The sequence below is a fragment of the Klebsiella sp. SYXHC3 genome (assembly GCF_057196925.1).
Map to the genome: position 1 here is coordinate 512,210 of NZ_JBXUNG010000001.1, position 56,673 is coordinate 568,882.

At 53.9% G+C, this 56,673-nt stretch carries 57 protein-coding genes and 1 pseudogene (2 of these 58 only partly in view); 20 read left to right on the forward strand and 38 right to left on the reverse strand.

The annotated features are described in order from the left end of the window. Together narW and narI are read left to right on the forward strand one after the other, a co-directional pair. Window positions 1–342: the 3' portion of a nitrate reductase molybdenum cofactor assembly chaperone gene (gene narW / locus AC2CGP_RS02500; RefSeq protein WP_213759311.1), read on the forward strand. It extends 354 nt beyond the left edge of the window; only the last 342 of its 696 coding nucleotides appear in the window; the start codon falls outside the window, past its left edge; its stop codon occupies window positions 340–342. After that, window positions 339–1,019 (forward strand): respiratory nitrate reductase subunit gamma, encoded by a 681-nt coding sequence (gene narI / locus AC2CGP_RS02505; protein ID WP_015366445.1) that lies wholly within the window; start codon window positions 339–341, stop codon window positions 1,017–1,019. The genes narW and narI overlap by 4 nt, the downstream gene beginning before the upstream one ends. Window positions 1,020–1,537: 518 nt before the next feature. Here the strand turns inward: narI and nhoA are convergent. Beyond that, window positions 1,538–2,383, reverse strand: coding sequence for an N-hydroxyarylamine O-acetyltransferase (gene nhoA / locus AC2CGP_RS02510; RefSeq protein ID WP_015366444.1), 846 nt, complete (start codon window positions 2,381–2,383; stop codon window positions 1,538–1,540). Between the two features lie 174 nt (window positions 2,384–2,557). On the opposite strand from nhoA, the gene AC2CGP_RS02515 reads away from it, so the two are divergent. Continuing rightward, entirely contained in the window at window positions 2,558–3,139 is a 582-nt protein-coding gene (locus AC2CGP_RS02515) for a flavin reductase family protein (RefSeq protein WP_015366443.1), read from the forward strand. A gap of 22 nt (window positions 3,140–3,161) precedes the next feature. On the opposite strand, the gene AC2CGP_RS02520 is transcribed toward AC2CGP_RS02515, so the two are convergent. The 13 genes and pseudogenes from AC2CGP_RS02520 to AC2CGP_RS02580 form a co-directional block, all read right to left on the reverse strand. Continuing rightward, on the reverse strand, window positions 3,162–3,776 hold the full coding sequence (locus AC2CGP_RS02520) for a helix-turn-helix transcriptional regulator (protein WP_323133812.1): 615 nt from the start codon (window positions 3,774–3,776) through the stop codon (window positions 3,162–3,164). A 66-nt stretch (window positions 3,777–3,842) separates the two neighbouring features. Then, complete coding sequence (locus AC2CGP_RS02525) at window positions 3,843–4,277, reverse strand: winged helix-turn-helix domain-containing protein (protein ID WP_015705537.1); 435 nt, start codon at window positions 4,275–4,277, stop codon at window positions 3,843–3,845. Window positions 4,278–4,632: 355 nt separating this feature from the next. Continuing rightward, complete coding sequence (gene pptA, locus AC2CGP_RS02530) at window positions 4,633–4,860, reverse strand: tautomerase PptA (RefSeq protein ID WP_015366439.1); 228 nt, start codon at window positions 4,858–4,860, stop codon at window positions 4,633–4,635. A gap of 68 nt (window positions 4,861–4,928) precedes the next feature. Beyond that, window positions 4,929–5,546 (reverse strand): glutathione S-transferase family protein, encoded by a 618-nt coding sequence (locus AC2CGP_RS02535; RefSeq protein ID WP_047058692.1) that lies wholly within the window; start codon window positions 5,544–5,546, stop codon window positions 4,929–4,931. 35 nt (window positions 5,547–5,581) lie between these two features. Beyond that, window positions 5,582–6,280 (reverse strand): YoaK family protein, encoded by a 699-nt coding sequence (locus AC2CGP_RS02540; RefSeq protein ID WP_045388094.1) that lies wholly within the window; start codon window positions 6,278–6,280, stop codon window positions 5,582–5,584. Window positions 6,281–6,353: 73 nt separating this feature from the next. Continuing rightward, window positions 6,354–7,223 (reverse strand): transporter substrate-binding domain-containing protein, encoded by an 870-nt coding sequence (locus tag AC2CGP_RS02545; protein ID WP_015366436.1) that lies wholly within the window; start codon window positions 7,221–7,223, stop codon window positions 6,354–6,356. A gap of 20 nt (window positions 7,224–7,243) precedes the next feature. After that, window positions 7,244–8,020, reverse strand: coding sequence for an amino acid ABC transporter ATP-binding protein (locus tag AC2CGP_RS02550; protein WP_015366435.1), 777 nt, complete (start codon window positions 8,018–8,020; stop codon window positions 7,244–7,246). Next, window positions 8,004–8,924 (reverse strand): amino acid ABC transporter permease, encoded by a 921-nt coding sequence (locus tag AC2CGP_RS02555; RefSeq protein ID WP_015366434.1) that lies wholly within the window; start codon window positions 8,922–8,924, stop codon window positions 8,004–8,006. Before AC2CGP_RS02555 ends, AC2CGP_RS02550 begins: the two co-directional genes overlap by 17 nt. A gap of 9 nt (window positions 8,925–8,933) precedes the next feature. Next, complete coding sequence (locus AC2CGP_RS02560) at window positions 8,934–9,443, reverse strand: GNAT family N-acetyltransferase (protein ID WP_020078687.1); 510 nt, start codon at window positions 9,441–9,443, stop codon at window positions 8,934–8,936. An 11-nt stretch (window positions 9,444–9,454) separates the two neighbouring features. Next, window positions 9,455–11,718: pseudogene (locus AC2CGP_RS02565) on the reverse strand (NtaA/DmoA family FMN-dependent monooxygenase). A gap of 24 nt (window positions 11,719–11,742) precedes the next feature. Next, a complete protein-coding gene (locus AC2CGP_RS02570) occupies window positions 11,743–12,864 on the reverse strand; it encodes an amidohydrolase (protein ID WP_045361011.1) in 1,122 nt (373 codons plus the stop codon). Beyond that, on the reverse strand, window positions 12,861–13,862 hold the full coding sequence (locus AC2CGP_RS02575; RefSeq protein ID WP_032708156.1) for an MsnO8 family LLM class oxidoreductase: 1,002 nt from the start codon (window positions 13,860–13,862) through the stop codon (window positions 12,861–12,863). Before AC2CGP_RS02575 ends, AC2CGP_RS02570 begins: the two co-directional genes overlap by 4 nt. 91 nt (window positions 13,863–13,953) lie before the next feature. Continuing rightward, window positions 13,954–14,514 (reverse strand): P-loop NTPase family protein, encoded by a 561-nt coding sequence (locus AC2CGP_RS02580; RefSeq protein WP_015366428.1) that lies wholly within the window; start codon window positions 14,512–14,514, stop codon window positions 13,954–13,956. Between the two features lie 138 nt (window positions 14,515–14,652). Here AC2CGP_RS02580 and AC2CGP_RS02585 point away from each other — a divergent pair, with 138 nt between their 5' ends. Together AC2CGP_RS02585 and ansP are read left to right on the forward strand one after the other, a co-directional pair. Next, window positions 14,653–15,540, forward strand: a complete 888-nt coding sequence (locus AC2CGP_RS02585) for a LysR family transcriptional regulator (RefSeq protein WP_015366427.1) — start codon at window positions 14,653–14,655, stop codon at window positions 15,538–15,540. 187 nt (window positions 15,541–15,727) lie between these two features. Then, window positions 15,728–17,185 (forward strand): L-asparagine permease, encoded by a 1,458-nt coding sequence (gene ansP / locus AC2CGP_RS02590; RefSeq protein ID WP_015366426.1) that lies wholly within the window; start codon window positions 15,728–15,730, stop codon window positions 17,183–17,185. A gap of 51 nt (window positions 17,186–17,236) precedes the next feature. Here the strand turns inward: ansP and AC2CGP_RS02595 are convergent, their stop codons facing one another. Beyond that, a complete protein-coding gene (locus AC2CGP_RS02595; RefSeq protein ID WP_015366425.1) occupies window positions 17,237–17,458 on the reverse strand; it encodes a YgdI/YgdR family lipoprotein in 222 nt (73 codons plus the stop codon). 140 nt (window positions 17,459–17,598) lie between these two features. Beyond that, complete coding sequence (gene yncE / locus AC2CGP_RS02600; RefSeq protein WP_032714590.1) at window positions 17,599–18,660, reverse strand: 7-bladed beta-propeller protein YncE; 1,062 nt, start codon at window positions 18,658–18,660, stop codon at window positions 17,599–17,601. Window positions 18,661–18,924: 264 nt separating this feature from the next. On the opposite strand from yncE, the gene pqqU reads away from it, so the two are divergent. Beyond that, window positions 18,925–21,036: a TonB-dependent receptor PqqU gene (gene pqqU / locus AC2CGP_RS02605; protein ID WP_213759313.1), complete on the forward strand. Its 2,112-nt coding sequence runs from the start codon at window positions 18,925–18,927 to the stop codon at window positions 21,034–21,036. A gap of 72 nt (window positions 21,037–21,108) precedes the next feature. Here the strand turns inward: pqqU and AC2CGP_RS02610 are convergent, their stop codons facing one another. From AC2CGP_RS02610 to AC2CGP_RS02620, 3 genes are all read right to left on the reverse strand, one after another. Beyond that, window positions 21,109–21,402, reverse strand: coding sequence for a DUF406 domain-containing protein (locus AC2CGP_RS02610; RefSeq protein WP_015705548.1), 294 nt, complete (start codon window positions 21,400–21,402; stop codon window positions 21,109–21,111). 150 nt (window positions 21,403–21,552) lie between these two features. Further along, a complete protein-coding gene (locus AC2CGP_RS02615; protein WP_020078681.1) occupies window positions 21,553–22,590 on the reverse strand; it encodes an NADP-dependent oxidoreductase in 1,038 nt (345 codons plus the stop codon). 65 nt (window positions 22,591–22,655) lie between these two features. Continuing rightward, on the reverse strand, window positions 22,656–23,231 hold the full coding sequence (locus tag AC2CGP_RS02620) for a helix-turn-helix domain-containing protein (protein WP_015366420.1): 576 nt from the start codon (window positions 23,229–23,231) through the stop codon (window positions 22,656–22,658). A gap of 159 nt (window positions 23,232–23,390) precedes the next feature. Here AC2CGP_RS02620 and AC2CGP_RS02625 point away from each other — a divergent pair, with 159 nt between their 5' ends. Together AC2CGP_RS02625 and AC2CGP_RS02630 are read left to right on the forward strand one after the other, a co-directional pair. After that, window positions 23,391–23,909 carry a GNAT family N-acetyltransferase gene (locus AC2CGP_RS02625; RefSeq protein WP_015705550.1) on the forward strand — a complete coding sequence of 173 codons (519 nt, stop codon included), beginning with the start codon at window positions 23,391–23,393 and terminating at the stop codon, window positions 23,907–23,909. After that, window positions 23,906–24,355, forward strand: coding sequence for a DMT family transporter (locus AC2CGP_RS02630; RefSeq protein ID WP_032708166.1), 450 nt, complete (start codon window positions 23,906–23,908; stop codon window positions 24,353–24,355). Before AC2CGP_RS02625 ends, AC2CGP_RS02630 begins: the two co-directional genes overlap by 4 nt. Before the next feature lie 8 nt (window positions 24,356–24,363). Here AC2CGP_RS02630 and AC2CGP_RS02635 read toward each other — a convergent pair whose 3' ends face one another. Both AC2CGP_RS02635 and AC2CGP_RS02640 read right to left on the reverse strand, forming a co-directional pair. Further along, window positions 24,364–24,597 carry a YdcY family protein gene (locus AC2CGP_RS02635; RefSeq protein ID WP_045366186.1) on the reverse strand — a complete coding sequence of 78 codons (234 nt, stop codon included), beginning with the start codon at window positions 24,595–24,597 and terminating at the stop codon, window positions 24,364–24,366. A gap of 17 nt (window positions 24,598–24,614) precedes the next feature. Further along, window positions 24,615–26,213: an ABC transporter substrate-binding protein gene (locus AC2CGP_RS02640; RefSeq protein ID WP_063443158.1), complete on the reverse strand. Its 1,599-nt coding sequence runs from the start codon at window positions 26,211–26,213 to the stop codon at window positions 24,615–24,617. A gap of 294 nt (window positions 26,214–26,507) precedes the next feature. On the opposite strand from AC2CGP_RS02640, the gene AC2CGP_RS02645 reads away from it, so the two are divergent. Beyond that, window positions 26,508–27,941, forward strand: coding sequence for an aldehyde dehydrogenase (locus AC2CGP_RS02645; protein WP_015366414.1), 1,434 nt, complete (start codon window positions 26,508–26,510; stop codon window positions 27,939–27,941). Between the two features lie 15 nt (window positions 27,942–27,956). Here AC2CGP_RS02645 and AC2CGP_RS02650 read toward each other — a convergent pair whose 3' ends face one another. Together AC2CGP_RS02650 and AC2CGP_RS02655 are read right to left on the reverse strand one after the other, a co-directional pair. Further along, the gene (locus tag AC2CGP_RS02650) at window positions 27,957–28,706 is read right to left on the reverse strand and encodes an alpha/beta fold hydrolase (protein ID WP_475702532.1); all 750 of its coding nucleotides are present in this window, start codon (window positions 28,704–28,706) and stop codon (window positions 27,957–27,959) included. A gap of 75 nt (window positions 28,707–28,781) precedes the next feature. Beyond that, window positions 28,782–28,955, reverse strand: a complete 174-nt coding sequence (locus AC2CGP_RS02655; RefSeq protein WP_015366412.1) for a GhoT/OrtT family toxin — start codon at window positions 28,953–28,955, stop codon at window positions 28,782–28,784. A 190-nt stretch (window positions 28,956–29,145) separates the two neighbouring features. Here AC2CGP_RS02655 and yncL point away from each other — a divergent pair, with 190 nt between their 5' ends. Both yncL and AC2CGP_RS02665 read left to right on the forward strand, forming a co-directional pair. Further along, window positions 29,146–29,238: a stress response membrane protein YncL gene (gene yncL / locus AC2CGP_RS02660; protein ID WP_015705556.1), complete on the forward strand. Its 93-nt coding sequence runs from the start codon at window positions 29,146–29,148 to the stop codon at window positions 29,236–29,238. A gap of 787 nt (window positions 29,239–30,025) precedes the next feature. Beyond that, entirely contained in the window at window positions 30,026–30,148 is a 123-nt protein-coding gene (locus tag AC2CGP_RS02665; RefSeq protein ID WP_015366410.1) for a small membrane protein, read from the forward strand. Between the two features lie 254 nt (window positions 30,149–30,402). Here AC2CGP_RS02665 and patD read toward each other — a convergent pair whose 3' ends face one another. From patD to AC2CGP_RS02695, 6 genes are all read right to left on the reverse strand, one after another. Then, window positions 30,403–31,827 (reverse strand): aminobutyraldehyde dehydrogenase, encoded by a 1,425-nt coding sequence (patD, locus tag AC2CGP_RS02670; protein ID WP_484502246.1) that lies wholly within the window; start codon window positions 31,825–31,827, stop codon window positions 30,403–30,405. 21 nt (window positions 31,828–31,848) lie between these two features. Beyond that, entirely contained in the window at window positions 31,849–32,655 is an 807-nt protein-coding gene (locus AC2CGP_RS02675) for an ABC transporter permease (RefSeq protein ID WP_015705557.1), read from the reverse strand. Next, complete coding sequence (locus AC2CGP_RS02680; RefSeq protein ID WP_213759315.1) at window positions 32,645–33,574, reverse strand: ABC transporter permease; 930 nt, start codon at window positions 33,572–33,574, stop codon at window positions 32,645–32,647. Before AC2CGP_RS02680 ends, AC2CGP_RS02675 begins: the two co-directional genes overlap by 11 nt. A 1-nt stretch (window position 33,575) precedes the next feature. Next, window positions 33,576–34,589 (reverse strand): ABC transporter ATP-binding protein, encoded by a 1,014-nt coding sequence (locus tag AC2CGP_RS02685; RefSeq protein ID WP_042897256.1) that lies wholly within the window; start codon window positions 34,587–34,589, stop codon window positions 33,576–33,578. 17 nt (window positions 34,590–34,606) lie between these two features. After that, window positions 34,607–35,752, reverse strand: a complete 1,146-nt coding sequence (gene ydcS / locus AC2CGP_RS02690) for a putative ABC transporter substrate-binding protein YdcS (protein WP_015366405.1) — start codon at window positions 35,750–35,752, stop codon at window positions 34,607–34,609. Between the two features lie 319 nt (window positions 35,753–36,071). Beyond that, window positions 36,072–37,484, reverse strand: coding sequence for an aminotransferase-like domain-containing protein (locus AC2CGP_RS02695; RefSeq protein ID WP_045366204.1), 1,413 nt, complete (start codon window positions 37,482–37,484; stop codon window positions 36,072–36,074). A 968-nt stretch (window positions 37,485–38,452) separates the two neighbouring features. Here AC2CGP_RS02695 and AC2CGP_RS02700 point away from each other — a divergent pair. The 4 genes from AC2CGP_RS02700 (at window position 38,453) to AC2CGP_RS02715 (ending at window position 41,380) form a co-directional block, all read left to right on the forward strand. Next, complete coding sequence (locus AC2CGP_RS02700) at window positions 38,453–39,850, forward strand: cytochrome ubiquinol oxidase subunit I (RefSeq protein WP_212769629.1); 1,398 nt, start codon at window positions 38,453–38,455, stop codon at window positions 39,848–39,850. Beyond that, window positions 39,850–40,860: a cytochrome d ubiquinol oxidase subunit II gene (gene cydB / locus AC2CGP_RS02705; RefSeq protein WP_015705563.1), complete on the forward strand. Its 1,011-nt coding sequence runs from the start codon at window positions 39,850–39,852 to the stop codon at window positions 40,858–40,860. Before AC2CGP_RS02700 ends, cydB begins: the two co-directional genes overlap by 1 nt. Then, window positions 40,860–40,985, forward strand: coding sequence for a DUF2474 domain-containing protein (locus AC2CGP_RS02710; RefSeq protein ID WP_015366401.1), 126 nt, complete (start codon window positions 40,860–40,862; stop codon window positions 40,983–40,985). Before cydB ends, AC2CGP_RS02710 begins: the two co-directional genes overlap by 1 nt. Window positions 40,986–41,143: 158 nt before the next feature. Next, a complete protein-coding gene (locus AC2CGP_RS02715) occupies window positions 41,144–41,380 on the forward strand; it encodes a DUF2554 family protein (RefSeq protein WP_032705830.1) in 237 nt (78 codons plus the stop codon). A 9-nt stretch (window positions 41,381–41,389) separates the two neighbouring features. On the opposite strand, the gene AC2CGP_RS02720 is transcribed toward AC2CGP_RS02715, so the two are convergent. Further along, window positions 41,390–43,351 carry a peptidase U32 family protein gene (locus tag AC2CGP_RS02720; RefSeq protein WP_015366399.1) on the reverse strand — a complete coding sequence of 654 codons (1,962 nt, stop codon included), beginning with the start codon at window positions 43,349–43,351 and terminating at the stop codon, window positions 41,390–41,392. Between the two features lie 233 nt (window positions 43,352–43,584). Next, window positions 43,585–44,130 (reverse strand): helix-turn-helix domain-containing protein, encoded by a 546-nt coding sequence (locus AC2CGP_RS02725; RefSeq protein WP_032708175.1) that lies wholly within the window; start codon window positions 44,128–44,130, stop codon window positions 43,585–43,587. An 88-nt stretch (window positions 44,131–44,218) separates the two neighbouring features. Between AC2CGP_RS02725 and AC2CGP_RS02730 the strand changes: the two genes are divergently transcribed. Further along, window positions 44,219–45,391 carry a benzoate/H(+) symporter BenE family transporter gene (locus tag AC2CGP_RS02730; RefSeq protein ID WP_257848711.1) on the forward strand — a complete coding sequence of 391 codons (1,173 nt, stop codon included), beginning with the start codon at window positions 44,219–44,221 and terminating at the stop codon, window positions 45,389–45,391. On the opposite strand, the gene AC2CGP_RS02735 is transcribed toward AC2CGP_RS02730, so the two are convergent. After that, window positions 45,368–46,237 carry a helix-turn-helix domain-containing protein gene (locus AC2CGP_RS02735; protein WP_032707079.1) on the reverse strand — a complete coding sequence of 290 codons (870 nt, stop codon included), beginning with the start codon at window positions 46,235–46,237 and terminating at the stop codon, window positions 45,368–45,370. The two genes, AC2CGP_RS02730 and AC2CGP_RS02735, sit on opposite strands and share 24 nt — an antisense overlap. A 183-nt stretch (window positions 46,238–46,420) precedes the next feature. Between AC2CGP_RS02735 and AC2CGP_RS02740 the strand changes: the two genes are divergently transcribed. Continuing rightward, a complete protein-coding gene (locus tag AC2CGP_RS02740) occupies window positions 46,421–47,317 on the forward strand; it encodes a DMT family transporter (protein ID WP_032714605.1) in 897 nt (298 codons plus the stop codon). Window positions 47,318–47,362: 45 nt separating this feature from the next. Here AC2CGP_RS02740 and AC2CGP_RS02745 read toward each other — a convergent pair whose 3' ends face one another. Together AC2CGP_RS02745 and AC2CGP_RS02750 are read right to left on the reverse strand one after the other, a co-directional pair. Then, window positions 47,363–48,031 (reverse strand): DUF3313 domain-containing protein, encoded by a 669-nt coding sequence (locus AC2CGP_RS02745; RefSeq protein ID WP_032708181.1) that lies wholly within the window; start codon window positions 48,029–48,031, stop codon window positions 47,363–47,365. A gap of 135 nt (window positions 48,032–48,166) precedes the next feature. Then, entirely contained in the window at window positions 48,167–49,759 is a 1,593-nt protein-coding gene (locus tag AC2CGP_RS02750; protein WP_213759316.1) for an ABC transporter substrate-binding protein, read from the reverse strand. A gap of 112 nt (window positions 49,760–49,871) precedes the next feature. On the opposite strand from AC2CGP_RS02750, the gene pepT reads away from it, so the two are divergent. Next, window positions 49,872–51,101: a peptidase T gene (pepT, locus tag AC2CGP_RS02755; protein WP_015366391.1), complete on the forward strand. Its 1,230-nt coding sequence runs from the start codon at window positions 49,872–49,874 to the stop codon at window positions 51,099–51,101. On the opposite strand, the gene tehB is transcribed toward pepT, so the two are convergent. Then, on the reverse strand, window positions 51,098–51,694 hold the full coding sequence (gene tehB / locus AC2CGP_RS02760) for a tellurite resistance methyltransferase TehB (protein WP_042897241.1): 597 nt from the start codon (window positions 51,692–51,694) through the stop codon (window positions 51,098–51,100). The two genes, pepT and tehB, sit on opposite strands and share 4 nt — an antisense overlap. A 2-nt stretch (window positions 51,695–51,696) precedes the next feature. After that, a complete protein-coding gene (gene tehA / locus AC2CGP_RS02765) occupies window positions 51,697–52,695 on the reverse strand; it encodes a dicarboxylate transporter/tellurite-resistance protein TehA (protein ID WP_042897239.1) in 999 nt (332 codons plus the stop codon). Between the two features lie 111 nt (window positions 52,696–52,806). Here tehA and ydcK point away from each other — a divergent pair, with 111 nt between their 5' ends. Beyond that, window positions 52,807–53,787, forward strand: a complete 981-nt coding sequence (gene ydcK / locus AC2CGP_RS02770) for a YdcK family protein (RefSeq protein ID WP_026612293.1) — start codon at window positions 52,807–52,809, stop codon at window positions 53,785–53,787. A gap of 4 nt (window positions 53,788–53,791) precedes the next feature. Here the strand turns inward: ydcK and rimL are convergent, their stop codons facing one another. Both rimL and AC2CGP_RS02780 read right to left on the reverse strand, forming a co-directional pair. Continuing rightward, window positions 53,792–54,352, reverse strand: a complete 561-nt coding sequence (gene rimL, locus AC2CGP_RS02775; RefSeq protein ID WP_042897236.1) for a 50S ribosomal protein L7/L12-serine acetyltransferase — start codon at window positions 54,350–54,352, stop codon at window positions 53,792–53,794. Between the two features lie 68 nt (window positions 54,353–54,420). Continuing rightward, window positions 54,421–56,076, reverse strand: coding sequence for a glucan biosynthesis protein D (locus tag AC2CGP_RS02780; protein ID WP_042897234.1), 1,656 nt, complete (start codon window positions 56,074–56,076; stop codon window positions 54,421–54,423). Between the two features lie 322 nt (window positions 56,077–56,398). Between AC2CGP_RS02780 and AC2CGP_RS02785 the strand changes: the two genes are divergently transcribed. Further along, window positions 56,399–56,673 carry the beginning of an NAD(P)-dependent alcohol dehydrogenase gene (locus AC2CGP_RS02785; RefSeq protein WP_015366385.1) on the forward strand. Its footprint extends 814 nt past the window's final position, so only the first 275 of its 1,089 coding nucleotides appear in the window; its start codon is at window positions 56,399–56,401; its stop codon lies off the right edge, out of view.

Here is a 56,673-nt window from a genome sequence, read left to right on the forward strand (position 1 = left end):
TTAGCCGATGCCCGTGAAGGACTGCAGAACGTCGCGCCTATTCTGGCGTTGCTCGGTGGACGCTTAAAGCAGCGCGAATGCGATTACTATCTACTCTTTGACACCCTTCTTGCGCTGGCGGATAGCCCACTCAATAGTGACAGTGTCACCAGGCAGGTAGCGAGTGAGAAGCGTGACGACACCCGCCAGGCGCTGGATGCGGTGTGGGAAGAGGAACAGGTGAAGTTTATTGAAGATAATGCAACCGCTTGCGATAGCTCGCCAATGCAAGCTTATCAACGACGCTTTAGCCAGGATGTGGCGCCGCAGTACGTCGACATCCGCGCCGGAGGCCCGAAATGATACAGTATTTAAACGTCTTCTTTTACGATATCTACCCTTATCTCTGCGGCACCGTGTTCCTGGTGGGCAGTTGGCTGCGCTATGACTACGGGCAGTATACCTGGCGCGCGTCATCCAGCCAGATGCTTGATAAACGGGGCATGGTGCTGTGGTCGAACTTATTCCATATCGGCATCCTCGGCATTTTCTTCGGCCACTTCTTCGGGATGCTGACGCCGCACTGGGTCTATTCATGGTTTCTGCCGATGTCGCAGAAACAGGTGATGGCGATGGTGCTGGGCGGTGTCTGCGGCGTACTGACCCTGGTCGGCGGTATTGGCCTGCTGGCGCGCCGCCTGACCAACCCGCGCATTCGCGCCACCTCCACCACTGCGGATATCCTGATCCTGTGCATTCTGCTGATTCAGTGCGCGCTGGGGCTGACGACCATCCCGTTCTCCGCCCAGCATCCGGACGGCAGCGAAATGCTGAAACTGGTGGATTGGGCGCAGGCGGTAGTCACCTTCCACGGCGGCGCATCGGCGCATCTGGACGGCGTCGCGTGGGTGTATCGCGTCCATCTGGTGCTGGGAATGACTATCTTCCTTATCTTCCCGTTCACCCGGCTGGTTCACGTCTGGAGCGCGCCGATAGAGTATTTCACCCGCCGCTACCAGGTGGTGCGCTCCCGGCGCTGAGCGCTGGCGCCCCCAGCCATGCCCGTTTACCGGTAGCCCGGACGAGGCGCCTGCGCCAACTCCGGGTCATATTCATCGGCCAGGGCTCCAGCCTTTACGCCGGATGGCGGCTACACCTTATCCGGCCTACAACGACTGCCGCCTGCCCGGTAGCCCGGACGAGGCGCCTGCGCAGACTCCGGGTCATATTCATCGGTCCGGCTCCAGCCTTTATGCCGGATGGCGGCTGCGCCTTACCCGGCCTACAACGACTGCTGCCTGCGGAGTAGCCCGGACGAGGCGCCTGCGCCGACTCCGGGTCATATTCATCGGTCCGGCTCCAGCCTTTACGCCGGATGGCGGCTACGCCTTATCCGGCCTACAACGACTGCTGCCTGCGGAGTAGCCCGGACGAGGCGCCTGCGCCGACTCCGGGTCATATTCATCGGCCAGGGCTCCAGCCTTTACGCCGGATGGCGGCTACGCCTTATCCGGCCTACAACGGCGAAACTGCGCTTTCTTCGCCGTCGTCATCAGCGTTACTTCCCGGCTTCCGGATGGGTATCGAACGCCGCCATCACTGCTGCCAGCGCGGCTTCGCTGAAGCCGTGCTTCGGGTCATCTACACCAAGTCCGAAGCGGGTTTGCAGCGTTTCATAAAGCGCCGACACGTCCGCAAGATCCACCTTCTCCACTACATGGTTATTTTCCCAGTGGGTAAAATGGAAATTGGTGAGCGTCATTTTTCCGCCGTCCGGCAGATGACGACACATCAGCAGATGATGGCGGAAATGGGACTGCGGCCAGTGCGCCGACCAGAAGTTACCCATCACATAATCAGAGGCATATTGTCGCCCCAGATCGAAATGGTACATCGACTGCCAGTGTTCATGATGATTAAACTGCAGCGTCCACTCATCGCCTTCATGCACCAGGCGGTAAACACCATGCGGCGTATGCTGCGGAATATCGGCCAGCAGCTTAATCGGCGCGGTCAGGGTTTGCCCCCCAAAGCCGACATCAGCAATCCAGCGTTCGCCTTCGACCTCCACCAGCAGCAAGCGATGGGTGCGCGGCGGCATCTGCGGCGGATTCGCCAGCACCACGCGGCCCAACAGGCTACGAACCGAGAAACCGATCTCGCTTAGCGCCCGCTGCAACAGCCCGTTCTGTTCAAAGCAGTAGCCGCCGCGGCGGGCGGTGATTAACTTCTCTTCCAGCGCCCGATCGTCAAGGTGGATTTCACGCGGTAGCAGAACGTCCAGGTTTTCAAACGGGATCGCGCTATTATGATGGCTATGCAACTCCCGCAGGGTGTCAATGGAAACATCGGGGGTTCCCGTCCAGGCCAGACGAGTAAAATACGCGCTTAAAAATGGGGTCATCAACGCCTCCAGCTTTTGGTGTCCGACATTTATAGCCTATTTTTTCCCCGCGACGGTGTATTTTGTGCGATCGCGCCAGCTGATATCTGATTTACATAGCCGTTGATGTATTGATTACCTTTGTATTGTGAATAAACTACTTACAGGCATTCGCCCACTCACCAAGGAACGCTTATGAGCCGTTTTCGCCACGTGGAACTTCAGTACGCCAGCCGCCTGCTCAACCACGGCCCGACCATTATGATCACCAGTTATGATGCGCAGTCAGGACGGCGTAACGTGATGTCCGCCGCCTGGTCGATGCCGGTTGAATTTGCCCCGCCGCGAGTGGCTATTGTGGTGGATAAAAGCACCTGGACGCGGGAGATCATTGAGCGTAACGGCGCCTTTGGCATTGTGGTGCCGGGCGTGGCCGCCGCCAGTTGGGTCTATGCGGTCGGCAGCGTGAGCGGGCGTGATGAAGATAAGTTCAATGCTTACGGTATCCCGGTGGTGAATGGGCCCGAACTGGGGCTACCGTTAATTGAAGAGAAATGCCTGGCGTGGATGGAATGCCGTCTGCTACCCGCCACCGCGGCACAAGAGCAATACGATACGCTGTTTGGCGAAGTGGTTGCCGCCGCGGCCGATGAACGAGCCTTCGTCAGCGGGCGCTGGCAGTTTGATGATGACAAACTCAATACTATTCACCATCTCGGTACCGGCAATTTTGTCGCCAGCGGCCGTCACGTGCAGGCGAATACGCCACATAATTAACAGAACGACGGCAACTCTGCCGTCATTCCCTTTCACCATCTTTTAGAAGTAAGTGATAAGACGGCGGGCTTATCATGAAGCGATGAAAGTGACTTCCACCTTTAAGGTTGAAGTTAGCTTTAATTTTATCTAAATGCGCATAAATGGTTTTTACCCGCAGTCCCAACGCTCTGGCAATGGCGTTCACCGGAGTGCCTTTGGCGACATGATCAATAATCATCATTTCTCTTTCGCTTAGCGGAGCCCCATCTTTTGCCTTCATTACACTAAAATCCGGTTGACCATCATGATGATATAATTGCCGATGCTTGATCGTTAACAATAATTTTTGAACATTGTCTATGGTTTCACGACTGCTTATCCATAATATATTTTGGCGAAATAAAAGCCGCCGTGAGTGAACGTTTCTGGAGGTGCTCACACCCAGAATCATGCCCTGATAAAATTGAGATAGCGCATAAATATGCTTGTAATCTTGATAGCCATGTAACGGCAATATAATGAGATCCGCTTGCTGTATAGAATGATTACAAAAATCCAAATCAGCGTAATCGATCTCATTATCGTCAGAAGCTATCTGTTGCAGACAGTGTTCCACGCCCAGTCGGAACCAAATATCCTTACTATTAATTATCACCTTCAATTTTATAACCTTAACATGAAAACGACAGGCATACCTTGAATACGGCAGACCCTATGGCTATTAATTTAGCTCGGACAGCTCACAAAGCTGAACGGTCGCATCATTATTCTGGCAGAATGGTTTATGAGTTCTTACCGAATAAACACTCGTAACGTAATGACTATTGATATAATAACCCTGAGTCTTAACGCGTAATATAATATCTTGTTCGATGCCGATATCCTTCAGGATCCGACGTAAATTTTGCATCACTTGCCATAAACGTTGTGATGAGGGCCTTAAATCATTTTTCTCCCAGACATGTACCATCAACTCTTCATCACTAACCATTCTTTCAAGACCATGTTCAAATAAATACTCAATTAAACAGGCCATCGTTTTTCGTAGACGGATGTTTTTTCTATTACCACTTACAGTAGCTATTTCCCGGTACTTCAAGAAGTAAAAAAAATCATCCTCTAATTGGTAACCAAGTAACGCACTACCTATTATCATTCATCTCTCCATGATAAAAATCATCATTTCAAAGGCAGGTTACATGGCAAATCAGCAATCGCCTAAACAATTTTGATATGCATAATAATCAAAACATAAAACTACATTTAAATACATACAAAGCGCAATGCACTATATAGTTCAGTATTATCAGTTATTTATGTTGATTAGGATTATTCTTAAATGGCCAATTACTTTACAAAAGGTAAATTAATGAAAGGTATGGAAATCAAAAAAAAGCCACTTTTATTGATCTGGATCAATAAAGTGGCATATCTTTCGCTCAAGTAAAATTGACCTCGGCCGATGGTAGTCTATTTAGCGTGACGAAAATGCGCTAACGGCGGCCGGTCTTTTACATTCGGTATCCCGGTTTCTTAATCAAAGAATCCATCTGCGGCGCGATTTCATTATCCCATACCTGCTGCCAGTCGCTCTGCTGCACCTGATTGAGCGCAACGCTAACTGAACTGTCTTTTGTACTAAGATGGCGGATCAGAACTTCAGTGATTTCCGCAGCTAGCGCATTTTTTTGCTCTTCGCTCAGTTCACGGGGAAAACATTTAATATCAACATGTGGCATAGCAGGCTCCTTATTCTTGGGAATTTAAAACTATCACAGGTTTCCTGATGCAAGTCACAATTAGTGCTTTAAAGAAGATTGTTGTCACGCAGTACCTGCTGCAGTTCCGTACGGCGATAAACCGCCTGCGCCACGGCGGCAAACTTTGGCGTATGCGCCGCGAACCACTCTCGGCGCGGCCCCCAACTGTACATCGCGGCAATATAGCAATCCAACAGCGTGATATCCCCGCCCAAGGCGTAAGGCGCGGCAGCCAGCTGTTGTTCCAGCCATAGATACAGTGATTTGCGGTATTGCTGACAGCTCTCACGCAGTTCGTCAGGCGCTGAGGCTGTCCAGCGTTCGGGATAGTCGGCATAGGTGAAGGTAGGATAAACGTTAGCCACCAGCCAGATCAGCAAACGTTGAAACTGCCGGCGCTGTGGCGTACCGGCTGGCGGCGCCAGATCCGGGCGCTCGTCGAGGATCATCAGCGCTATCGCCGCCGACTCCGTCATTACGCTGCCATCAGCCAGCAGCAAAGTGGGCACCTGACACAGCGGGTTGATCGCCAGCAGTTTCTCTCGCTGCGCGCCTGGCTGGTCAAAGCCATCGACATTGATAAATTGATAAGGGATATTGGCCAACGTTAGCATCATCTCGCTTATCGCCGAGCCCCACCCCGGCACGCCATACAATTTCATCATCGTCAGCTCCCGCGTAGAAAACTTTTAGCGTAGCACTAATTCCGCGCGGCGCTGAATTCGCGCCAGGCGACGATGGCCACCAGTACCACCGGAATAAGTACCGAGTAAAAGCCCGCCAGGATGTAGCCCAGCGCTCCGAGCCCTGCGCCCAGCAGAAAACCGAGCACCGAAGCCCCCGATTTTTTGATTTTCTCTCTATTCTCGCGGTTAGGCGCCTGGCACCAGTTCACCACATCGATGGTTAACTGCGTGACGTTGCCGGTCATCATCGTACTCGGGCTGGTGGTGGGTAATAATAAACGGGTGGTTGCATTCCTCACCCCCATCGCCATTACGCCTGCCATGCCGGTGATTAACGCGGTCGCGCTATCCGCGCCGACAAAGGGCTGCCACAGCAGCCCCAACAGGCCGAAAAGCAGTAACAGCAGGATCTCGACGACGAACAAGCCGCCAAGGAAGCGTGGCGTGATAATTTTTCGACGTTTGATAACCAGCGTAACGATCGCCACCGCCAGCATAAAAACAGGAATGGCGAGCAGTTTGGATAAAATACCTTCGCTGTTAGTGGCCAGGGCTGCGCCGGCCACCACCAGGTTTCCCGTGACGTGGGCGGTAAACAGGCCAAACAAGGTGATGAAGCTGATGGTGTCGATAGCGCCGCCGGAAGCGGCGAGCAACGCGGGTTCACGATGGTGCTGCCAGCGTTGCTCCAGTAAGAGTAGGTTTTCAGCCACAGTGATTAATCCATTAAAAAGACACACGATGTAGCCATGAGTATAGCAATCCCTGCTATGAATAATCATTGCATCAATAGGTTATCCCCGGCGGATTGACCTCCGATTGCCTGACTTCCTCCCCCTGTTCCCCCCAGCGCGCGAGCACCTGCTGATACTCGCCGCGAGCGATCGCGCCGTTTAGCGCCGCCTGCAGTGCGTATACCAGCCCATTGCCTTTTTTAGTAGTAGTCGCCACCCAGGCTTTTTTGGGTCCCAGCCCGACGACTTTAGTTTTCCCGTTTAATGCCGCCTTATAAGAGGCCACCGACTGCGGACCAAAAAAGATATCCGCCCTTCCCGACTGAATATATAAATTGCCGGAGGCATCGTCAGTAAGATAAACCGGTAACGCCGGCTGACGGCCGGCGGCTTCGTTTTCCGCATTCCACCCCAGCAGGATCCGCTCCTGGTTGGTGCCAGAACCGACAATGACTTTACGCCCCGAGAGATCCTGCGCATTTGAAATCCGCGTGATCTCACTGGTTGATTTGACCGAAAAGGCCAGCGAGTCAACGCGGTAGGTGGCGAAATCGAACTTCTCTTTGCGCTTCTCGGTCACCGCAATGTTAATCAACGCCACATCGTAACGCCCTGACGCGATCCCCAAAGGCCAGTCCTCCCAGGCCGTAGGCACCAGCTTCAGTTTCAGTCCAAGGCTACCCGCCAGTAAACGGGCAATGTCCGGGTCGCTGCCGATGCGCGTACGGTTGTCGCTGGCCAGCAGCGCCAGCGGCGGCGAATTTAACGCCGAAATCGCCACCGTCAGCACGCCGGGCTCCACAAAACGATAGTTCGGCGGGATTTTGCTAATCGCGTTATCATCTCGCGTCACCGGCAATGGCCGTTCATTGGCGCGCAAATCAAGTTCGGCGCGCGCCTCGCCGATGCTCAGGAGCAGCATGAGAGCGGCAGCTAATTTCCTCATGCCAGCACCCGTGATAAAAATTGCCGGGTGCGCTGGTGTTGCGGATTATTTAACACTTCATCGCTGCTGCCCTGTTCAACGATTTTGCCATCGACCATAAACACCACCTGGTCGGCAACCTCGCGGGCAAAGCCGATTTCATGCGTTACCACCACAAGCGTCGTCCCGGAGCGGGCAAGTTTTTTAATTACATCGAGCACTTCGCCAACTAGTTCTGGATCCAGCGCGGAAGTAGGTTCATCAAACAAGATCACGCGCGGATTGAGCGCCAGCGCGCGGGCGATGGCGATGCGCTGCTGCTGGCCGCCGGAAAGATGCCGTGACCAGGCATCGGCTTTGTTGCGCAAACCGACAATGTCCAACAGTTCATACGCACGAGCAATCGCCTCTTTGCGACTGGCCTGTTTATGGGCAATCGGCGCTTCAATCAGATTCTCCAGCACCGTCAGATGCGGGAACAAATTGAAGTTCTGAAATACATAGCCCACGTTAACCCGCTGGCGGAGGATCTCTTTTTCTTTCAGCTCATACAGCTTGTCGCCTTGACGGCGATAGCCGATATAGTCGCCATCAATCTGGATAAACCCTTCATCGACCCGTTCAAGATGGTTAATGGTGCGCAGCAGCGTCGATTTTCCCGAACCGGACGGCCCCAGGATCACCGTCACCGTTCCCGGCGCAATCTCCAGGGAGACATCATCCAGCGCTTTATGACGACCAAAGTATTTACTGACCCCGGTTATCGAAATATGACCATTACGAGAGTTGAGCATGGACGGCCTCCTGCGGCTGACGAGCCGGTTGGTTAACGCGATTATTACGCACGCTGTTCACCGCTGAGCGCCGTTCGCTGCGCGCCAGCGCGCGTTCAACCAGGTACTGAATTGCAGAAAGCACGCTGGTAATCACCAGGTACCACGCGGCGCCCACCATCAGTAACGGGATCACTTCCTGGGTGCGGTTATAGATCATCTGAATGGTGTAGAACAATTCCGGCATCGCCAGCACGTAAACCATCGCCGTCCCTTTTGCCAGGCTAATGATTTCATTGAACCCCGCAGGCAGAATGGTGCGCAGCGCTTGCGGCAAAATGATCCGCAGCGTACGTCGCCAGGCGGGGAGTCCCAGCGCGGCGGCGGCCTCATACTGCCCGTGATCCACGCCCAAAAAGCCTCCGCGGATAATTTCGGCAGTATAGGCGCTCTGCACCAGCGTCAGGCCAACTACTGCCGTGGAGAACTGCCCCAGTACATTGATAGTCTGGTAGCTCGCCCAGGTTATGCCGGTGAAGGGGATCCCCAACGATAAGCTGTCGTAGAGATATGAAAAGTTGTACAGAATGATCAACACCACGATTAGCGGCAGCGAACGAAACAGCCAGATATACCCCCATGCCAGGCTGCTGAGCAGCCACGACGACGACAAGCGGGCCAGCGCCAACAGGCCGCCGAAGATGACGCTTAAAAAGGTACCAAGTAGTGTAAGCAGCAGCGTTTGCCCTAACCCCTCAAGGATCACCGGGTCGAAGAACCAGTGTGCGAACACCCCCCACTCCCAGCGCGGATTGAACGCGACCGACTGCACAACGACCGCCAGCACCAGCAGGGCCAATACCGCCCCGGCGACGCGCAGCGGATAGCGAGCCGGAACCACTTTAATCGTTTCAGATGATTGCATGACGCCTCCTTAAGCGCTGTGGCTGAGGGCGCTAACCGCCAGCGCTTTAGTGAACCGCAACCGCCCATCATAGGGCGGGCGGCTGTACTCTTCCGGGTCGCGAGTGAGGTCAAACTGTGCTTCGTACCCCTGGCTTAAATAGAGCTTTACCGCTTCCGGCTGGCGAAAACCGGTGGTGAGATAAATATGGCTATAACCTGCCAGCACCGCCCGACGCTCCAGTTCTTGTACAACCCTGGCGGCCAGCCCCTGTTGACGCAGCCGACGATGCGTCCAGATCCGCTTAATTTCCGCGGTGTGCGGATCTTTCGGCTTGTAAGCACCGGTGGCGATGATTTCGCCGTCACGCTCCAGCACAATAAACAGCCCCTGCGGCGGCAGATACCATTCGGTTAACTCCACTTCCGCATCACGAGAAAAATAGTCGCCGTAACGGGCGGCGTACTCGGCAAACAGGCCGCTAATAATCGGCTGTAGCTCCGGCGCGTCCGGAGAAATATCACGGAATGCTTCGCTCATAGCGCCTCCTGTTAATCGCCCAGCCCGGCAGGGTTAATTTCCGATTGTGGAATGCTCTCCACGCCTTCGCCCCAGCGATTGAGCACTTTGGCATAATCGCCGCTGGCGATAGCGCCATTCAGCGCCGCCTGGACGGCATTGACCAGCCCGCTGCCTTTTTTCAACGTCACCGCGATATGCGCCGCCTTCGGCCAGCCACCGTCCACGCTCCCCACCAGCTTAGTTTTGCCGGTTAGCGCCGCTTTCCAGGCGCCAATGACGTTAGGGCCAAAGTAAGCATCGGCGCGGCCAGTTTGCAGAGCCAGCGTCTGCGCGGCGTCATCCTTGGTGTAGACCGGTATAAACGGTTTAAGCCCGCGCTTAACGTTTTCCGCATTCCATGCCAGTAAGATTGCCTCCTGATTGGTGCCGGAGCCGACGATAATCTTCAGCCCGGCAATATCTTCCGCTTTGTCGATCTTGTTCAGTGGGCTGGTGCTTTTAACGTAAAAACCCAGCGAATCTTTACGATAAGTGGCGAAATCGAACTTCTCTTTGCGCTCTTTGGTAACGGTAATATTGCTGATCGCGGCATCATATTTGCCGGAGGCGACGCCAAGCGGCCAGTCTTCCCACGAGGTCGGAACAACGTTGACTTCGAGGCCGAGGCTGTCAGCCACCAGACGCGCAATATCCGCCTCGCTACCGAGCAACGTTTTGTTATCATCAGAAAACACCGTCAGCGGCGGCGAGTTTAGCGCCGCAACCGCGACGGTGAATTTCCCCGGCACCGCCAGGTGCAGATCTTTCGGCAACAGCGCAATTGCCTGCGGATTTTTTGCCGTATGAATCGGGGTTTTATTGGCTTCCAGGCTAACTCCGGTGCCATTGATATTGACGTCCTGCGCCCACGACGGGGCGCTAATTGCCAACGCGAAGGCCAGCAATAGTGTTGATTTCTGCATAGCGCGGTTCTCTTTTATTATTTTTCGAATTGGTTAATGGGCAGATCCAGCCCCAGGCTTTCCCGCAGCGTGGTGCCTGGATAGTCGCGGCGGAACAATCCGCGCGCCTGCAGCAATGGCACCACTTCATCAACGAAACGCGGGAAGGTTTCCGGCGTGCCGCCCTGAATAATGAAGCCATCGGCGGCGCGTTGTTCGAACCACAGCTGTAAGCCGTCGGCGACGTCGCTGGCCGTGCCGGAGAAGCGCGGGCGTGGGCTGGCGGCCTCCAGCGCCACCTGGCGCAGGGTTAATCCCCGTTCACGGGCATTGCGTTTAATCTCATCGGTGGTGCTGCGGAAGCTGTTTTGCCCAAGGTCGCCAATATCCGGGAAGGGTTCATCCAGCGGATATTGCGCAAAATCATGATGCTCGAAGTAACGACCCAGGTAATTCAACGCGTCGTCGATCGAGACCAGCGCCGCCGTGGTCTGGTATTGACGCTCCGCATCCTCCGCGTCGTCACCGACGATTACGCTGACGCCCTGGAAAATATGCAGTTGATCCGCACTGCGCTGATAGGCAGCCAGTTGGCTTTTGACATCCTGATAAAACGCCTGCGCCTCGGCTAACGATTCCTGGTGGGTAAAAATGGCATCGGCGTGGCGAGCAGCTAATTTTTTGCCGTCATCGGAGGCGCCGGCCTGGAAAATAATGGGCCGTCCCTGCGGCGTGCGGGCAATATTCAAAGGACCAGCGACTTTAAAGAAATCGCCATGATGATTAAGCGTATGCAGTTTATTTTTATCAAAAAACTGACCGCTCTCTTTATTACGCACAAAAGCGCCGTCCTCCCAGGAATCCCATAATCCTTTAACCACCTGAAGATATTCGTCGGCGATGCGATAGCGCAGCGCATGATCGGGATGCTGGGCGCGGGAGAAGTTTTTCGCCGAGCCTTCCAGCGGCGACGTCACCACGTTCCAGCCGGCGCGCCCGTGGCTTAAATGGTCAAGGCTGGCGAACTGTCGCGCGGTCGTGAACGGTTCGCTATAGGAGGTGGAGAGCGTGCCGACCAGCCCCAGACGATCGGTCACCGCCGCCAGCGTTGATAATACCGTTAACGGCTCAAAACGATTTAAAAAGTGCGGGATGGATTTTTCGTTAATATATAACCCGTCGGCGACAAAAATAAAATCGAGTTTCCCCTGCTCGGCTTTTTGCGCCGTTTCTTTCACAAATTCAAAATTAATACTGGCATCCGCCAGCGCCGCCGGATGACGCCAGGCGGACATATTTCCTGAGGCGCCATGTAAAATCGTCCCCAGACGTAATTGCCGTTTTTCAGACATAGTGACCCCTTACCCTGTCAAAAATTAAATATGGTGTAATGCCTGTTCCGCCAGATCCGCGAAATAGCGCGCGGCTGGGGCAATGACGTTTTCATCCGGATTAAAGGCCGGATGATGCAGGCCGAATTCACTGGCGCTCCCTATGCTGACGAAAGCACCCGGAATATGCTGCAGATAGACGGCAAAGTCTTCGCCGCCCAGATGCAAATCGGCGTGATGCGTGCGGTAGCCGAAGCGGTCGGCCGCCGCGCTGGCGAACGCCGCCCATTGTTCATCGTTGACCAGCGCCGTTGGCCCGGCGTACCAGAAGACATCGATTTGCGCGCCGAAGGCGCTGGCGAAGCCGGCGGCGATTTCGCTGACTCTCGCCTTAACCCGCTGCTGCACCTCGCTACTGTGGGTGCGCAGCGTTCCCTCGAGCTCTACGCTTTCCGGCAAGACGTTCCAGGTATTTCCCCCCTGGATCCGCGTCACGCTGAGCACCACCGAATCCAGGGTATTCACTTCGCGGCTGGCGACGCTTTGTAGCAGCGTCACCAGTTGGCTCGCTAGCAGGATGGCATCTTTGCCTTCATGCGGCCGGGCGGCATGCGCCCCCTTGCCGGTTACTTTGAATACGAAGCGATCGACGTTGGCATAAAACGGGCCGCCGCGGGTGGCAAACTCGCCAACGGGTAAATTGGGCTCATTGTGCATGCCGAAGATTGCCGATACGCCGTCAAGCGCCCCGGCGCGGATCAACGTTTTTGCGCCGCCGAAACTCTCTTCCGCTGGCTGGAACAGGATCCGCACCCGCCCCGGCAGTTGCGCTTCTCGTTCCTTTAACAGCAACGCCGCGCCAAGCATCACGCTGGTATGTATATCGTGACCGCAGGCATGCATGACGCCGGGATTTTGCGAGCGGAACGGCAGTCCGGTGGCCTCTTCTATCGGTAGCGCGTCAATATCGGCGCGCAGGGCGATGATTTTATCGCCGCTGCCCACTTCCGTCACCGCGCCGGTGGTTAACTCGTAAGGCAGTAACGGCAGGCCGCCGCTTTGCAACCAGTCGCGGATACGCGCGGTAGTTGCCACTTCCTGTAATGAGAGTTCCGGGTTCTGATGCAGTTCGCGCCGCCAGCTAATCAGCTGTTGTTCGAAATTCATGGCGTTACCTCCGCGCCAAGATGCGCCTGCGCCAGCAATCCCAACGACGCCAGCCGCGCACGCCCTTCGGCAATAGGGGTATCAATAATAAACTCATCAATGCCCCACTGTGCCTGAAGGGCATCGAGTTGTGCTTTAACCTCTTCTGCGGTACCAAACAACAGCGAGGACTCGCGGCGCTCAATGCGCGTCGGCGGGCTACCGGCCTGACGGGCAAAAGCCGCCGCTTGAGATTCACTGCCCACCGTCACCCGCTGACCGTTTGCCAGCTCGACGCCCCAGACCTCTACCTGCTTCGCCAGATCGGCCGCGCTGGCGGCGTCTTGCGCAACAATAACCTGTACGGCCACGATCACCTCGCGGCGGCTCAATTCGCGCCAGTTCGTCAGCACTTCCTGCAACAAGTTTTTATCGCCATTGAGATGCGCGGCAAAAACAAAGTTCCAGTCCAGACTGGCCGCCAGACGGGCGCTGTCGACGCTGGCGCCGAGCAGGAAACCGTCCGCACGGCGCGGTGGAATGGGGGTCGCGCGCAGGCTCTCCTCGCCCTGGCTTTCGGTCAACGTTAGCCAGTTATCAAGCTGGGTAAGCTGCTCGGCAAAACTGCCCTTTTCGTGCTGATGAATGCCCTGCTGTAATGCGCGAGTGGCAAGCGGCAAACCGCCTGGCGCTTTGCCAACGCCGAGATCGACACGCCCTGGGGCAAGGCTTGCCAGCAGATTAAAATTCTCGGCGACTTTGTAGGGGCTATAGTGCTGCAGCATCACGCCGCCGGAACCGACGCGGATCTGCCGGGTTTGCCCGAGGATCCAGGCAATCAATAGCTCCGGCGACGGGCTCGCCAGCTGTTCCGCGTTGTGATGCTCGGCAATCCAGAAACGATGATATCCCCAGCGTTCTGCCTGTTGCGCAAGCGTTAACGTACGCGCCAGCGCCTGAGCGGCCGTTTCACCGGGAGCAAGGGGGCTTTTATCCAGGATACTGATTCGATAAGACATTTCGCAGGCTCGTTTTAATTAACATGCCTGCATTATTAGAATCTGCAGCGCGTACTGAGAAACAATTTATTCACATGTACTCTGCCGGAAATTAGATATGCACCCTGCCAGCCATTGCCTGCTGATGGACAATTTCAGCAATAAAGCGCTCTGTTTGTCGCTGATTACGTAAACGGACGAAACGGATATGACCATACTGCGCAGAATGCATATCCGCTAAATAGCGCTGACGATTAGAGCGCCACGTTTTCATGGTCCACAAAATTATCGAATCACGATTGCAGAAGGTGCGACGAAAGGTTTCGCGATTACCGGTACCCGGCCATAGCTCCTGCTGGTGCCAGGCGCGACTCAGCGCACGGCGAATGGCCTGATATAGTGTGCGAACAAAGCTATAATCTACCCATACCACCAGATCAATATCACGCCATTTGACTGCGCGACTGCGATTATAGTTGCCATCAAGAACCCAGCCAGCAGAGGCCGTTGCCTGCGCGATGCTGGCGAAAAACTCTTCATCCGGCGCCCCCTCCCACTCTGGCCGCCAATAGAGCCTATCCAGTTCGATGTAGGGCAAAGAAAGCGCTGCCGCCAGGCGTTGCGCAAGTGTCGACTTCCCTACGCCGCTAGTGCCTACTACATTGATTTTCATGATTATTTCAAGCCCCTTTTTCTCCCGATAGTCAGCATATACTCTCTTCAGCTGCGTAGATCCTTGTGGCGAAAGCCGTCTACCGCGTTTAGACTCAATTTCCTGCCATGAATTCGCTAAATTAAATACGGTAACAGCATGTTAAAGGATAACTTCAACGATCTCCTGTCGTTTATGGTAGTCGCCCGCGAACGCAGTTTCACCCGCGCCGCTGCCCAACTTGGGGTATCGCAATCTGCGCTGAGCCATGCGATGCGCAACCTCGAAGCCCGGCTTGATGTTCGTCTGCTGACCCGTACCACCCGCAGCGTCGCCCCCACCGAAGCGGGTGAAAAATTGTTCCAGAATTTACGTCCGCATCTCACGGAAATTGAACGCGAGCTCGGCGCCTTGAGGGATAGCCGCGCCCTTCCGGCGGGTAATATTCGCCTTAACGCCGGTGAACACGCCGTCAGCGCGGTGTTGTGGCCGGCATTAAAGCCATTTATGTTGCGTTATCCGGATATCAATATCGAAATTACCGTCGATAACGGCCTGGCCGATATCGTCGATGGCCGTTTTGACGCCGGCGTTCGTCTCGGCGATCAGGTGGCAAAGGATATGATTGCGGTACGCATCGCCCCAGACATGCGCATGGTCGTCGTGGGCTCGCCCGACTATCTACAACGCTACGGCACCCCGCAGACGCCTTATCAACTGGATCAGCACCGCTGTATTAATATGCGGCTACCAACCCGCGGCGGGATTTACGCCTGGGAATTCACCGATGATGGTAAGGGCTTTCAGGTTTATGTAGAGGGTCAACTGACGCTGAATAGCTTACCGCAACGCATTGATGCCGCTGAATCTGGTCTCGGCCTGGCCTATGTGCCGGATGATTGCGTCGAGGAGGCGCTGGTTGCCGGTCGTTTAGTACGGGTACTCGATGCCTGGACACCCACCTTCCCTGGTTATCATCTGTATTATCCCAGCCGTCGTCAGCATACCGCTGCGTTTGCGCTACTCGTCGACGCGTTGCGTCATTGAACTCATTGATATTTAAGTAAGTGCTGTTGTGAAATGTTTTACGTGCGTCACTATCACGTTACGTGTAGGATGCAGCGCCGTGCATGATTTATCTCTACGACAGAATAGTGAGAAAGCCAGCACGATGTATCGCCGCTGCGCGATACGACAACCACTCATGGACATTGACAGGAAAATGGGTACATCAATGAATAACAAACACACTGACGCGGCGGAACATCATGCCGCGAAACGCCACTGGCTCAACTCGCACGAATCGGGTTACCACAAAGCAATGGGCAACCGTCAGGTACAGATGATCGCCATTGGCGGCGCCATCGGGACCGGTCTGTTTCTCGGCGCCGGGGCGCGTTTACAAATGGCAGGCCCGGCGCTGGCGCTGGTTTATCTGGTTTGCGGTATCTTCTCCTTCTTCATCCTTCGCGCCCTCGGCGAACTGGTTCTCCATCGCCCCTCCAGCGGTAGTTTCGTCTCTTACGCTCGCGAATTTCTCGGTGAAAAAGCCGCCTACGTTGCCGGCTGGATGTATTTCGTCAACTGGGCAATGACCGGTATCGTTGATATCACCGCCGTCGCCTTGTATATGCACTATTGGGGCGCTTTCGGCGATGTTCCGCAGTGGGTCTTCGCCCTTGGCGCGCTGGCGATCGTCGGCACCATGAATATGATCGGCGTGAAATGGTTCGCTGAGATGGAGTTCTGGTTCGCGTTGGTGAAAGTACTGGCTATCGTCGCGTTCCTGGTTGTCGGCACGATTTTCCTCGGTACCGGCAAACCGCTGGATGGCAATGCCACCGGCTTCCATCTGATTACCGACAACGGCGGTTTCTTCCCGCACGGTCTGTTACCGGCTCTGGTACTGGTTCAGGGCGTCGTCTTCGCCTTCGCTTCCATCGAGTTGGTGGGTACCGCGGCAGGCGAATGTAAAGACCCGGAAACCATGGTACCGAAAGCGATTAACAGCGTGATCTGGCGTATCGGCTTGTTCTACGTCGGTTCCGTGGTGCTGTTGGTGCTGCTGCTGCCGTGGAACGCCTATCAGGCAGGGCAAAGCCCGTTTGTCACCTTCTTCTCGAAGCTCGGCGTACCGTACATCGGCAGCGTGATGAACATCGTCGTGTTAACTGCCGCCCTCTCCAGCCTGAACTCAGGCCTGTACTGCACCGGGCGAATTCTGCGTTCGATGTCGATGGGTGGCTCAGCGCCGAAGTTTATGTCAAAGATGAGCCGTCATCACGTCCCTTACGCCGGGATCCTCGCGACGCTGGCGGTCTACGTGGTGGGGGTCTTCCTCAACTATCTGGTACCGTCGCAGGTATTTGAGATCGTACTTAACGTCGCATCATTGGGGATTATCGCCTCATGGGGCTTTATCGTGATCTGCCAGATGCGTCTGCGTAAGGCTATCAAGGAAGGAAAAGCGGCGGATGTAAGCTTTAAAATGCCGGGCGCGCCATTTACTTCATGGCTAACGCTGTTGTTCTTGCTGAGCGTTCTGGTGTTGATGGCTTTTGACTACCCGAACGGCACCTATACCATCGGTTCCATTCCGCTGCTGGCGGTGCTGCTGATCGCTGGCTGGTTCGGCGTACGTAAACGCGTGGCTGATGTTCACAGCACGGCGCCGGGCGTTGAAAAACGCTAAGCGCCTCTCCATAACGGTTTGCCCCTCAGCGGGCAAACCGTCACCGCAAAATTAATTATCTTCCACCAGTTGAGCAACGTCGCTGCTGTTGATTTCGCGTTTGTTGCCAGACTCATCGATATAGCTGGTCATGCCGGTTTCTTTATCTAACTGCGGTTTACCGTGGGTCACGATAGTTTGCCCGCTTTTTGTCGTCATGACGTAATTAGAGCTGCAGCCAGCCAGAAGCGCCAGCATTGCCGCCGCACAGATCACCATATATGGCTTTTTCATAATTTCTCCAGAATGATTACCACTCTCCCGCCGCGCGCGGGAAAAAGTAAGTGTATAACCTTTATAGTAATCAGGCTAATAGCGGTTTGTAACAGAGGATGAGACCCGGAGTAAGGAGGGGACTCCCCCTCCTTGAGAGATTACAGAGCAATGCGGATAACGTCGTCCGGCGCGGTGGCCTCTTTCTGACGAGTTGACTCCTGTTTCACGCTAACAAACAGCGTTTTTCCATCGGCGGACAGCGCCAGGCTATTCGGGAAGGTCGGCGTTTTAAAGGTTTTAACGACCTTATAAGTCTTAGCATCAATCACGCTGACTTCACCCGCTTTGCGATGGGTGACGTAGACTTCGTTGCGTGCTGGGTTAAACAGTACCGCCAGGGATTCCGGCGCGGCGATTTTTTGCAGCACTTTACCGTCACGAATATCCACCACCAGCACTTCCGGCTGCTTGCTGTCGGTAATGAAAGCACGGTGACCGGCTGTATCCAGGCTCAGGTTCAGGTAGAAATGCTCCTTACCATCATCCTGCAGCTTCTTGCGCGAGAGGATCTTATTGCTATCGGTATCGATAGTCAGTAGTTCGCCATCGGCATTGGTGGTGTAAAGACGTTTAGCGTCAGCATCGATTGCCAGTCCGGTGGCCATCGCGCCGGTATTGGCAATGGTATCTTTCAGCGTCAGCTTGTCGCCATCCACCACCCAAATGACGCTCTCTTTACCCAGACCGGAGATATATACGGTATTGGTTTTCTCATTCACTACCAGCTCACGCGGCTGCAGCGGGCGCACGGTATCACTACGTTTACGGTCATCGAGCACCAGTCGCCCTTTCACCGCGCTGGTTTTGGCATCTATTGCGGTCACGCTGCTATCAACGGTGTTGCCAAACCACAACGTCTGGGTGGTGTTATTGATGGTGGCGCCGAACGGTTTCAGGTCGTTATGAATAACCTGGGTGATGTCGAGCGTAGTCGGATCCAGACGATAGACGATACCGCCTTTATCCAGCGAGCGGCTTTGCGAGGTGGCAACCCACAGCGCATTTTCCTGCTGGCTATACGCCATTTCGTACGCGCCTTTACCGACCGCTTTACGCAGGAGCTCCTCGGCGGCGTGGGCGCTGAAGCTGCCTGCCAACAGTAACGACGTTAATAACAGAGAACGACGCAGACGCGGCGCGGATAACTGACGTAATGACATAACGATTCCCTTTATAGAACAATTAATTACTGGTTAGAGATGGCTTCCACAGCGTGAAGGTTAACTTCACTCGTTTTGTAAATGAGAATAGTAATCATTATTTATCGTAATGTGGAGCGTTAATTGTTGTTTTTGGTTAAAAGAATCACCTTCACTTGCTATTACTTAACGACCGGTTAGTTAATTCTTTTCAAAGAATTTACAAACGGTGTAACATATATACATATGTTCCATTTGGTACGTTTCTCTTTGCGAGTCGCTTTGATGAAGATTATTGCCATGCGCACGGTCGCGCTCCCCGCTTTATTACTCCCTCTCGTCGCCAACGTGCACGCCAGCACGGACGACGAACAAACCATGGTCGTTACGGCGACGCCTACCGCGATTTCCGAACTGGATACCCCTGCCGCCGTCAGCGTAGTGAACGGCGATGATATGCGTCTGGCCGCCCCGCGAATTAACCTCTCGGAATCGCTCGGCGCGGTACCCGGTTTGCAGGTACAAAACCGGCAAAACTATGCTCAGGATTTGCAGTTGTCGATTCGTGGTTTTGGTTCCCGCTCCACCTACGGCGTCCGCGGCCTGCGGCTATACGTTGACGGTATCCCTGCTACCATGCCCGATGGCCAGGGCCAGACGTCGAATATCGATATCGGCAGTATCGATAGCCTCGAGGTGTTACGCGGACCTTTTTCCGCGCTCTATGGCAACTCTTCCGGCGGCGTCATTAACGTCAATACCCAAACTGGCAGCCAGCCGCCGACCATCGAGGCCAGCAGCTACTACGGCAGCTTCGGCACTTGGCATTACGGACTGAAGGCCACCGGCGCCGTCGGCGACGGCACCCAGGCAGGTGATGTCGATTACACGGTGTCGACCAACCGTTTTACTACCCACGGTTCACGCGACCATAGCGGGGCGCGTAAAAATCTCGCCAACGCCAAATTAGGCGTGCGTATAAACGACGTCAGTAAATTAACGCTGCTGTTCAATAGCGTAGATATCAAAGCAAACGACCCGGGCGGATTGACATATGATGAATGGCGTAATAATCCTCAGCAGTCGCCGCGCGGCGATCAATACAACACGCGTAAAACGGTGAAACAGACCCAGGCCGGTTTACGCTATGAGCGCCAGCTTAGCCAGCAGGACGATCTCAGCGTGATGATGTATGCCGGCGAGCGCGAAACTACCCAGTATCAGTCAATCCCAATGGCGCCGCAGCTGAAGCCCTCGCATTCCGGGGGAGTCATCGATTTAACTCGCCATTATCAGGGGATCGACACCCGCTGGACCCACCGCGGCGAATTACTGGTGCCGGTGACCTTTACCACCGGTCTTGATTACGAAAATATGAGCGAACGGCGTAAAGGTTATGAAAACTACGTTCTGGTGAACGGCGCACCGCAATATGGCGAGCAGGGCAACCTGCGCCGTAATGAACGTAATCTGATGTGGAACCTTGATCCCTACCTGCAGACTCAGTGGCAGCTGACGGACAAGCTCACATTCGATGCTGGCGTCCGCTACAGCTCCGTTTGGTTTGACTCTAACGACTATTACGTCACTCCGGGTAACAGCGATGATAGCGGCGATGCCAGCTACCACAAATGGCTACCAGCCGGTTCATTGAAGTATGCCGTCACGGATGCCTGGAATATCTATCTTTCCGCCGGACGCGGTTTTGAAACGCCGACGATCAATGAACTCTCGTATCGTTCCGGCAATCAAAGCGGATTAAACTTCGATCTTAAACCCTCCACAAATGAAACCGTGGAAATCGGCAGCAAAACGCGGATAGGCAACGGACTGTTCACCGCCTCGCTGTTCCAGACCGATACCGACAATGAGATTGTGGTCGACTCCAGCAGCGGCGGCCGCACCAGCTATAAAAACGCCGGTAAAACCCGTCGTCAGGGAATGGAACTTGGCCTCGACCAGCAGTTTGGCGACAGCTGGAAATTAAAAGCAGCATGGACCTGGCTCGACGCCACCTATCGCACGAACGTTTGCGGCTCCTCAGACTGCAACGGCAATCGTATTCCGGGTATTGCCCGCAATATGGGCACTGCCTCTTTCGGCTACCAACCGGAACAGGGTTGGTACGCGGGTAGCGATATCCGTTATATGGGCGACATTATGGCCAACGACGCCAACACCGCCAAAGCGCCATCGTGGACCGTGGTAGGCCTGACCACCGGCTATAAGTGGAGCTACGGGAAAATGGATATGGATCTGTTCGGCCGCGTCGATAACCTGTTCGATCGCACCTACGTTGGCTCGGTGATTGTTAATGAATCCAATGGTCGTTATTACGAACCGGCGCCGGGCCGTAACTTCGGCATCGGTATGAATCTCGCCTGGCGTTTCGAATGATGACGCCGCCCAATGAGTAATGATAAAAAAAGGGATCCCAATTGGGATCCCTTTTTATTCCGCCGCATTCTGTTAGAACGCGCTTCTTAAGGACAATTCGAAAATAATTTTTTCCGCCTGGCAGGAGAAATTCACCGCCGCGTCCAGTTTCGCCTCATTACCCACCGGCTCAATCGTGTAATCCACGCTCGGCGTTTCGCTGGCGGCGGCAACGGCGCGTTCGCGAATGGCCGCTACCGCAGACTCCGCTTCTTCACGGGTAGGGAAAAGTTTCTCGACCCGGTAAACGCAGTCTTCGTTATCAATAATGGTGCCAACATCAATGGCGCAGCCTTTGGTACTGCATTTATCAACTACATCTTTCATCGCATTAACCTCTTAAGTTTCCTTAAGGATAAAAAGCCGCTCACGGAAAAGCAAACCATTAATAAAAGTATGGATTAGTCATTTTTTTGCTTAGAGGCGACGAAACCGCCCCCGCACGCGTCTTCGGGGGCGTTAGAGAAGGCGGTAACGTTACTCCTCCGCTGCGACGTTAATCACAACTTTGCCGAAGTTTTCTCCCTTCAGCAGGCCAATCAGCGCCTGCGGCGCATGCTCCAGGCCGTCAATCTGCTGCTCGCGGTATTTGATTTTACCTTCTTGCACCCAGCGCCCCATTTGCTGCTGGAACTCCGCGATGCGATGCCCGTAATCCTGGCCGATGATAAAACCCTGCATACGAATACGTTTTTTAAGGATCGTCGCCATCAGCAGCGGCAGCCGATCCGGGCCATCCGGCAGCGCGGTGGCGTTATAGCCGCTAACCAGTCCGCACACGGGAACCCGCGCAGCGGTATTCAACAACGGCAGGACCGCATCAAAGACTTTACCGCCGACGTTTTCATAGTAGACATCGATGCCCTGTGGGCAGGCCTGCGCCAGCTGCTGGCTGAAATCCGCAGCGCGGTGATCAAGACAAACATCGAAGCCTAACGTCTCTACCGCATAACGACACTTCTCGACGCCGCCGGCAATGCCGACGGTACGGCAACCCTTAAGTTTGCCGATCTGCCCGACGGTGGCCCCCACCGGCCCGGTTGCCGCCGCCACCACCAGCGTTTCTCCCGCTTTCGGCTGGCCGATATCCAGCAGCCCCATATAAGCGGTAAATCCCGGCATGCCTAACACCCCCAGCGCCCACGAAGGGTGCTCAGGATTGTCGCCGAGCTTAACCAGATCGCTACCATCGGAAAGCGCATAATCCTGCCAGCCGCTATAGCCAAGCACCCACTCACCGGGTTTAAAATCAGGGTGATTAGTGCTCACCACGCGGCTTACCGTCCCCCCGACCATCACCGCGCCAATGTCCACCGGCGGCGAATAAGAAGGCGCATCGCTCATCCGTCCACGCATATAAGGGTCGAGCGACAAATAAATAGTCCGCAGCAGGATCTGATTCGCCCCCGGCGTCGGGAGGTCACCCTCTTCCAGTCTGAAATTTTCGGCGGTAGGTTCACCGTGCGGGCGTGAAGCCAATACCCAGCGGTGATGGCGTTGTGGATTAGCGGTCATAGCAAACTCCTCTTGTTAACGGCCTGTACTGAGGCTAGCCGTTTTATGCTTAACACGCTTTAACATTATGAGCCGGATTGGTTCAGGCGCACCACCAGATAGACGCAAGTCTCGCTGGACTCATTAATAAACCGGCAATCGTTGGGCGGCCCCAGTTCCAGACAATCCCCCGCCTGCATCTGATGGCGAGTGTTCCCTTCTACAAAAACTAACTCACCCTGCTGTAGCCAGATGAGCTGTCGCGCCAGCGCATACGAAGAAGCAGGCATCGGTACATCGCTGCCGGCCGGCAGCTCTATTTGCACCAGATCGATCGGCAGATCGCTACGCGGCGAGACGTGACGGCGCAAATAGTGGCTTTGTGGATCGCGCCACACTGGCTGGTTGGCAAAGCGCAAAAGCTTGCCCTCCTGCATCTCTGCACGCGCAATTAACGTCGACATACTGATGCCAAACGCGCCGGAGAGACGGCCCAGCATCGCCGCGGTGGGGCTACTTTCGCCACGTTCAATTTTATGCACCATTGCCCGCGAGGCCCCTGCGCGTTCAGCCAGATCGCTTAGCGACCAGCCGCGGGACTCGCGTTCGATACGAATGCGTGCGCTAATGCGCTGGTTGAGATTGTCTTCTATAGTATTCATGACGTAACAATATAGTGCGCACTACCGTATTACACAACTGTCCGCCATCCCCGATACTGCGCCGTTCCACGTAAAATTTATCGTAAAACTGATGACAGCCTGCCGTTCATTATTGTAATAATACCGTACCACTATAGTGTACAGACTTTGAGGCTTGCTATGTCCATCCGCCATGCCAGTAAAGACGATTGCGCGGCGATCGCCGAAATCTATAATCACGCCGTACTGCATACCGCTGCCATCTGGAATGACAAAACCGTCGATATCGATAACCGTATTGCCTGGTTTGAGGCCCGGCAGATTGCCGGCTATCCAGTGCTGGTGAGTGAAGAAAACGGCGTCATTACCGGGTACTCCTCGTTCGGCGACTGGCGCGCTTTTGACGGTTTCCGCCATACCGTTGAACATTCGGTATATGTCCATCCCGATCATCAGGGCAAGGGGATTGGCCGTAAGTTGTTAGTCGCGCTTATCGCTGAGGCGCGGCGTCTGCGCAAACATGTGATGGTGGCCGGAATTGAATCCCGCAACCATGCTTCGTTACATCTGCATGAAACCCTGGGTTTTATCACCACTGGGCAGATGCCGCAGGTGGGAACTAAATTCGGTCGCTGGCTGGATCTGACCTTTATGCAGCTACAGCTCGACGATCGCCAGGATCCGGACGGCGAGGTATGAATCAGTCGCTCACCCTTGCCTGCCTGATAGCGGCGGGCGTCGGTCTGGTTTTGCAAAACACCCTGATGGTCCGCATTACCCAATCCGCCTCGACGATTCTTATCGCCATGTTGCTCAATTCGCTGGTGGGAATTGTTATTTTTGTCACCATTTTACTATTGCGCCACGGCGCGGCAGGCTTTCAGGAACTGGCGCTGAACATCAAGTGGTGGACCCTCATTCCCGGCCTGCTGGGTTCCTTTTTCGTCTTCGCCAGCATTAGCGGTTATCAAAACGTGGGCGCGGCGACAACCATTGCGGTACTGGTGGCCAGTCAGCTGGTTGGCGGATTGGTTATTGATTTGATTCGCGCCCACGGCGTACCAATTCGGGCGTTAATCGGGCCAGTATGCGGGGCGGTGATGTTGGTGGTGGGCGCCTGGCTGGTGGCCAGGCGCCAGTTCTGACGTCATCCTTAAAGGATCTCGCCGCCTTTGGTTAACTGCTCGCGGCGTGCTTCCTGATCTTCATGATGTTGCCGCCCGTGATGGGCTATCGCTGTCCGCAGGCGCTGCTGCTGGGTATAACGCTCTTCGCGGCCCAGTTCGGCATCGTCGCTTAACGCGATCAGTAGCTCGTTCATAGAGGCAATCACGCCCCCGGCAATGGTGTCATCGACCCTGGCAATGACATCGTCCAGATGTGCCATCCTGTTCTCCTTTTCGATCAATTCAGCTTAGCTTTGGAAAAATCGCTTCCCATCAGACTCACGCTATAGCCGCTGACGTTGCTGCGGGTGGCGTAGAAAGTTTTACCCGTCGCCAGCGTGATCCACGGCGCCTGCTGATAGAAAATTTCCTGAGCCTGTTGGTAGAGTTTGTCGCGGGCCTGCGGATCGCTCACCAGAAGCGCTTTTTTCACCAGCGCGTCATAGGACTTATCGCACCAGCGCGCTACGTTGGAGCCGGTTTTGATATTATCACAGCTGAGCAGCGTACCAGCGAAGTTGTCCGGATCGCCGTTATCGGACATCCAGCCAAACAGCGCGCTATCATGTTCGCCCTTGCGCATACCGGAAAGGTATTCGCCCCACTCATAGCTGACGATTTTCGCTTTAATGCCGACTTTGCTCCAGTCGTTCTGAATCATTTCAGCGACACGCTTCGAGTTCGGGTTATACGGGCGCTGTACCGGCATCGACCACAGGGTCACTTCTGCGCCCTGCTCCAACCCGGCCTGCTTAAGTAACGCTTTCGCTTTCTGCGGATTGTAGTCGTAATCCGGCAAATCCTTCTTGTAACCGAGCATATTGGCCGGGATCGGCGATTTCGCCACGTTGCCGGAATCCAGGAAGACCGCTTTCACTATCGCCTGCTTGTCGGTGGCGTAGTTCAGCGCCTGACGTACCAGCACGTTATCAAACGGTTTCTTTTGCGTATTAAACGCCAGATACCCCACGTTCAACGCCTCCACCGCGTGTAACGCCAGATCTTTATTCCCTTTAATCACCGGGAACTGTACAGGCGATGGCGCGGGAATGATCTGGCATTCGTTAGTCTGCAGCTTAGCCAGACGAGTCTCAACGTTCGGCGTGATGGAGAAGATCAGATGTTTAGTCGGCACCTCACCTTCCCAATAATGCGGATTGGCGATATAGCGGATTTGTGAATCCACTTTGTACTGCTGCAGCGCATAGGGGCCGGTACCAATAGGCCAGCTATCAACGTATTCCGGCGTCCCTTTTTTCAACATCGCATCGGCATATTCAGCAGAAAGAATCGAAGCGAAGTCCATCCCCCAATCGGCGAGAAACGCCGCATTGGGCTCGCTCAGCACAAACTGAACGTGGTAATCATCAATCTTCTTCACTTCTTTAATCAGCTTATCAAGGCCAACGTCGTGGAAATATTCATAATTGCCCTGCGACACGTTGTGATAAGGATGCTGCGGATCCTGCTGGCGCAGCACCGAGAACAGCACATCATCCGCATTGAAATCGCGGGTCGGCTTAAAGTATTTATTGCTGTTGAACTGCACGCCCTTACGCAGCGTAAAGGTCCAGGTTTTACCATCCGGGGACACATTCCATTCGGTCGCCAGCGACGGAATCGGTGTGTTTTTAAGCGGATCAAAGGTAATCAGGCGGTTATAGAGCACCTGCGAGCTGGCAACGAAGGAAGGACCGGAGCTGGCGATTTGCGGGTTAAAGGATTCCGGCGAGGCTTCCGAACAGTAGACCAGCGTGTCGTTGGCCGCAGCCAACGCGGTGCCGGCTGGCAGCAGTGCGCTTAGTGCCAGTGCAAGTAGTGATTTCCCTGTAGACATGGTTATAAACCTTATAAATTTGTTATATGCCCACTAATAACAGCACAGCGTAATACAACCAGCAAATAATGAATCGCTATTAGATTCACACTTTAACTCATAAGGTTAGCGCTGTTTGCGGCACTTCTATTTCTGATGTGTCCGTCCTCGCTTTTCTGTTCGTCATTATTATCTTATTAAGTTGTGACCCGCTGAGAAATCTGCAAAAAAGTTGTGCGATAACCGCCCTTTCGCCGCTGCGCAATGAGGTATGGCGGTAGACTCGACACTCCGCAGACCAATGAGGTTACGCTAATGACTATAACCTGCAGCTTATATAGCGGCGGCCGCTGGCACGATGCCGAAAGCCGCGCCACTTTTATCCGTCGCCATCCGCAAAATAACGAGACAGCCTCTACCGCCGCAGCGGCCAGCCTCAATGACGCCCGTTGCTGTGCAGATAAGGCCGCCGCCGCATTCCCTTCATGGCGGGACAGCGCCCCATCCGAGCGTCGCCGGCTGTTGCTGGAAGCCGCCGCGCAAATGCAGCTTAGAGAGGCGAAATTTATTGCTACCATGGCGGCGGAGACCGGCGCGACGGCGCACTGGGCCGGATTTAACGTGCATCTGGCGGCAGATATCTTACGCGAAGCTGCAGCGCTAACCACCCAAATAGAAGGACAAGTGATTCCCTCTGATGTGCCGGGTAATCTGGCGATGGGCTTGCGTCAGGGCGCAGGCATCGTATTGGCTATGGCGCCGTGGAACGCACCGCTGATTCTGGCCACCAGAGCCATCGCCACGCCGCTGGCGTGCGGCAATACGGTGATTCTCAAGGGCTCGGAACTCTCGCCCGCGACGCATAGCTTAGTCATCGATGCCCTCGCCGCGGCGGGCTTTCCCGACGGCGTGGTGAATTATCTCACCTGCTCGCCAGCCGACGCGCCTGCGCTGGTGGAAACGCTGATCGCTCACCCCGCCGTACGACGCGTGAATTTTACCGGGTCGACCCCCGTTGGGCGCATTATTGCCCGCACCTGTGGAGAATACCTTAAACCGGCAATTCTTGAGCTGGGTGGCAAAGCGCCTCTACTGGTACTGGATGATGCCGATCTTCAGCAGGCGGCGGCGGGCGCGATTTTTGGCGCTTTCGCTAACGCCGGACAGATTTGTATGTCCACCGAACGCATAATTGTCGATGAGAGCATCGCGGATGAGTTCGTCGCATTAATCAGCCAACGCGCCGCCGCGCTGCCTTCTACGCTTCTCGGCCCGGTGGTCGATATGAAAACGGTACAACGCTGCAACGCGTTGATTGATGATGCACTGAACAAGGGAGCTCGTTTGCTCTGCGGTGGAAAGGCGGAATCAACGCAAATGCGCGCCACCCTGCTGGATGGCGTGACGCGTGAGATGCGAATATGGCATGAAGAATCTTTTGGCCCGGTCAAATCGGTGATTCGTGTCAACGGCGAGGAGGAGGCTCTGGCCGTCGCTAACGAGAGCGAATACGGCCTGGCGGCAGCGGTTTATAGCCGCGATACCGCTCGCGCCTGGAATGTGGCGCAGAACCTGCAAACCGGTATTTGCCATATTAACGGCCCTACCGTACATGATGAAGCACAGATGCCTTTCGGCGGCTGTAAATCGTCCGGCTATGGCCGCTTCGGCGGACGCGCAGGGATCGCTGAATTCACCGAACTTCGCTGGATAACCATGCAAACTCGCCCGCGCGAATTACCGTTCTGATTTCCCGCAATGCTTTCAGAGCAACCCGGCAATCACGCGCGCCAGCGCGGCCGGGTTTTCCCATGCCATCGAATGCCCCGCCTGTGGTATGACAGCCAATGCGATACCCGCAGTTTCGACATCTTCCGCTTCCTGTGAGGGTAGCGATAAACTACCGTAGATAAGCGTCTTGCGGCATTGCAGGTGAATAAAACTCTCAAACCACGAGGGAGAAGCGCCTACTACCAGGCTGGTAGCTCCCCGCCATAACGCCCACGGTGCGCTGTTTTGTAGGCAACCTTTCCATGGGGACGTTTCTTCCGCCAGCATCGACTGATAGCCGTTGGCGATAAAATCATCTTCCGTCTGCCCGGCGATTTTACAGCTATAGAATCCCCCACCGGCATAGAGATTGGGCTCGGCGACAATTAAGGCCTCAACGCGTTTGCCCAGCCGCTGCGCTGCCTCAATAGCCACACTGCCCCCCATACTATGGCCGTAGAGAATGCAGCGGCTGACCTGTAATTTGTTCAGCCACTCCACAACGACCGCAGCCTGGTCAGCAATTCGGTAGCCAAACTGAAGCGGTTTATCGCTGTAACCATAGCCTGGAAGATCAATTAGTAAGGCCCGGCGCCCATTCAATATAGGGTTAGAAACCACTGGCGGGTAATCGTATGAAGAGGCGAAACCTAACCCATGAATGAACACAATAGGGTCCCCCTGGCCTTGGAAATCAAACCAACGGACCGTTGCACCGGCTAAATGCGAATAGAAGCTGTTCATCAGATGGCATCCTTATTATTTTTAACTGTATTTATATACAGCCATCAAGACAATTAGGCCAGCCATTTCTGTTGTTCAGAATAGAGAAACCAGCAGCGCCATAGGGAAGCTGAATGGCCAGGTGGCACCAATCAGCAACGCAGCCAGCAGGCGAATACAACGGCTTTCCTTAGTTAAAAACCAGCTTATCAACGCGCAGATACAGCCCATTACGGCATAAAAAACCAGCATTTTCTGGTATAAAGTCATTTTTTTCCTTCCCTGTCAGACGTCGCGCAATGCGCGCCATCTCCCGCACCACTTAGGACGTCAGAGATCAATACCTCACAAAACAAACCGCTGCAAAGACCATGGAATAACGATCGATTCAGTGTTGTCCGATAGCGCAACTCTATGCGACCGACTATAAATGTAGGGGCTTACTCATAAAGGTGGCGTTATGGATGTTTCCAGCAAAACCGTAATTCTGATTAATGTCGGCGCAGCGCTTGCGCTTATTAGCCTGTTATCCGTTCGTTTTGGTTGGCTTTAGTAATTTTTTCAGCAACTAAACCTAAAAAAGCAGCTTCAATGGCTGCTTTTTTTTATGATTTTATTGTCGCGCGTTCCCCAGCATCTTGTTGCTGAAGCACCGCGATAATCTTATGATTTTCAGGGTTATATTGCGGCAAGAAATTTAGCTTTTCGCTATCCCATTCAACCATTGCGCAAACGCCCACAGTTGCCCCCTGGCTTTCACAGCGACTAATACGCTGGGCAGGGAGATTACCGTAAAGCATTGCGCTTACGCCGATGAGTAACAAGAGATATGCTAGCTTTTTCAAACCAATTCAACTTCAGAATAACAAATTATGTAAAATTTTCTCATGAGCGCCCCAACAAAGTCAAATCACATACACACCCGTCACCGCTACTGCTACGATCCATGCCGTGAATTTAACATTATCGCTACAATTATTGTCTTCCGGTATAGAAAGCATCGAGTGCTATCCGCCCTATGACCTCTTGCCAGCGGAAGGATATTTATATTATTGGCAATAACAAAATGATCTGACACTCCTCGTACGGTGTTATACATATTTGGCTACAATGGACTTAAGGGGTGAGAATTTTCTTAAATTGGCTTGTGCAGATAATCAACAAACAACTTCCTCAACCATATAGGTAATGCGGATTCGACATTTTCATTTGTTAATTTGTGCTATTTATTCGATTAAGTGATAGAAATTATTATTTGCAAATTCACGGTTTTCCGCATAGGTTCATGACTATTCGTTATAACGTATTTGCTTTTTCTCTTACTTATTTTGAGGTTGCTTATGTCAGGAATAGCAGCGCTATTAATAGCATTAGTTTTATTGGTGGTAGCTATCTACAGCCTTCTCTCTTATATTCGTGAGCGCCGCCATTCGGGTTTGCCTTCTAAAAAAGACAAACGTTAATTGTGGCATCGATATAAAAGGCGATTCGCAAAAAAAATCCCCGCATTAATCTGCAGGGATCTCATAATGATTAAGAACAGACTCTTAATGGTTTACACCCCATCCGGCGCTTATCTCCGGCACTCACAATGGCTTAGCTCTTGAAGGGGTATAAGAATACTCTCATATTACCCCTTATCTGTTTTAACATTTGTTGCTATTGCAACTATTAGCCTGATAATTCTGCCGGTACGTTAATGTTTAATGTTTAATGTTTAATGTTTCACCATCACATGCCTAACCACCGTGTAATCCTCCAGGCCGTACATCGACATATCTTTGCCGTATCCAGACAACTTCTGCCCACCGTGCGGCATTTCGCTAACCAGCATGAAATGGGTGTTTACCCAGGTGCAACCGTACTGTAATCGCGCACTCAGACGATGAGCGCGACCAACATCCTGCGTCCATACCGAGGAGGCCAGACCATACTGCGAATCATTAGCCCAGGTTAACACTTGTTCCTCGTCGCTAAACGACGTGACGCTGACTACCGGGCCAAAAACTTCACGTTGTACGATAGCATCTTGCTGCCGGGCGCCAGCCAACAGCGTGGGCTGGAAATAGTAACCATTACCCGCAGCGCGACTGCCGCCGGTGACCACTTTAATATGCGGTAAAGCGCGTGCGGCGTTGACCGCTGCTGTCACCCGCTCCAGATGCGGAAGAGAACTCACCGGCCCCAGCTCCGTAGACGGATCGTCCAGTTGCCCCATTTTCAGGCTGGCCACGGCAGCGCCTAATTTTTCAACCAGCCGATCGTAGACGCCTTGCTGCGCATAGATACGACAGGCGGCAGTACAGTCCTGGCCGGCGTTATAAAAACCGAAGGTGCGAATGCCTTCAACGACGGCATCAATATCGGCATCATCAAAAACGATAACCGGCGCTTTACCACCCAGCTCCATATGGGTACGTTTAATCGAAGAAGCCGTATGACCAATGATATGGGCGCCGGTGGCGATCGAGCCGGTCAGGGAAACCATGCGTACTTTACTGTGGCCGGTGAGCGGATCGCCAACGGTTGGACCACGGCCAAAAAGCACGTTAATGACCCCGGCCGGGAAAATATCTTTTGCGAGCTCCGCCAACTTCAATGCCGTAAGCGGAGTGATTTCCGAAGGTTTAATGACCACGCAGTTACCAGCCGCCAGCGCGGGCGCCAGCTTCCAAGCCGCCATCATCAACGGATAGTTCCACGGTGCAATCGAGGCCACTACGCCGACAGGATCGCGGCGGATCATCGAAGTATGCCCCTCCAGATACTCTCCTGCCGCCATTCCCGGCAGACAACGCGCGGCGCCGGCGAAGAAGCGAAACACATCGGCAATCGCCGGCATTTCGTCATTGATAACACAATGCAGCGGTTTACCGCAGTTTAAAGACTCCAGTTTCGCCAGCGTTTCTGCATGTTCGGTAATAACGTCAGCCATTTTCAGTAAACATTCGGCGCGAGTTTTCGGCGTTGTCTGGCTCCAGCTGACAAACGCACGATCTGCAGCATTGACGGCGGCATCGACCTGCGCCTCGGTCGCCTCCGCAATCTCAATAATCGCTTCACCGTTGGCAGGATTGAATACCGGCAGTACTTCGCCCTCACCCGCCACTAATTTACCGTTTATCAAAAGGTTATGTTGCATAGCATGATCCTGTAAAGTGTATTATTTTCCGCTTTCGGCGTTATACTCGCCGTCACGGGTTAGCCACCAGGCCCCCAGGATGGGTACAGTCGTCACTAACATCACCAACAGCGCGACCACGTTGGTGACCGGCACATCGCGCGGACGCCCCAGCTGATTTAACAACCACAGCGGAAGCGTCCGTTCGTGTCCGGCAGTAAAAGTAGTGACGATAATTTCATCAAAGGAAAGAGCGAAGGCCAGCATGCCACCCGCCAGCAGCGCCGAACCCAGATTGGGCAGCACCACGTAACGGAAGGTTTGCCAGCCTGTTGCGCCAAGATCCATTGATGCTTCCACCAGACTCCATGATGTCCGGCGAAATCGGGCAATGACGTTGTTAAACACCACCACCACGCAGAAGGTCGCATGACCCACTACGATAGTTAGCACCCCTGGCTCAAGATTAACGGCTTTGAATGCCGTCAATAGCGCCAGACCGGTAATAATGCCGGGAAGCGCAATCGGCAACAGCAACAGCAGCGACACGGCATTCTTACCAAAAAACGTGCTCCGCCACAGCGCCCCGGCGGCAAGCGTACCTAGCACCAGCGCAATCCCCGTGGACAAGGCGGCGATTTTAAGTGACAACGTCACCGATTCAATAATATCGGCACGAGCTGCCGCCTCGCTGAACCAGCGTAAAGTCAGCCCCTTCGGCGGGAAGCTAAAAGCGGCATCCTCTGTGTTAAAGGCATACAGGGCGATAATCAGCAGTGGAAAATGGAGAAATATCACTCCCCCCCAGGTGGCGATTTTGAGAAACAACGGTGCGCGTTCAGAGTGCATCAAACGCTCCCAGGCGCTTAACAAACGCCAGATAGAGTGCAATAAGAACAATCGGCACCAACGTGAACGCCGCCGCCATCGGCATATTGCCAATCGCGCCCTGCTGCGAATAGACCATGTTGCCGATAAAGAAACCGGGCGGCCCCACCAGTTGCGGGACAATAAAATCCCCAAGCGTGAGGGAAAAGGTAAAGATAGAACCTGCCGCGATACCCGGTATGGCTAAAGGCAGTACCACGTAGCGGAAGGTTTGTTGCGGTCGGGCGCCTAAATCGGCTGAGGCCTGCAACAGCGATGGCGGCAGACGTTCCAGCGCCGCCTGCACCGGCAGGATCATGAACGGCAGCCAGATATAGACAAATACCATGAATCGCCCAAGCCCGGAGGTCGACAAGGTATTGCCGCCGACCGCCGGGATGGTCAATACCATATTTAACACGCTCTCCAGACCAAGGTTGCCGAGGAACCATTGCGCCACGCCATCTTTCGCCAGCAATAGCGTCCAGGCGTAGGCCTTGACGATATAACTTGCCCACATCGGCAACATTACCGCGATATAAAAGAAAGCTTTCATCTTGCCGCGGGTATAACGCGCCATATACCAGGCCATCGGCAATGCCAGGATTGCGCTGGCCATAGTCACGCAGATGGCCATCACCAGGGTACGGATAATGATGTCGTAGTTGGCGGGATTGAACAGCGCCTTCAGGTTGGCAAGGGTCAAATCCGTCGTCACCGACATCGTAAAGTCATCAAAGGTATAGAAACTTTTCCATAACAGCGTCAGGAGCGATCCCAGATAGACGATGCCAAACCACATCAACGGCCCCAGCAGCAGTAAAAACAGGCCCAATGAGGGTTTTCGCCAGAACAGTCCTGACACTCGCCCGGTCGTCGGTTGCACAAGCGCCATCGTCATCTCAGCCTCCGTTTTCCAGGGAAACCATCGCCGAACGCGACCAGCCGGCTGATACCTGTTGCCCCAACTGCGGTGTGCCAACCGCCGCCCCGCCATCGACGTTGGCCTGGCTGACTAACAGCTTATCGCCCGCAGCGAGTTTCAGTTCAATACGCGTAGACGCGCCCTGAAACTGTACCGCCTGGACGGTCCCCTGTACCTGGATATCACCGCCGCTATTCAGGCGGATATGTTCCGGGCGCAACGACCAGGCGCCGGACAAGCCACATAGCCTCTGAGAAATTTCAGAGGTAAAAACGTTCGCGGTGCCGACGAATCCGGCGACAAAGGCGGTTTTAGGACGTAAATAGAGATCGTGCGGCGAGTCGACCTGTTCAATGCGACCATTATTAAACACCGCCACGCGATCGGACATCGATAGCGCTTCACCCTGATCGTGGGTAACAAAAATGAAAGTGATACCCAGCGATTGCTGAAGTTTTTTTAACTCCACCTGCATCTGTTCACGTAGTTTTAAATCCAACGCTCCCAACGGTTCATCTAAGAGCAGCACCCGCGGTTGATTAACCAAAGCGCGGGCAATGGCGACCCGCTGCCGCTGGCCGCCGGAAAGCTGTGAAGGTTTACGCGCGTGAACAAAGCCAAGCGCTACTTTCTCTAATGCTTGCTGGGCGCGAAGATGGCGTTCTTTTTTGCCCACCCCTTTCACCATCAGCCCGTAGGCGACGTTGTCGATAATCGACATATGAGGGAATAGCGCGTAATCCTGAAAAACCGTGTTCACGTCGCGCTGCCATGGCGGTAATTCGCTGGCAGGCTGGCCAAAAATACGAATCGAACCGCCGGATAGCTGTTCGAAGCCTGCGATTAAGCGCAGGCAGGTAGTTTTGCCGGAGCCGGACGGCCCCAGCATAGAGAAAAATTCACCATCGCGAATGGCGATGCTCACGCCATCCACCGCGCGCACGTCACCGTACAGACGCGAAACGTCATTAAACTCTACCGCGTACGTCATGTTCAGTCTCCAGGCGCTTAGCGGCCACCCATAATCGCGATATAGTCCTGAGTCCAACGGCTATAAGGGACATATTTGCCGCCTTGGGCAATTGGCGTTTTCCAGAACGCAATCTTGTCGAATTGGTTGTAGCCGTTAGTTTCGCAGCCTTTGTCTCCCAGTAGCGTGCTCGCCTTACAGCCCTGCGGCACGACTGGCAGCGATCCAAACCAGGCGGCGACATCGCCCTGTACTTTCGGCGTCAGTGACCAGTTCATCCACTTATAAGCGCATACCGGATGCTTTGCCTCACTATGTAACATCGTGGTATCAGACCAGCCGGTCACGCCTTCTTTCGGGAAGACGGTAGCAACGGGCTGCCCTTCACCTTTAAGGCCATTGGCCTGATATGGCCAGGATCCGGAAGCAACCACCCCTTCGTTTTTGAAGTCGCTCATCTGAACGGTCGCATCGTGCCAGTAGCGGTGAACCAGCGGATGCTGATCCTGCAGAACCTTTAACACCGCCTGATATTGCGTTTCAGTGAGTTCATAGGGATCGTTAATTCCTAACTGCGGCTGCGTTGCTTTGACAAAGAGCGCCGCGTCGGCGATATAAATCGGTCCATCATAGGCCTGAACCCGCCCCTGGTTACTTTTTCCGTCCGGTAAATCCTGTTTGACGAAAACCACTTTCCAGCTATCCGGCGGCGTCGGGAAGGTTTTGGTGTTGTACATCAGCAGGTTCGGCCCCCATTGATAGGGCGTGCCGTACACTTTATCGCCGACGTTAAACCACGCGCCTTTAGCAACTCGCGGGTCAAGCGTTTTCCAGTTGGGGATCAGCGCGGTATTAATCGCCTGTACACGCTTGCCCATAATCAGGCGCAACGAGGCGTCGCCGGATGCGGTGACCAGATCGTAGCCGCCCTTCGCCATCAAACTGACCATTTCATCGGAGGTGGCGGCAGTTTTCACATTAACCTGGCAGCCGCTCTCTTTTTCGAATTGACTTACCCAGTCATAATTCTTATCCGTCTGGCCGCGTTCGATATAACCCGGCCAGGCAATAATATCGAGCCGACCTTCACCTTTATCCAGCGATGTCGGCGGTTCTGCGGCTTGCGCAGTAACAAAAACCATACTCAGCACGCACAGGCTGCCACGGGCAAATTTTTTGCTCATTTGAACTTACTCCTGTCAGAATAAAGGTAGCGGCAGCCGTGCCGTAAAAATATCTCCCTTAATAAGGGTAGACGGCGGCCTGCGGGCCTCAGGGGAAATTTACTCAGGTTGTGACCCGGGGCGCATTCCGCAAAAATCGCCGCCACGATTCGATAATATGGATTATAGACAAGGAGTTATGGCAAAGGGTTGAGTATGCATATTCCCTATGACAGCCCGGTGTTAACGGGTATTTAACCCTGATTAATGTATACGAGAATGCCGGAAATTAATTGCCGGGAAAAATAAACCGGCAATTAAAAAAACAGCGATGAATAAACTAAGGCAAAAGTTGACGTATAAGTTCACCGAGCCGTTTGACTCCCTGCTCCTCTTTTTCTCCCCAGCCCCATGCGGTATTAAAACGGAAGAATGAGGTCCAGTTAGCGGTGGTAGAAAACATTTTACCCGGCGCAATACTGATGTTATCCCGTAACGCCAGAGTACTGAGTTCGCCAGCATCGACGCCGGCGGGCAACTCAAGCCACAGGAAATAACCGCTGTCGCTATGGTGAATTTTGACCTCGGCGGGTAAAAAACGCAGTAGCGCTTGCCAGGCCAGCTGTTTTCGCTCGGCAAGCTGACGCCGCAACCGGCGTAAATGCGCGTCGTAGCGTTTGGTAGACAGATAATCCACCAGCGCCAGTTGCATCGGCGAACTGGTCGATAGCGTACTCATCAGTTGCAGTTGCTGAATACGGCGGGCATGTCGGCCAGCGGCGACCCAGCCGATACGAAAACCTGGAACCAGGCATTTGGAAAATGAGCTGCAGTGCAGCGTCATCTCATCACGATCCCAGTACTTTGCGGGTAGCGGTTTTTCCCGTCCAAAGTACAACTCACTGTAAACGTCATCTTCAATTAACATGACGTTGTAGCGCGTCAATAGCGCTACCAGCCGCGCTTTTTTGTCCGCCGACAGCGTAAATCCGAGCGGGTTCTGGCTATTGGTCATCAGCCAGCAGGCTTTTACCGGGTAACTTTGCAATGCCTGTTCGAGCGCGGCCAGATCGATCCCCTCTTTCACATCGCTGGCCACCGATAGCGCCTTAAGTCGTAACCGTTCGAGCGCCTGCAGCGCGCCGTAAAAGCACGGATTTTCTACGACGACCCAGTCGCCGGGCTCAGTCACCGCCTGCAGGCTGAGGTTTAGCGCTTCCAACGCACCGGCGGTAATGACGATCTCATCCGGCGATACGTTCATTCCCTGCAACGCATAACGCCGGGCAATAGCATGACGAAGCTCATCGTTACCCGGCGGCAGGTTCTCGATCACGCTCATGGCGGTGGCGGTCTTACTCACCTGCGCCAGAGAACGATTTAGCTGCTGCAAGGGGAACAGACGAGGGTCGGGAAAGGCGGAGGCAAAAGGCAGCATCGACGCCTGACGGCTGGCCTGCAGGACGTCGAAAATATAAGTGTTAATATCGACCGACTCATTGCGCGTCACCTGTGCCGGGGGATCAGGTTGACGCTGCTTCACCGGCTGCGGCGCAACGTAATAACCCGATTGCGGACGAGCGATAATACGTCCCTGGCTTTCCAGTAACTGGTAGGCATGGCTGACGGTCATAAAGCTCATTCCGCTGCTGACAACCTGTTCGCGTAAGGAGGGCAGCCGATCGCCGGGTTGCCAAACGCCGAGGGCGATCTGGTCGGTTAATTGTTGCGCAAGCTGCTGATACTTTTTCATTACCGCATCCATTTAACAATCGAGACTCATATCTTATAACAGTTGACTAAAAATGGCAGGTTCTAATAACTGATATACAACAATGTGCTTCTTGAACCAGTGCAGGTATAATATTCGCGCGTTAACTTTACTACTGAAATACCATCAAACCCTACTAGGGTTAATATAATATTCGCATTTAGGTTACATTGATAAACGCTTCATAATCACCAATATTCATTTGATTTATGAACCATACGTCATGGTCTATCGTTGAGATCCCAACTGGCGCCAACGTAAACACGCCTTGATATTTAATTATGAATCAACAACTCCTCCACTAAGGAAAATTCACAATAAGATAAATTCATTCCTCGCCAGTCTTTTTGACATAATTTAACGCACCTAAACCATTATCCATTGAACAATGCACCTGGCATAAAAAACGACAAGACACTGATATAAAACAAATTAATTACACGCCAGGGGATTCAATCTCTTCTGGATGTAACCGTTGAATTCAAAAAATAAGATAGAGTCCGCCAAACACAACCAGCCAAAAGACACTCATTAGCGCCAATGTGATACACAAACTTCGCAGTCCGTTCTGTGACAAGTCGCCTCCCTTATCTCCACTCACTAAATATATCAAAAAACAATAAATAAAGAATTCACATATAAAATGTAAATACTTGAACCTCGCGTTTACATTAAACACCAAACAATTCCAATCTACCAGAGTAATTAATAGAAAACAGGAGAGGCGCTAAGGAAAATCGTAAAAAAACATGTGAAGTAGCATTAAAAAAGATCACAACCAGCAATTCATTATTCATGATGACATAAATACTAATTTCATAAATATGAAATATGTATAAAAAGAATAACAGTGAGTAACTGTTATCATAAAAAACATCATTTCTGCCTCTGCTTTCACCATCTCCCTCCCCCTAAAATTGCGTTGAATCAATTTTGTTGTGGAGTCCAGCATGTTCGGTCTTGATGCATTTCATCTGGCGCGGATCCAATTCGCCTTTACCGTCTCATTTCATATCATCTTTCCCGCGATCACCATCGGTCTTGCCAGCTACCTGGCGGTGCTTGAGGGATTATGGTTAAAAACAAAAAATCCAGTCTGGCGCTCGCTATACCATTTCTGGTCGAAAATCTTTGCCGTCAACTTTGGTATGGGTGTCGTCTCCGGACTGGTGATGGCCTACCAGTTCGGCACCAACTGGAGCGGTTTCTCACAATTCGCCGGCAGTATTACCGGCCCGCTACTGACCTATGAAGTCCTCACCGCCTTCTTCCTGGAGGCCGGTTTCCTTGGCGTGATGTTATTCGGCTGGAACCGTGTCGGCCCCGGCCTGCATTTTTTCGCCACCTGTATGGTAGCGCTGGGCACCATCATCTCTACGTTCTGGATCCTTGCCTCAAACAGCTGGATGCAAACGCCACAAGGGTTCGAAATCGTTAATGGTCAGGTCGTACCCGTTGACTGGTTCGCCGTTATCTTTAACCCCTCTTTCCCTTACCGCTTATTCCATATGTCCGTCGCGGCGTTTCTTAGCAGCGCATTGTTCGTAGGCGCATCAGCCGCATGGCATTTGCTTCGTGGCAATCAAACCCCAGCCATCCGCGCCATGTTCTCTATGGCGCTATGGATGACGCTGCTTGTCGCCCCCATTCAGGCAATGATCGGCGATATGCATGGGCTAAACACCCTGAAACATCAACCGGCGAAAATTGCCGCCATCGAAGGCCACTGGGAAAATCCGCCGGGCGAACCGACGCCACTGCTGCTGTTCGGCTGGCCGGACATGCAACAAGAACGTACCCGCTATGGGCTGGAGATCCCTGCCCTCGGCAGCCTGATCCTGACTCACAGCCTCGATAAACAGGTACCGGCGCTGAAGGAGTTCGCTCCGGAAGATCGCCCCAACTCAACCGTTGTGTTCTGGTCATTTCGTCTGATGGCCGGTCTGGGAATGTTAATGATTCTGCTCGGCGTCATTGCCCTATGGCTGCGCTATCGGCAGCGTCTGTATAGCTCAAAACCTTTCCTGCGCTTCGCGTTATGGATGGGACCTTCTGGCCTGATTGCGATTCTTGCTGGATGGGTGACCACCGAAGTCGGACGCCAGCCATGGGTCGTTTACGGTATACAGCGCACCTCCGAGGCCGTATCAGCTCACGGTGATCTGCATATGACCATTAGCCTGCTGGCATTTATTGCCGTCTACAGCTCGGTATTCGGCGTTGGCTATAGCTATATGCTGCGCCTGATCCGCAAAGGTCCGCAAGAGCAGACGCCTGTGCCATCAGGTACGCCGGCGCGTCCGCTTTCTGCCGCGACGGATGGTTTTCAGCACAAGGAGTCCCGCTAATGGGTATTGATTTATCGGTTATTTGGTTTGTTATCATCGTGTTTGCCACCCTGATGTATATCGTCATGGACGGTTTCGACTTAGGGATCGGCATTCTGTTTGCCGCCGTACGCGGCGGCGATGAGCGCGACGTGATGGTCAACAGCGTCGCCCCGGTATGGGATGGCAATGAAACCTGGCTGGTGCTTGGCGGCGCTGGTCTCTTCGGCGCCTTTCCGCTGGCCTATGCGGTGATTATCGACGCGCTGTCGGTACCCTTAACCCTGATGCTGATTGGCCTAATTTTTCGCGGTGTGGCCTTCGAGTTTCGCTTCAAAGCGACCCCTTCGCACCGTCCTTTCTGGGATAAAGCTTTTCTGGGCGGATCGCTACTGGCGACATTCACCCAGGGCATGGTCGTCGGCGCGGTCATTCATGGTTTTCCGGTCAGCGGTCGCAGCTTTAGCGGTGGAATGTGGGATTGGCTGACGCCATTTACCCTATTCTGCGGTTTCGGCCTCACCGTTGCATACGCGTTACTGGGCGCTAGTTGGCTGGTAATGAAGAGCGAGAATCCGCTGCAGAATATCATGCGCAGAATTTCACGCCTTCTGCTGCTGGCCTTACTGATGATAATAGCCGTGATTAGCCTATGGACGCCGCTCTCCCAGCCGGCGATCGCCGAGCGCTGGTTTAGTCTGCCGAATCTGTTTTACCTGCTGCCGGTGCCGCTATTGGTTATCGCCATCAGCGTCTGGTTATGGCGCACGCTTGGGCAACGAGATGCTCACACCCTGCCGTTCGTGTTGACGCTGGGGCTCGTCTTCCTTGGGTTTAGCGGACTTGGGATCAGCATTTGGCCGAATATTATTCCGCCAGGGATTTCGTTATGGCAGGCCGCGGCGCCGCCGCAAAGTCAGGGCTTTATGCTGGTTGGCGCGTTACTGATTATTCCCGTCATTCTTGGGTATACCTTCTGGAGCTACTACGTTTTCCGCGGCAAAGTTCAAACTGGCGAGGGATATCACTGATGGCGCATTCATGGATAAAACGTCTGCTATGGCTGGCAGCCATATGGGGCGCTAGCGTGCTGGCACTGGGCGCCGTCAGTATGATTTTCCGCCTGCTGATGAACGCCGCCGGGCTTCGTGCCTGATATAACACATCTCCAGCCTGGCGCTCATCGCGTCAGGCTTTTTTCATCCTCTTCAGCCACGCCTGACAAAGCCTTGCGCTTCTTTGATAACGCCATAAAAAAACTAATATTAAATCAATCATATTGATCCCGCGTTATCTATTGATATGGAAAATGATATGTGGCGGAGAGGAATAGCGGCAGTGGTATTGATATGTGGGTTATTTTCCGGGCATCTGCTCGCCCAGCATCAGGGGCATGATTATTTCCCGGTGCAAAGCCTCGAACAGCGATTACTGCACGAGGCTGATTGCGATGAACTACGCAGCCGGGCTGAGGACACCGCCAGCTCGCTGCGCGAACATTATCACCGGCAGTACGCGCGCAAAGCAAAGGCGCATAACTGCCCGCCGTGAGAATGGTTCTTACGCGCCCTTACGCTTGGGCAGCGTTTTCATCAGTTCGTCAGGACTGACGGAGGCGACGATGCTGCCCGGATGGGGCATTTTGAGAATATGATTTTTGATTTTACCCACTACGTGCATTTCGCATGGACGGCAATCAAATTTCAGGGTTAACACTTCGTCACCGTGAATCAGCTGCATCGGCGTCGCCTTCCAGCTCTTTATCGAACCTTTGGCCTGCTTCGGACACAAGTTGAAGGCGAATCGCAGGCAATGCTTGGTAATCATCACCGGCACGTCGCCTTTCTCTTCATGAGCTTCATACGCCGCATCGATCAGCTGAACGCCATAGCGCTGGTAGAAAGCGCGCGCTTTGTGGTTATAAACGTTCGCCAGGAACGACAGATGCGTTTCCGGATACACCGGCGGTGGTACGGAGACCGGTTTACGCGTTCCGCGCTGCCAGGCATCGAGGCGCGCCTGATCGAGCATCTCTGCGGTTTCACGGCGCAGTTGGTTAAGCATACTGTTCGGAACAAACAGCGCCGGCAGATTAATCTGCACATCACGCGGGTAATAAATGGTCTGGCCGAGCTTCGCCACGCCATCACGTAAATTGGCCAGCGCTTTTTCCGCCTGGGTCGCTTCGGCGAATTCGCCATCCAGTGTATGCGTGACGCTGACGCCGTCTTCGCAGGTCATGGTCAGCACCAGCTGTTCCTGCCAGCCGCTCAGCGCGATATCAACCGCAATGCGGCGCTCGCTGGAAGTTTTCAGTAGCGCCTGCTGCCAGTTATGGTCGAGGTTACGATTAAGCGCCTCGTGCGGACGCACTTTATGCAGGTCTGCCGGCATTTCGTTTGGCCAGACGCGATAACGATTTTCCCCCGTTTTCTCCACCGTATTGGCGCGGAAGCCGACAACTTCACGTTTGATCATCACATTGAGGCCGTCACCATTCGTCAATGCGTCGGTTACTTCAACATCGAGATAATCTTTTCCGACTTTTAATACTTCGCCTACCGGCAGGCCGATAAATTTCGGCGAATCAAACGCGCCGATATCGCCCTTACGCGCGTTAACAAAATAGTCGGTGCTGCCGCGATGGAACGTTTTATCGGTCGACGGCACGAAGAAGTGTTCTGTGCGCCCGGCGGAAGAACGCGCGAGATCGCCGCGATCTTCAATAATACGATCCAGCATCTGACGATAGTGAGCGGTGATATTTTTCACATAACTCATATCTTTATAGCGCCCTTCAATTTTAAAGGAGCGCACGCCGGCGTCGATCAATGCCGCCAGGTTGGCGGTCTGATCGTTATCTTTCATCGACAACAGATGTTTTTCATAGGCCACAACGCGCCCCTGATCGTCTTTCAGGGTGTAAGGCAGGCGGCAAGCCTGAGAGCAGTCGCCGCGGTTGGCGCTACGCCCGGTTTGCGCGTGAGAAATATAGCACTGGCCGGAATAGGCTACGCATAAGGCGCCGTGAATAAAGAACTCGATAGTCGCGTCGGTATTATCGTAGATCGCTTTAATTTGATCGAGGTTGAGTTCGCGGGCCAGAACAATCTGGCTGAAGCCTGCATCAGAGAGAAACTTCGCTTTCTCAACGCTGCGGATATCGCACTGGGTGCTCGCATGCAGCTCAATTGGCGGCAGATCCAGCTCCATTATCCCCATATCCTGCACAATCAATGCATCAACGCCGGTCTCGTACAGATCGGTAATCAGACGTTGCGCCGGTTCCAGTTCATCATCATGAAGAATGGTATTCAGCGTCACAAACACCTTAGCGCCAAAGCGATGCGCAAACGGCACCAGGTTGGCGATATCGCTCAGGCTATTGCTGGCATTATGGCGCGCGCCGAAGCCCGGCCCGCCGATATAGACCGCGTCGGCGCCGTGTAAAATCGCTTCACGGGCGATCCCGGCATCGCGGGCAGGACTAAGAAGTTCAAGATGATGGTTTTGCAGGCGCATACGCTCGTCGTTATCCGTTATAGGGGGTCGAAATGGCGGCTATTGTAGTCAGAACTGGGCGTAGACGAAAACATTTTCCGCCGCGCCCGCACAGCGAATTTGCAGAAATCGGCAAAGCATTGAAGAAAAAGCTATTTCTCATGAAAACCCGGCAAGGTTACAGTGGCTGCGTATTCCGGATTTTCCTCGTCACGTTGTGAATTTTAGTCTCAGTCATCTTGATTGGCCGCGGATTAGTCCGCGGCTTTTTCTTTTGGATAATGAATCAGTGAATGAAAGTGCGCCGTCTGCGCGCCGCTATTGCGGTAAGCGTGCGTCAGGTCGCCGGCAAAGCGCCGCCCTTCTCCCGCCTGCAACGTCTGCCATTGCCCCTGCAGACATAAATCCAGCGAACCGCTAATGACCACGACATGTTCAATGACGCCGGTCTCATGCGGCGTCGATTCGCTCAGCGCGCCTGGGGCGAGGGTAATTGAAAAATGGTCAAAACGTAGCTCAGGATCCCAGGGAAAAATCGGCGTCACTACCATCGCCTGCTGCTGCGGGTCGAAGGCGGCGGGCGCAGCCGTCTCATCGGCAACGATGAACGTCGAAAACGCCACATTAAGGCCGGTGGCTATCTTCCACAACGTCGCGACCGTTGGACTGGATTCATTACGTTCAATTTGCCCGAGCATCGCTTTCGATACCCCGGTTTCTTCCGCCAGCCGCGACAAACTCCAGCCGCGCTGCTGACGCAGGCTTTTCAGCGTCGTTGCCAGATGTTGCGCAATATTCATGGATGGCTCCTCATCATTTTCTTGATATTACCAGTTGTACGCTATAACGCACAATGCTACCTTCGTCGTATGTTATAACGCACAAGAGGTGTTCATGCGCTCCTTTACCCTTCCCATCCCCACGCTGCTCGCGGGATTTGTCGCCGTGCTGGTAGGCTATGCCAGTTCTGCCGCCATTATCTGGCAAGCGGCCGCCGCCGCTGGCGCCGATGCCGCGCAAATAGCCGGCTGGATGACCGCCCTTGGCCTGGCGATGGGCGTCAGCACGCTGGTATTAACGCTATGGCGTAAAGTCCCCATCCTCACCGCATGGTCAACTCCAGGCGCGGCTTTACTGGTCAGTGGATTACAGGGAGCGACGCTAGCGCAGGCGGTGGGAATATTTGTTTTCGCCAACGCGCTGATCCTGCTATGCGGCGTGACGGGACTGTTTGCCCGCCTCATGAAGATCATTCCGCATTCGCTGGCGGCGGCAATGCTGGCGGGGATCCTGTTGCGTTTTGGTCTGCAGGCATTTGGCAGTTTGCAGGATAATCTCCCGCTATGCGGCGGGATGTTCGCCGCCTGGCTGTTATGCAAAGCGCTCTACCCACGTTTTGCGGTCGTTGCGGCGTTAGTGGCAGGCGGGATCATTGCCCTGCTAACCGGCGCGCTGTCGCCAGTGGCAAACGATATGGTTTTTGTTGCTCCGCAGTGGATTACGCCGCAGTTCACCCCTTCGCTACTGCTCAGCGTCGGTGTACCGTTTTTCCTTGTCACCATGGCGTCACAGAATGCGCCCGGCCTGGCGACCATTCAGGCATCAGGCTATCGGGTTCCGGTCTCGCCGCTAATCGTATTTACCGGCGCGCTGGCGTTGTTATTCTCACCATTTGGCGTCTATTCCGTGTGCATCGCCGCCATTACCGCCGCGATCTGCCAAAGTCCGGATGCGCATCCGGATGCGGATAAGCGCTGGCTCGCCGCAGCGGCGGCCGGTGTGTTTTATCTGTTGGCGGGGCTATTTGGCGGTTCGATAACCGCGCTTATGGCGGCGCTACCGCCGGTGTGGATCCAGATGCTGGCGGGGCTGGCATTGTTAGGAACCATTAGCGGCAGCCTCTATCAAGCGCTGGGGCAAGAAAACGAGCGCGATGCCGCAGTGGTAACCTTTTTAGTCACCGCCAGCGGCGTCTCTCTGGCAGGAGTCGGCTCGGCCTTTTGGGGGCTGGTCCTCGGCGGTATCAGCTATATGCTGTTAACCACGCTGCGCCGCACGTAGCTGGCTTGGCGTAAGACCCGTGGCGCTCTTAACCCGGTGGCTAAAGTGGCTGGCGGAGCTAAATCCGCAGGCCAGCGCAATCTCGGTCAACGGCTGTTGGGTGTGGCAAATCAGATTTTGCGCCTTAATCATCCGCCGCTGCATCACATACTGGTGCGGCGCCATATTCATTGACTGGCGGAACATCCGCGCAAAATGGTACTCGCTAAGCGACGCCTGTGCGGCAAGATCGGCAAGCGTAAGCGGCTGCTCGAGGTGCTCCTCAATCCACGCCAACAGATTACGCAAAAGATGCGGCGCCAGGCCACCGGTAACCGTCGGCAGGCGCCACTGCACGTTCGAATAGTTTTGAATCAGATGTGTTAACAGCAACGTACTGGCGGAGCTTAATAGCAGTTGATTAGCCTGCTGGCGCCAGTCGTTATCAAGCAGAAACTGGCGATACACCGCGGTAATTTTGTCATCGCTGGCAAAGGTTTTTTCCTGCAAGCTGAAAGACGCCGGGCTGCGATCCCAAATTTGCTCGCCGACGCGACGCAGGTGCTCATCGGTGCAATAGAGATGAACGAAAGAGAGATCGCCGCGAATATCCCAGGTGCTTTCATCGCCCTTTGGCATCAGACAAAAACGGTCCGGCCCGCCGCCATTCTTCCAGCCGTACGGCGTTTTTTGGTAGCTTTCGTAACCATCGGCGACATACAGGCTCAACGTGTGGTGGTCGCTGCGCACCGTGATCCGGTCAAGGTCGTTGTACCACGCGGCAAGCTGGATCCCGGAATTGAGTTCCACGGTCCCCCGCAGCACCGCATTTTGTTGTTGTAATGTTTCGAACGTCCCGTATGCCATAGCCTTCACATCGTTTTTAATCCGCAGACCTCTAGTCTATGAATTGTCATCACCGCTTACCAGCATTGACCATGAGCTTGTGAAAAATAAGCGCAAGATTTTGCAAGTCAGCAACAAAACGGTGACAGCGCTTTGCCTGGAAAAATCGCACACTTACGCCAGGCATTTTAAAGGAGAGACATTTTGAACGCATTACTCTACGGGCTGGTGGTGGTTATCTGGGGTACCACATGGATTGCAATCTTTTTACAACAGGGCCCCGTCGCCGCGCCGGTATCGATTTTCTGGCGCTTTGCCGTCGCCAGCGTCACAATGCTGACGATTTTGCTGATTACCCGCCGCCTGCGCCCGCTGGCAATGCGCGATCATCTCTTTTGCATGCTGCAAGGCTGCTGCGTCTTTTGCTTTAACTTCTGGTGTTTTTATACCGCCGCGGCGCATATCAATACCGGCCTTGAGTCGGTCATCTTTTCGATGGCGGTCTTATTTAACGCGATCAACAGTTTTATTTTCTTCCGCCAGCAGCCGCCGGGGCGCTTTTGGCTGGCAGCGGCGCTGGGGCTCGCAGGAATTGTCACCCTCTTCTGGGACGATCTCCTCGCCAATGGTCTGAACGCGTCGCTGCTATGGGGAATCGGCCTGAGCGCCCTGGGAACGTACGGTTTTTCATTGGGCAACATGCTGAGTATTCGTCACCAACGCCGCGGGCTTGAGACATTGACCACCAATAGCTGGGCCATGTTTTACGGCACCCTGGTCATGGGCGCGATCGCGCTGCTGCGCGGCGATAACTTTACGCCGCAGTGGACCTGGAGTTATATGGGCGCCCTGCTGTATCTGGCGTTGTTCGGTTCGGTGATCGCGTTCGGCGCTTATTTCACTCTGGTAGGCCGTATCGGGGCCAGCAAAGCGGCCTATAGCACGCTGCTTTTCCCACTGGTGGCGTTAACTATCTCCACCTTCTACGAAGGTTACGTCTGGCATAGCAATGCGGTGATAGGTCTGGCGTTAATACTGGTAGGAAATCTGGTGATGTTCGCCCGCCCCGAACAGCTGTTTATGCGCCGCCGGCTGGCTTAATAATAAGCCCGTCAGGCAACTCGCAAGACGGGCTTAACGCATCAATTACTTCTGCGACGGATCGAATTTCACCGCATCGATCGCCATATCATCAATCACTTGCTTCAGCGTATCTGCGGTCAGCGGCGTGCTCTCATTAGACAGCGTTTTACCTTCGCCTTTACGCACAACCTTAATAACCGGCTTATTGGTCTTCGCGTCGATCAGTTCGCCTTCAAAGTAGAGATTCGTGTCCATTGTGCGATGGCCGGTTGCCGCCTGGGTACCCGCGACAATCATCGCCACCGGGATCACTTCATAGAACTGCAGCCCTTCTTTGCTGGTATCAACACCGGTGATTGCGCCGCGGAAAATCAGGCTGCGCGGGCCGGCCGTGGTCGCCAACGGCTTACGTTCGCTGATGGCCTGTTTCATCTGCTTGTTGGTGTAATTAAGGATGTCCTGCAGCGCTTTCTCCCCTACCTGGGTCGTTGGTTTCGGCACCGGATAGTAGGTGATTGGACGGTAGACGACGTTGTCATAGTTGCTCGGATTGTAATCCGGGGAGATCCAGCGCAGTTCTGGTTTGCCGGAAGCCGAAGTGGTCTCTTTTAACTTAGAATAATCTTTTAAGAACCCGGAATACTGCTCCGGTTGCGCCAGTTTGGATGCACAACCAGTTAATGCCAGTAGCCCGGCCAGAGCGGCTACTTTAAATAACATTTTTGTACGCATGGATAATCCCTGTAAATGCAGTTTGTCGGCAAGGTTTATAACAAAATTTCACGCTTAGTTTTGTGACAAAAATGGTGGTCCGTCAACTCCTTGCAAAAAATAAATCCGCCAATGCGGCGGATTTATTTACGGTGCTTATTTTACGTCCACCTGATAAAAAATATGCTTCCCAAATGGGTCGATTTCATACCCGGTCACCGATTTACTCACCGGTTCAAAAATAGTTGAGTGCGCAATCATCACGGCCGGCATTTGATCGTGCATCATCTGCTGTGCCTGTTTATACAAAGCTTCTCGTTGCGGCCGGTCGGTGATGGTTTTAGCTTCGGCGATAATTTTATCAAACGGCGCATAGCACCATTTGGCCGAATTAGAACCGCCGTTGGCCGACTGGCAGGTAAATAATGGGCCAAAGAAGTTATCCGGGTCGCCGGTCGCGGTAGTCCAGCCCATCAACGCCGCCTGATGCTCGCCGTCTTTCACCCGCTTAAGGTATTCGCCCCATTCATAGGTGGTTATTTTGGTCTGCACGCCGATTTTAGCCCAATCAGCCTGGATCATTTCCGCCATCCGTTTCGCATTTGGATTATAGGGGCGTTGAACCGGCATCGCCCACAGGTCGATGGTGATGGGACTCTTCACACCGGATTCGCGCAGCAGCGCTTTTGCTATTTCCAGGTCCCAGCTGTAGTCCTGCAGATCGGCATCGGCACTCCAGACCCCGGGCGGCAGCAGGTTTTTCGCTACCGTACCGGTACCATGGAACACCGCATCGATAATTGCCGGTTTGTTGATCGCCATCGCCAACGCCTGGCGCACCTTCACATTATCCAGCGGCGCTTTCTGCGTGTTGAAGGCGAGGAAACCGGTATTAAGCCCGGCTTTGCTCATCAGATTGATCTGCGGGTTCTTTTTCATCCGCGGTAAATCGGCGGGATTGGGGAATGGCATGACCTGACACTCATTTTTCTCGAGCTTAGCGTAACGCACCGAGGCATCAGGCGTGATACTGAATACTAAACGATCGATTTTCGCTTTTCCCTGCCAGTAATCAGGAAATGCGGTAAACAAAATCCGCGAATCTTTTTGGTATTGCGCCAGCTTGAAAGGCCCGGTGCCGATGGGATCCATATCGACGCGCTGCGGGGTTCCGGCTTTCAGCATTGCATCGGCATATTCCGCAGAGAGGATTGAAGCAAAATACCAGCCGAGGTCAGCGACAAAAGGCGCCTCGGGGTGCGCGAGGGTAAAACGCACCGTATATTCATCCGGTTTATCAATTGCGGTAATTAACGAACCAAACTCCAGGCTTTCAAAATTGGCGTAGTTGCCATTAGAGACATTATGATAGGGGTTATTCGGATCTTTTTGCCGCATAAACGAAAAAATAACGTCATCAGCATTAAAATCACGGGTCGGTTTAAAATATTTATTACTTTGGAATTTAACGCCTTTGCGTAAGTGAAAAGTATAAACTTTACCGTCTTCGCTCACCTCCCAGCTTTCCGCCAGGCTGGGCTGCAATTCCGTGGTGCCAACTTTAAAGTCCACCAGCCGGTTATATATCGGTACCGCGCTGGCATCGACGCTGGTCCCGGAAGTATAAAGCTGCGGATTAAAGTTTTCCGGCGAGCCTTCAGAGCAATAAACCAGTGTTTTCGCATTCACGGCAGAACTCACCGCTAATGCCGCTATCGTCAGAGCTATTGAAGTAGATGTGCGTTGCATGCGTTTCCCTTTTCATTTTTTGACTAATGAATAGCTTTTTGTTTTATTGCCCATAGATAACACTAAAGCCAGATTGCAAACACCCGAAATAATAAATTAAGAAGGAATCACTATGGCCTCGCCCTTAACCAGACAATTAACCCAGCGCTTCTTTCGCTATCTGGCTATCACCAGCCAAAGCGATCCACGAGCAACCACGTTACCCACAACGCCCGGACAACATCAGATGGCGCGGGCGTTAGCCGACGAGCTACGTCAGTTTGGCCTTGACGATATCGTTGTCGACGAGCATGCGACCGTCACGGCGGTAAAAAAAGGCACCGTCCCCGGTGCGCCGCGGATCGGCTTTATCACGCATATTGATACCGTTGATGTCGGACTGTCGCCGGATATTCATCCACAAATCCTGCGATTTACTGGCGAAGATCTCTGCCTTAACCCGGAACAGCAAATCTGGCTACGGGTTGACGAGCATCCGGAAATCCTGGCCTATCGTGATGAAGAGATTATTTTCAGCGACGGCACCAGCGTACTGGGCGCCGATAACAAAGCAGCGGTGACCGTTGTTATGACGCTGCTGGAAAACCTGACCGCCGAACATAAGCATGGTGATATCGTCGTGGCGTTCGTCCCGGACGAAGAAGTTGGCCTTCGCGGGGCAAAAGCGCTGGATTTATCGCGTTTTGCCGTCGATTTTGCCTGGACCATCGACTGCTGCGAACTCGGCGAGATCGTTTATGAAAACTTTAACGCCGCCTCTGCGGAGATACGGTTTACCGGCGTAACCGCACACCCGATGTCCGCCAAAGGCGTATTGGTCAACCCGCTGTTAATGGCTACCGACTTCATGAGCTATTTCGACCGCCAGCAGACGCCGGAGCACACCGCCGGGCGCGAAGGCTACGTATGGTTTAACGGTATTCATGGCGATCAGAACAGCACAAGGTTGCAGGCAAACATTCGCGATTTCGATCTGGACAGCTTTAACCGCCGTAAACAACAGATTGGCGAAGCGGCAGAGAAAATCGCCGCCCAGTACCCTACTGCCAGGGTTGAATTCACTATCAGCGATACTTACAGCAATATCAGTAACGCCATTGGCGAAGACCGCCGGGCTATTGACCTGATGTTCACCGCGATGGAAAGCCTCGGTATAACGCCAAAACCCACGCCGATGCGCGGCGGTACCGACGGCGCAGCGCTCTCGGCAAAGGGTCTGCTGACGCCGAACTTCTTCACCGGCGCGCACAATTTCCATTCGAAATTCGAATTTTTGCCGCTGCGCGCCTTTGAGGCCTCCTATCTAACCGCCCTGCAACTCTGCCTGCTGGCGGCGGATTAAGCCGGTTTACGCGCCAGCATCGTGGCGAAGCGTAGCTTGATGCGGTTTCCGCTGGCGTCGGTGCGGTGCAGTTCGCCGACGTCTTCGTTGTACTTGAGGAACTGCCAGCCAGCATAATAGTCACGCAGTTCTTCAGGTTTGAAGGCGAACGGGAAGCCCACGGTACAAGGGTAATCTTCGGTATCCATTGCGGCAACAATCAGGTTATAGCCGCCAGGCTTAGTGCAGCGCTGCATGTTGGCGATAAGACCAGGGATGGTTTTGGCTTCCAGGAACATCATCACCACGGTAGAAAGAATAAAATCATACTCGCCATCAAAGCTCAGCGTATTCAGATCTTTTATCGCAGTCTGCAGGTTCTCCAGCCCTTCGGCCTGACGAATGTTCTCCAGATTATCGATACTCATGGGATTTTTATCCCACGCGGTGACGTTGTAACCTTTTGCCGCCAGATACAGACTGTTTCGTCCATTGCCGCAACCAAGGTCGAGCGTCTGTCCCGGCTGCATCTGGGAGGCGGCATACACCACTTCTGAGTGGGTGCGTGTCAGGCCATATTTTTCAGTAAAGTAGTTTTCGTCACGAGTCGTCATGATTAATCCTTGTTTGGCAATAAAGTGGCACGGTCTACGCGAATTAACAGTTTACCCCGCACCAGCAGAAGAAGGGTACGCAGCAGCAGCAGGCCGATAATCAGGTTACTAAAAATAAATAAGGGGATCGCCAGAGTATGGAAAAAACCGTGCGGCTGGCCGTGACCCAGATGCAGGCCGGTGGTCGCCAGTGCGGAAATCCCGAACGAGAAGCTCCAGAATGACGCATTAAACGGCTGCTGCAGATACCACGGCATCAGGCGCAGCATAAATAGCAACTGCAACAGCCCATAACCAAATAGCATTTTGGCAAACGTATCACCGTCGCCGCCATTGACGCTGAGCCACGCGCTACAGGCCACCAGCGCCGGCGCCAGCTGGATGCCCAGCGACGTCCGCAACGCCGCCGGTAGCTCGCCGTTGCTGCGCAGCCGCTGCAGGATAACCGGCTCCAGGCTGAGCCAGGAAAAGACGCCAGCGCCGAGAAACGCCAGTCCGGCATCATTAAATCCCAGCGCGCCGCAGGCCATGGCGCTGATAAAATTGTTGGCGACGGTCGGCAGATATAAACCGGGCGTCGTCGCCTCTCCTGGATGTTTACCCCGCCACAACCCGGCGCTCTGCCAGGCCGCATAGCAAAGCTGCAGCGTAACCCCCGCAGCAAATAACGCCAGCGACAACGGGCGATACCAGCCAGCAAAAGCGATCGACACCAATAGCGTTGTCGCCGGGATCAGGCTGACAAAACTGCTGGCCACCGGATGACGCATCTCCTGCCGAACGCTCCACGGGAAACGAATAGCCCGCGCAATAAACACTATCATTAATAGCGCCCAGATAGTTGTCGCCAGCACCACCAGCGCATCGCCAATAATACTGCTCACCGGCCAGATGGTACTGGCATAACGCCAGGCGAAGCCCATGCCGATTATCCCCAGCACCATACCAAAATAGCCAGCCGGTAGATTCAGTACCTGGCCGCCCGTTACGTGTTTATTCATTTTATTTAAAGTTTCAATTTAATTTTAAGTTGCATTTTAAAGGAACCTTATAAAACGCGCTACGGAGATTTTTGCTATGTTTATGTTAACCAACAGTAAAGAGAAATGCTGATGAAGAAATATCGTCTGAGCGACCACGTCCGCCTGTATCACTTTGAAGAAGACGGAATTAAACATAGCGTAACTCTGCGGCAAATCGTGGCGCTGATTGATTTCTCTGACGTTAAGGCCGGAAGCGAAGGCGGCTGGCTCGATAATGAAGCCGCGTTAAGCCAGGGCGGCGACTGCTGGATATATGATGCCAATAGCGTCGTCTTCGCTGGCGCGCGCGTTGACGACAACGCCCGTCTGACCGGCACCTGCGTGATAAGCCACGGGGCGACAATTAGCGACAACGCATGGCTTGATAATGTTGAGGTAAGTCACGGCGCCAGGATAAGTGACAACGTCACTATAAAGCAATCGCAAATCCGTGGCGTCTGCCGAATCGCCGACCAGGCGCGTATTCTCCCCCACTGTCTGGTGATTGCCGCTCAGGGACTCACTTCTGATATCGACAAAGTGCTGCAAATTTATCAGCGCGCCACGGTCAGCGCCTCACGGATTGTTCATCAGGCGCAAATCTACGGCGATGCCGTGGTTGAGCATGCTTTTGTTGAACACCGTGCCGAAGTGTTCGATAACGCACGTATTGAAGGTAATGAAAATAACGATGTATGGATCTGTGACAACGCCCGGGTCTACGATCGCGCGCGGCTGGTCGCCGGGCGCGGCGAGGATCAGATCCCAACCCTGCGCTACAGTTCCCAGGTGGGCGAAAACGCCGTGGTCGAAGGCAACTGCCTGTTAAAGCATCGTGTCATGGTCGGCGGGCACGCCCATCTTATCGGCGGCCCCATTCTGCTGGATGACGAGATACTTATCGAAGGACATGCGACGATTCGAGGCGATGTGATTATCGAACAACAGGTAGAAATCTGCGGTAACGCCTGTATCGAAGCGCTGGAGGGTGACAGAATTCATCTTCGCGGGCGCAAAATCGTGAGCGGCGACGAGCATATCACCCGTACGCCGCTGCTGGGTTCGCTATAGCAGCTTATTGCGGGTCAATAATCCGCGCGTAGATATTCTGATCGTCATATGCGCCATTTAAAAACTCGGCCTGCTTCAGACAACCTTCCAGTTGGAAACCATTACGCAGCGCCACCTGATTACTGCGCTGGTTGGCGACCCGGCATTTAATCACGAAACGGCGCACGACGCCCGTTTGCGCATAATGATGGATAAATGCCTGTAACGCCTGCGACAACAGTCCCTGCCCCTGATGGCTTTGATCGATCCAGTAACCGATATAGGCCGTCTTATTCAATGGTTCTATCTGGTTAAATGACAGGACGCCGATCATCTGCCCCTGTAAAAACAGCAGGAACATTTTTGCATAACCGCGCTGGTGCAGCATCACGTTTCCCTGCACGTGGCGCCGGGTTTCATCTTCACTCAGCACCTCCGCAGGCCAGCTTAACGTATGCTGCAGCCAATTACGGTTTTTGAGCACCAGTTGATGTAGCTCACTGACGTAACGTTCGTCAACCGCACGCAGCTCCAGCTGTTCGTTGACCGGGATAGTTTCGATGGTGGGGCTGTTTTCGCCAGTCATGACAATATCTCACTGATAAACAACAACGCCCGCAGTAGCGCACCGCGGGCGGGTAGCGACGGCCTGGGTTATTTCATAATCCGGTCATCAACGTAGTTACGCCGATCCGCCGCAGGCGGGAAGTACTGATACAGCCAGGTTTCGCTGATAGCGTCGCCACGGCAGCGCAGGAACATGCGCATCTCCACTGGATCGGTGGAATCTGAAGTCGGATACCAGTCAAAAAGAATACGATAGCCGTCAAACGGCTCGACGTAGAGGATCTCTACCTGCTTAGCCTCGCCGCTGGAGAGCGTAATCACCGGCTCAATGCCTTTCGGCGCCGCGGCTTTCAGGTCGCCGCCAACAAAATCGATAGCAAATCGGCGCGCCCATTTGTCCGGGTAGTGTTCACCTGGCGCCCATCCTTCAGGGAAGCCGCCCATTCCGGTGCGTGTCGCCAGCACTCGCGCCAGCGGAGAGCGTACCGGCGGCTGCGCGCTCCAGTACAAGCGGTAGCTAAAGTCCAGTTCATCACCCGCTTTTACCGGTTTTTCCGGCTGCCAGAAGCAGACGATATTGTCCAACGTTTCGCCAGTAGTCGGGATTTCCATCAGGCTAACGGCCCCTTTTCCCCACTGATTACGTGGCTCCACCCACAGGCTCGGGCGCTTGTTATACCAGCCCATCACATCCTGATAATGACTGAAATCGCGATCCAGCTGCAGCAGGCCAAACCCCTTCGGGTTATTATCCTGGAACGCGTTGAACTGCAGCTTTTGCGGATTATTCAGCGGACGGCAAATCCACTCGCCGTTGCCGCGCCACATCGACAGGCGGTCAGAATCGTGGATTTGCGGATGGATGGTATCGCACATCCGGCGTTCGTTATTACCGCAGCTGAACATGCTGGTCATCGGCGCAATGCCCAACTGCTTAATGTCTTTGCGCGCATAGAGATGATTTTCGACATCCATGATCACCTGCGTTTGCTGGCAATTCACGGTGAACTTATAAGCGCCGGTGACGCTTGGGCTATCGAGCAGCGCGTAAACGGTGAACACCGTCGCGCCAGGTTTGACGGTTTCAAACCAGAATGACGTGAAATCCGGGAACTCTTCCGGCGTATCGGTAAAGGTGTCGACGGCCAGACCACGCGCCGACAGGCCGTACTGGTAAGTGCTGTCGACCGCGCGGAAGTAGCTGGCGCCCAGGAAGGCGACGATATCGCGGCGCGCCAGTTCCGGCGCCTTAAACACGCGGAAACCGGCGAAACCAAGATCGGTCTGCCCTTCCAGCTGTTTGGTGTCAACACCGGCGTCGTTATACTGGAACAACTCCGGACGGAAATGTATCTCCCGCGCCTGCTGAGACTGCGCGTCCAGCGAGAACATGCGCACCCGGCGGCGGAAGCCCATACCAACATGGAAAAACTGGATATCCAGCTTACGCTCTTCAACGTTATTCCACAGCGAATGCGCCGCATCATACTGAATGCTGTTATAGGCTTGAGGGGTCAGATTCGCCAGCGTCGGCGGCAGGTCACGCGGCGGGCCGCCCCACGGCTGACGGGCTAAGTCATGAGCCATCGCCTGCAGGACGGAAAAGTCAAAGCGGCGCGTCTGGCCATCGGCGATAGCAGAATCCGCGGCGAAAGCCGCTTTAGTGAATAACGAGGCGACTCCTGACGTTCCGCATACGGCGGCAACAGCCATGGATGATTTAAGAAAACGTCTGCGGTTCATGCCTGGAAAAGCGTCCTTTTTGAGAGTTCGACGGATACGCAACGTTGCAAACATCTGCGTCGTGAATTCCGCTCACTCTAGACAAAAATGATTGATAATCCAATTGTTGGCAGGCGAAAAGCATGAAAAAAAAGATGTCCACCGGAACAGACTGAATAACCACCCAGCGATCGCTATCGCTGAGCTGTTTTGGCGAAGATGCACTGACCCGAGACCTCAGCGTTTTTACCCCCGCTTTGTTTATTTTCAGCACGAACAGGATAAATTTTCATCACGCCAGGTGTAATCTCTACTCTCCAGGGAAAAATGTCAGGAGTATCTAATGAAAGTAAAAGCCGCCGTGACGTTGGGTTATCAACAACCATTTAGCATTAAAGATATTCAGGTTAGCGCACCTAAAAAAGACGAAGTGATGGTAAAAATTGTCGCTACAGGCGTCTGTCATACCGACGCGGTGATCCGCGATAACGCCGGGATCCTGCCGATGCCCGCCATCCTGGGCCACGAAGGCGCAGGTATCGTGGTTAACGTCGGTGATGCCGTTCGTGGGGTCGAAATTGGCGATCATGTGGTACTGAGCTACGCCGCCTGCCATCA

Coding starts and splice junctions, on each gene's coding strand:
- rimL (WP_042897236.1), bottom strand. CDS start 54,352: ATGACTGGCGAAAACAGCCCCACCATCGAAACTATCCCGGTCAACGAA.
- narI (WP_015366445.1), top strand. CDS start 339: ATGATACAGTATTTAAACGTCTTCTTTTACGATATCTACCCTTATCTC.
- patD (WP_484502246.1), bottom strand. CDS start 31,827: ATGCAACATAACCTTTTGATAAACGGTAAATTAGTGGCGGGTGAGGGC.
- AC2CGP_RS02630 (WP_032708166.1), top strand. CDS start 23,906: ATGAATCAGTCGCTCACCCTTGCCTGCCTGATAGCGGCGGGCGTCGGT.
- AC2CGP_RS02645 (WP_015366414.1), top strand. CDS start 26,508: ATGACTATAACCTGCAGCTTATATAGCGGCGGCCGCTGGCACGATGCC.
- AC2CGP_RS02665 (WP_015366410.1), top strand. CDS start 30,026: ATGTCAGGAATAGCAGCGCTATTAATAGCATTAGTTTTATTGGTGGTA.
- AC2CGP_RS02550 (WP_015366435.1), bottom strand. CDS start 8,020: ATGCTCAACTCTCGTAATGGTCATATTTCGATAACCGGGGTCAGTAAA.
- AC2CGP_RS02625 (WP_015705550.1), top strand. CDS start 23,391: ATGTCCATCCGCCATGCCAGTAAAGACGATTGCGCGGCGATCGCCGAA.
- AC2CGP_RS02720 (WP_015366399.1), bottom strand. CDS start 43,351: ATGCGCCTGCAAAACCATCATCTTGAACTTCTTAGTCCTGCCCGCGAT.
- AC2CGP_RS02545 (WP_015366436.1), bottom strand. CDS start 7,223: ATGCTGCTCCTGAGCATCGGCGAGGCGCGCGCCGAACTTGATTTGCGC.
- AC2CGP_RS02640 (WP_063443158.1), bottom strand. CDS start 26,213: ATGTCTACAGGGAAATCACTACTTGCACTGGCACTAAGCGCACTGCTG.
- AC2CGP_RS02535 (WP_047058692.1), bottom strand. CDS start 5,546: ATGATGAAATTGTATGGCGTGCCGGGGTGGGGCTCGGCGATAAGCGAG.
- pepT (WP_015366391.1), top strand. CDS start 49,872: ATGGCCTCGCCCTTAACCAGACAATTAACCCAGCGCTTCTTTCGCTAT.
- pqqU (WP_213759313.1), top strand. CDS start 18,925: ATGAAGATTATTGCCATGCGCACGGTCGCGCTCCCCGCTTTATTACTC.
- AC2CGP_RS02695 (WP_045366204.1), bottom strand. CDS start 37,484: ATGAAAAAGTATCAGCAGCTTGCGCAACAATTAACCGACCAGATCGCC.
- AC2CGP_RS02620 (WP_015366420.1), bottom strand. CDS start 23,231: ATGAATACTATAGAAGACAATCTCAACCAGCGCATTAGCGCACGCATT.
- AC2CGP_RS02725 (WP_032708175.1), bottom strand. CDS start 44,130: ATGAATATTGCGCAACATCTGGCAACGACGCTGAAAAGCCTGCGTCAG.
- AC2CGP_RS02700 (WP_212769629.1), top strand. CDS start 38,453: ATGTTCGGTCTTGATGCATTTCATCTGGCGCGGATCCAATTCGCCTTT.
- AC2CGP_RS02780 (WP_042897234.1), bottom strand. CDS start 56,076: ATGAACCGCAGACGTTTTCTTAAATCATCCATGGCTGTTGCCGCCGTA.
- AC2CGP_RS02580 (WP_015366428.1), bottom strand. CDS start 14,514: ATGAAAATCAATGTAGTAGGCACTAGCGGCGTAGGGAAGTCGACACTT.
- AC2CGP_RS02675 (WP_015705557.1), bottom strand. CDS start 32,655: ATGCACTCTGAACGCGCACCGTTGTTTCTCAAAATCGCCACCTGGGGG.
- nhoA (WP_015366444.1), bottom strand. CDS start 2,383: ATGACCCCATTTTTAAGCGCGTATTTTACTCGTCTGGCCTGGACGGGA.
- yncL (WP_015705556.1), top strand. CDS start 29,146: ATGGATGTTTCCAGCAAAACCGTAATTCTGATTAATGTCGGCGCAGCG.
- tehA (WP_042897239.1), bottom strand. CDS start 52,695: ATGAATAAACACGTAACGGGCGGCCAGGTACTGAATCTACCGGCTGGC.
- AC2CGP_RS02575 (WP_032708156.1), bottom strand. CDS start 13,862: ATGTCTTATCGAATCAGTATCCTGGATAAAAGCCCCCTTGCTCCCGGT.
- AC2CGP_RS02615 (WP_020078681.1), bottom strand. CDS start 22,590: ATGACCGCTAATCCACAACGCCATCACCGCTGGGTATTGGCTTCACGC.
- AC2CGP_RS02560 (WP_020078687.1), bottom strand. CDS start 9,443: ATGAGCGAAGCATTCCGTGATATTTCTCCGGACGCGCCGGAGCTACAG.
- AC2CGP_RS02570 (WP_045361011.1), bottom strand. CDS start 12,864: ATGAATTTCGAACAACAGCTGATTAGCTGGCGGCGCGAACTGCATCAG.
- AC2CGP_RS02735 (WP_032707079.1), bottom strand. CDS start 46,237: ATGGCATACGGGACGTTCGAAACATTACAACAACAAAATGCGGTGCTG.
- yncE (WP_032714590.1), bottom strand. CDS start 18,660: ATGTCATTACGTCAGTTATCCGCGCCGCGTCTGCGTCGTTCTCTGTTA.
- ydcS (WP_015366405.1), bottom strand. CDS start 35,752: ATGAGCAAAAAATTTGCCCGTGGCAGCCTGTGCGTGCTGAGTATGGTT.
- AC2CGP_RS02750 (WP_213759316.1), bottom strand. CDS start 49,759: ATGCAACGCACATCTACTTCAATAGCTCTGACGATAGCGGCATTAGCG.
- AC2CGP_RS02595 (WP_015366425.1), bottom strand. CDS start 17,458: ATGAAAAAGCCATATATGGTGATCTGTGCGGCGGCAATGCTGGCGCTT.
- pptA (WP_015366439.1), bottom strand. CDS start 4,860: ATGCCACATGTTGATATTAAATGTTTTCCCCGTGAACTGAGCGAAGAG.
- AC2CGP_RS02650 (WP_475702532.1), bottom strand. CDS start 28,706: ATGAACAGCTTCTATTCGCATTTAGCCGGTGCAACGGTCCGTTGGTTT.
- AC2CGP_RS02610 (WP_015705548.1), bottom strand. CDS start 21,402: ATGAAAGATGTAGTTGATAAATGCAGTACCAAAGGCTGCGCCATTGAT.
- cydB (WP_015705563.1), top strand. CDS start 39,850: ATGGGTATTGATTTATCGGTTATTTGGTTTGTTATCATCGTGTTTGCC.
- AC2CGP_RS02655 (WP_015366412.1), bottom strand. CDS start 28,955: ATGACTTTATACCAGAAAATGCTGGTTTTTTATGCCGTAATGGGCTGT.
- tehB (WP_042897241.1), bottom strand. CDS start 51,694: ATGACGACTCGTGACGAAAACTACTTTACTGAAAAATATGGCCTGACA.
- AC2CGP_RS02515 (WP_015366443.1), top strand. CDS start 2,558: ATGAGCCGTTTTCGCCACGTGGAACTTCAGTACGCCAGCCGCCTGCTC.
- ansP (WP_015366426.1), top strand. CDS start 15,728: ATGAATAACAAACACACTGACGCGGCGGAACATCATGCCGCGAAACGC.
- AC2CGP_RS02710 (WP_015366401.1), top strand. CDS start 40,860: ATGGCGCATTCATGGATAAAACGTCTGCTATGGCTGGCAGCCATATGG.
- AC2CGP_RS02680 (WP_213759315.1), bottom strand. CDS start 33,574: ATGACGATGGCGCTTGTGCAACCGACGACCGGGCGAGTGTCAGGACTG.
- AC2CGP_RS02685 (WP_042897256.1), bottom strand. CDS start 34,589: ATGACGTACGCGGTAGAGTTTAATGACGTTTCGCGTCTGTACGGTGAC.
- AC2CGP_RS02525 (WP_015705537.1), bottom strand. CDS start 4,277: ATGATAATAGGTAGTGCGTTACTTGGTTACCAATTAGAGGATGATTTT.
- AC2CGP_RS02585 (WP_015366427.1), top strand. CDS start 14,653: ATGTTAAAGGATAACTTCAACGATCTCCTGTCGTTTATGGTAGTCGCC.
- AC2CGP_RS02745 (WP_032708181.1), bottom strand. CDS start 48,031: ATGCGTACAAAAATGTTATTTAAAGTAGCCGCTCTGGCCGGGCTACTG.
- AC2CGP_RS02555 (WP_015366434.1), bottom strand. CDS start 8,924: ATGCAATCATCTGAAACGATTAAAGTGGTTCCGGCTCGCTATCCGCTG.
- AC2CGP_RS02715 (WP_032705830.1), top strand. CDS start 41,144: ATGTGGCGGAGAGGAATAGCGGCAGTGGTATTGATATGTGGGTTATTT.
- AC2CGP_RS02635 (WP_045366186.1), bottom strand. CDS start 24,597: ATGGCACATCTGGACGATGTCATTGCCAGGGTCGATGACACCATTGCC.
- ydcK (WP_026612293.1), top strand. CDS start 52,807: ATGAAGAAATATCGTCTGAGCGACCACGTCCGCCTGTATCACTTTGAA.